52 protein-coding genes and 1 riboswitch (2 of these 53 only partly in view) are annotated in these 57,671 nt (G+C 31.3%); of the genes, 31 read left to right on the forward strand and 21 right to left on the reverse strand.

Going from position 1 to position 57,671, the window contains the following annotated elements; genetic code table 11:
* From A7L45_RS02235 to A7L45_RS02300, 12 genes are all read left to right on the forward strand, one after another.
* A protein-coding gene (locus tag A7L45_RS02235; protein WP_084647321.1) for a glycoside hydrolase family 32 protein crosses the window boundary here: on the forward strand, nt 1-686 show its final stretch. Its footprint begins 727 nt before the window's first position; 686 of the gene's 1,413 nt are visible here — the last part of the coding sequence; the start codon falls outside the window, past its left edge; it ends in the stop codon at nt 684-686.
* A 370-nt stretch (nt 687-1,056) separates the two neighbouring features.
* On the forward strand, nt 1,057-2,964 hold the full coding sequence (locus A7L45_RS22430; protein ID WP_076605247.1) for an acyl-CoA dehydrogenase family protein: 1,908 nt from the start codon (nt 1,057-1,059) through the stop codon (nt 2,962-2,964).
* A gap of 56 nt (nt 2,965-3,020) precedes the next feature.
* A complete protein-coding gene (locus A7L45_RS02255; protein ID WP_071611261.1) occupies nt 3,021-4,220 on the forward strand; it encodes an FprA family A-type flavoprotein in 1,200 nt (399 codons plus the stop codon).
* A 161-nt stretch (nt 4,221-4,381) separates the two neighbouring features.
* Nucleotides 4,382-4,795, forward strand: coding sequence for an RrF2 family transcriptional regulator (locus A7L45_RS02260; protein ID WP_071611262.1), 414 nt, complete (start codon nt 4,382-4,384; stop codon nt 4,793-4,795).
* 95 nt (nt 4,796-4,890) lie between these two features.
* Nucleotides 4,891-5,892: a LacI family DNA-binding transcriptional regulator gene (locus tag A7L45_RS02265; RefSeq protein WP_071611263.1), complete on the forward strand. Its 1,002-nt coding sequence runs from the start codon at nt 4,891-4,893 to the stop codon at nt 5,890-5,892.
* A 105-nt stretch (nt 5,893-5,997) separates the two neighbouring features.
* Nucleotides 5,998-6,786 (forward strand): gluconate 5-dehydrogenase, encoded by a 789-nt coding sequence (locus A7L45_RS02270; protein ID WP_071611264.1) that lies wholly within the window; start codon nt 5,998-6,000, stop codon nt 6,784-6,786.
* Nucleotides 6,787-6,823: 37 nt separating this feature from the next.
* Nucleotides 6,824-7,465 (forward strand): RpiB/LacA/LacB family sugar-phosphate isomerase, encoded by a 642-nt coding sequence (locus tag A7L45_RS02275; protein WP_071611265.1) that lies wholly within the window; start codon nt 6,824-6,826, stop codon nt 7,463-7,465.
* 158 nt (nt 7,466-7,623) lie between these two features.
* Nucleotides 7,624-8,721 (forward strand): hypothetical protein, encoded by a 1,098-nt coding sequence (locus A7L45_RS02280; protein ID WP_071611266.1) that lies wholly within the window; start codon nt 7,624-7,626, stop codon nt 8,719-8,721.
* A 225-nt stretch (nt 8,722-8,946) separates the two neighbouring features.
* Nucleotides 8,947-9,144 (forward strand): hypothetical protein, encoded by a 198-nt coding sequence (locus tag A7L45_RS02285; RefSeq protein WP_071611267.1) that lies wholly within the window; start codon nt 8,947-8,949, stop codon nt 9,142-9,144.
* A gap of 352 nt (nt 9,145-9,496) precedes the next feature.
* Nucleotides 9,497-10,552 carry an efflux RND transporter periplasmic adaptor subunit gene (locus tag A7L45_RS02290; RefSeq protein WP_071611268.1) on the forward strand — a complete coding sequence of 352 codons (1,056 nt, stop codon included), beginning with the start codon at nt 9,497-9,499 and terminating at the stop codon, nt 10,550-10,552.
* Entirely contained in the window at nt 10,552-11,244 is a 693-nt protein-coding gene (locus tag A7L45_RS02295; protein WP_071611269.1) for an ABC transporter ATP-binding protein, read from the forward strand. Before A7L45_RS02290 ends, A7L45_RS02295 begins: the two co-directional genes overlap by 1 nt.
* A gap of 47 nt (nt 11,245-11,291) precedes the next feature.
* Nucleotides 11,292-12,521 carry an ABC transporter permease gene (locus A7L45_RS02300; protein WP_071611270.1) on the forward strand — a complete coding sequence of 410 codons (1,230 nt, stop codon included), beginning with the start codon at nt 11,292-11,294 and terminating at the stop codon, nt 12,519-12,521.
* 85 nt (nt 12,522-12,606) lie between these two features.
* Here A7L45_RS02300 and A7L45_RS02305 read toward each other — a convergent pair whose 3' ends face one another.
* From A7L45_RS02305 to A7L45_RS02365, 13 genes are all read right to left on the reverse strand, one after another.
* Entirely contained in the window at nt 12,607-13,023 is a 417-nt protein-coding gene (locus tag A7L45_RS02305; protein ID WP_071611271.1) for a MaoC family dehydratase, read from the reverse strand.
* A 28-nt stretch (nt 13,024-13,051) separates the two neighbouring features.
* The gene (locus tag A7L45_RS02310; RefSeq protein WP_071611272.1) at nt 13,052-14,449 is read right to left on the reverse strand and encodes a GntP family permease; all 1,398 of its coding nucleotides are present in this window, start codon (nt 14,447-14,449) and stop codon (nt 13,052-13,054) included.
* Between the two features lie 37 nt (nt 14,450-14,486).
* Nucleotides 14,487-16,046 (reverse strand): acyl CoA:acetate/3-ketoacid CoA transferase, encoded by a 1,560-nt coding sequence (locus tag A7L45_RS02315; RefSeq protein WP_071611273.1) that lies wholly within the window; start codon nt 16,044-16,046, stop codon nt 14,487-14,489.
* Nucleotides 16,047-16,228: 182 nt separating this feature from the next.
* Complete coding sequence (locus A7L45_RS02320) at nt 16,229-17,626, reverse strand: GntP family permease (protein ID WP_071611274.1); 1,398 nt, start codon at nt 17,624-17,626, stop codon at nt 16,229-16,231.
* A 105-nt stretch (nt 17,627-17,731) separates the two neighbouring features.
* Nucleotides 17,732-19,285, reverse strand: a complete 1,554-nt coding sequence (locus tag A7L45_RS02325) for an acyl CoA:acetate/3-ketoacid CoA transferase (protein ID WP_071611275.1) — start codon at nt 19,283-19,285, stop codon at nt 17,732-17,734.
* A gap of 280 nt (nt 19,286-19,565) precedes the next feature.
* The gene (locus A7L45_RS02330; RefSeq protein WP_071611276.1) at nt 19,566-19,982 is read right to left on the reverse strand and encodes a MaoC family dehydratase; all 417 of its coding nucleotides are present in this window, start codon (nt 19,980-19,982) and stop codon (nt 19,566-19,568) included.
* Between the two features lie 33 nt (nt 19,983-20,015).
* Nucleotides 20,016-21,566, reverse strand: coding sequence for an acyl CoA:acetate/3-ketoacid CoA transferase (locus A7L45_RS02335; RefSeq protein ID WP_071611277.1), 1,551 nt, complete (start codon nt 21,564-21,566; stop codon nt 20,016-20,018).
* A 256-nt stretch (nt 21,567-21,822) separates the two neighbouring features.
* Nucleotides 21,823-23,187, reverse strand: a complete 1,365-nt coding sequence (locus A7L45_RS02340; protein WP_071611278.1) for a sigma-54 interaction domain-containing protein — start codon at nt 23,185-23,187, stop codon at nt 21,823-21,825.
* Nucleotides 23,188-23,388: 201 nt separating this feature from the next.
* Entirely contained in the window at nt 23,389-24,396 is a 1,008-nt protein-coding gene (locus tag A7L45_RS02345) for an electron transfer flavoprotein subunit alpha/FixB family protein (protein ID WP_071611152.1), read from the reverse strand.
* Between the two features lie 20 nt (nt 24,397-24,416).
* Nucleotides 24,417-25,199, reverse strand: a complete 783-nt coding sequence (locus A7L45_RS02350) for an electron transfer flavoprotein subunit beta/FixA family protein (RefSeq protein ID WP_071611151.1) — start codon at nt 25,197-25,199, stop codon at nt 24,417-24,419.
* Nucleotides 25,200-25,210: 11 nt separating this feature from the next.
* Nucleotides 25,211-26,350: an acyl-CoA dehydrogenase gene (locus A7L45_RS02355; protein ID WP_071611279.1), complete on the reverse strand. Its 1,140-nt coding sequence runs from the start codon at nt 26,348-26,350 to the stop codon at nt 25,211-25,213.
* Between the two features lie 487 nt (nt 26,351-26,837).
* Complete coding sequence (locus A7L45_RS02360; RefSeq protein WP_071611280.1) at nt 26,838-27,275, reverse strand: DUF2383 domain-containing protein; 438 nt, start codon at nt 27,273-27,275, stop codon at nt 26,838-26,840.
* 60 nt (nt 27,276-27,335) lie between these two features.
* Nucleotides 27,336-27,788, reverse strand: a complete 453-nt coding sequence (locus A7L45_RS02365) for a hypothetical protein (protein ID WP_071611281.1) — start codon at nt 27,786-27,788, stop codon at nt 27,336-27,338.
* Nucleotides 27,789-28,088: 300 nt separating this feature from the next.
* Between A7L45_RS02365 and A7L45_RS02370 the strand changes: the two genes are divergently transcribed.
* The 6 genes from A7L45_RS02370 to mltG all read left to right on the forward strand — a co-directional run bounded on the left by A7L45_RS02370 (nt 28,089) and on the right by mltG (nt 35,005).
* A complete protein-coding gene (locus tag A7L45_RS02370; protein WP_071611282.1) occupies nt 28,089-29,030 on the forward strand; it encodes a DMT family transporter in 942 nt (313 codons plus the stop codon).
* 186 nt (nt 29,031-29,216) lie between these two features.
* Nucleotides 29,217-30,686 carry a sucrose phosphorylase gene (gene gtfA, locus A7L45_RS02375; RefSeq protein WP_071611283.1) on the forward strand — a complete coding sequence of 490 codons (1,470 nt, stop codon included), beginning with the start codon at nt 29,217-29,219 and terminating at the stop codon, nt 30,684-30,686.
* 53 nt (nt 30,687-30,739) lie between these two features.
* Nucleotides 30,740-31,711: a LacI family DNA-binding transcriptional regulator gene (locus A7L45_RS02380; protein ID WP_071611284.1), complete on the forward strand. Its 972-nt coding sequence runs from the start codon at nt 30,740-30,742 to the stop codon at nt 31,709-31,711.
* A gap of 500 nt (nt 31,712-32,211) precedes the next feature.
* Complete coding sequence (locus A7L45_RS02385; protein WP_071611285.1) at nt 32,212-33,168, forward strand: carbohydrate kinase family protein; 957 nt, start codon at nt 32,212-32,214, stop codon at nt 33,166-33,168.
* 196 nt (nt 33,169-33,364) lie between these two features.
* The gene (locus A7L45_RS02390) at nt 33,365-33,826 is read left to right on the forward strand and encodes a GtrA family protein (RefSeq protein ID WP_071611286.1); all 462 of its coding nucleotides are present in this window, start codon (nt 33,365-33,367) and stop codon (nt 33,824-33,826) included.
* A gap of 411 nt (nt 33,827-34,237) precedes the next feature.
* Entirely contained in the window at nt 34,238-35,005 is a 768-nt protein-coding gene (gene mltG / locus A7L45_RS02395) for an endolytic transglycosylase MltG (RefSeq protein ID WP_224616800.1), read from the forward strand.
* Nucleotides 35,006-35,059: 54 nt separating this feature from the next.
* On the opposite strand, the gene nrdG is transcribed toward mltG, so the two are convergent.
* The 3 genes from nrdG to A7L45_RS02410 all read right to left on the reverse strand — a co-directional run bounded on the left by nrdG (nt 35,060) and on the right by A7L45_RS02410 (nt 38,546).
* Nucleotides 35,060-35,578: an anaerobic ribonucleoside-triphosphate reductase activating protein gene (gene nrdG, locus A7L45_RS02400; protein WP_071611288.1), complete on the reverse strand. Its 519-nt coding sequence runs from the start codon at nt 35,576-35,578 to the stop codon at nt 35,060-35,062.
* On the reverse strand, nt 35,579-37,729 hold the full coding sequence (gene nrdD / locus A7L45_RS02405; protein ID WP_071611289.1) for an anaerobic ribonucleoside-triphosphate reductase: 2,151 nt from the start codon (nt 37,727-37,729) through the stop codon (nt 35,579-35,581).
* A 136-nt stretch (nt 37,730-37,865) separates the two neighbouring features.
* A riboswitch (cobalamin riboswitch) is annotated at nt 37,866-38,056 on the reverse strand.
* Nucleotides 38,057-38,126: 70 nt separating this feature from the next.
* Nucleotides 38,127-38,546 (reverse strand): DUF3842 family protein, encoded by a 420-nt coding sequence (locus A7L45_RS02410; RefSeq protein WP_071611290.1) that lies wholly within the window; start codon nt 38,544-38,546, stop codon nt 38,127-38,129.
* Between the two features lie 426 nt (nt 38,547-38,972).
* Here A7L45_RS02410 and A7L45_RS02415 point away from each other — a divergent pair, with 426 nt between their 5' ends.
* The 6 genes from A7L45_RS02415 (at nt 38,973) to pssA (ending at nt 44,547) form a co-directional block, all read left to right on the forward strand.
* Nucleotides 38,973-39,161, forward strand: coding sequence for a ferredoxin (locus A7L45_RS02415; RefSeq protein WP_071611291.1), 189 nt, complete (start codon nt 38,973-38,975; stop codon nt 39,159-39,161).
* A 146-nt stretch (nt 39,162-39,307) separates the two neighbouring features.
* Complete coding sequence (locus tag A7L45_RS02420; RefSeq protein ID WP_071611292.1) at nt 39,308-41,020, forward strand: sigma 54-interacting transcriptional regulator; 1,713 nt, start codon at nt 39,308-39,310, stop codon at nt 41,018-41,020.
* A gap of 381 nt (nt 41,021-41,401) precedes the next feature.
* The gene (locus A7L45_RS02425; RefSeq protein ID WP_071611293.1) at nt 41,402-42,583 is read left to right on the forward strand and encodes an acetyl-CoA C-acetyltransferase; all 1,182 of its coding nucleotides are present in this window, start codon (nt 41,402-41,404) and stop codon (nt 42,581-42,583) included.
* 314 nt (nt 42,584-42,897) lie between these two features.
* Nucleotides 42,898-43,593 carry a TVP38/TMEM64 family protein gene (locus A7L45_RS02430; protein WP_071611294.1) on the forward strand — a complete coding sequence of 232 codons (696 nt, stop codon included), beginning with the start codon at nt 42,898-42,900 and terminating at the stop codon, nt 43,591-43,593.
* Nucleotides 43,594-43,651: 58 nt separating this feature from the next.
* Nucleotides 43,652-43,888: a phosphopantetheine-binding protein gene (locus A7L45_RS02435; protein ID WP_071611295.1), complete on the forward strand. Its 237-nt coding sequence runs from the start codon at nt 43,652-43,654 to the stop codon at nt 43,886-43,888.
* Between the two features lie 140 nt (nt 43,889-44,028).
* Nucleotides 44,029-44,547, forward strand: coding sequence for a CDP-diacylglycerol--serine O-phosphatidyltransferase (gene pssA, locus A7L45_RS02440; RefSeq protein WP_071614828.1), 519 nt, complete (start codon nt 44,029-44,031; stop codon nt 44,545-44,547).
* 63 nt (nt 44,548-44,610) lie between these two features.
* Here the strand turns inward: pssA and A7L45_RS02445 are convergent, their stop codons facing one another.
* Nucleotides 44,611-45,381: a polysaccharide deacetylase family protein gene (locus A7L45_RS02445; RefSeq protein WP_071611296.1), complete on the reverse strand. Its 771-nt coding sequence runs from the start codon at nt 45,379-45,381 to the stop codon at nt 44,611-44,613.
* A 211-nt stretch (nt 45,382-45,592) separates the two neighbouring features.
* On the opposite strand from A7L45_RS02445, the gene hydF reads away from it, so the two are divergent.
* Both hydF and A7L45_RS02455 read left to right on the forward strand, forming a co-directional pair.
* Complete coding sequence (gene hydF, locus A7L45_RS02450) at nt 45,593-46,798, forward strand: [FeFe] hydrogenase H-cluster maturation GTPase HydF (protein ID WP_071611297.1); 1,206 nt, start codon at nt 45,593-45,595, stop codon at nt 46,796-46,798.
* A gap of 290 nt (nt 46,799-47,088) precedes the next feature.
* The gene (locus A7L45_RS02455) at nt 47,089-47,301 is read left to right on the forward strand and encodes a heavy-metal-associated domain-containing protein (RefSeq protein ID WP_071611298.1); all 213 of its coding nucleotides are present in this window, start codon (nt 47,089-47,091) and stop codon (nt 47,299-47,301) included.
* Between the two features lie 68 nt (nt 47,302-47,369).
* On the opposite strand, the gene A7L45_RS02460 is transcribed toward A7L45_RS02455, so the two are convergent.
* Nucleotides 47,370-47,861, reverse strand: a complete 492-nt coding sequence (locus tag A7L45_RS02460; RefSeq protein WP_071611299.1) for a metallophosphoesterase family protein — start codon at nt 47,859-47,861, stop codon at nt 47,370-47,372.
* Between the two features lie 247 nt (nt 47,862-48,108).
* On the opposite strand from A7L45_RS02460, the gene A7L45_RS02465 reads away from it, so the two are divergent.
* A complete protein-coding gene (locus A7L45_RS02465) occupies nt 48,109-48,819 on the forward strand; it encodes a DUF8091 domain-containing protein (protein WP_071611300.1) in 711 nt (236 codons plus the stop codon).
* Between the two features lie 36 nt (nt 48,820-48,855).
* Nucleotides 48,856-49,833, forward strand: coding sequence for a 2-hydroxyacid dehydrogenase (locus A7L45_RS02470; RefSeq protein ID WP_071611301.1), 978 nt, complete (start codon nt 48,856-48,858; stop codon nt 49,831-49,833).
* Nucleotides 49,834-49,910: 77 nt separating this feature from the next.
* Here the strand turns inward: A7L45_RS02470 and A7L45_RS02475 are convergent, their stop codons facing one another.
* Nucleotides 49,911-50,801, reverse strand: a complete 891-nt coding sequence (locus A7L45_RS02475; protein ID WP_071611302.1) for a LysR substrate-binding domain-containing protein — start codon at nt 50,799-50,801, stop codon at nt 49,911-49,913.
* Between the two features lie 122 nt (nt 50,802-50,923).
* Here A7L45_RS02475 and A7L45_RS02480 point away from each other — a divergent pair, with 122 nt between their 5' ends.
* Together A7L45_RS02480 and A7L45_RS02485 are read left to right on the forward strand one after the other, a co-directional pair.
* Nucleotides 50,924-52,474 carry a nitrite/sulfite reductase gene (locus tag A7L45_RS02480; RefSeq protein WP_071611303.1) on the forward strand — a complete coding sequence of 517 codons (1,551 nt, stop codon included), beginning with the start codon at nt 50,924-50,926 and terminating at the stop codon, nt 52,472-52,474.
* A gap of 308 nt (nt 52,475-52,782) precedes the next feature.
* A complete protein-coding gene (locus tag A7L45_RS02485) occupies nt 52,783-54,621 on the forward strand; it encodes an APC family permease (RefSeq protein WP_071611304.1) in 1,839 nt (612 codons plus the stop codon).
* Between the two features lie 40 nt (nt 54,622-54,661).
* Here A7L45_RS02485 and A7L45_RS02490 read toward each other — a convergent pair whose 3' ends face one another.
* Together A7L45_RS02490 and A7L45_RS02495 are read right to left on the reverse strand one after the other, a co-directional pair.
* On the reverse strand, nt 54,662-55,651 hold the full coding sequence (locus A7L45_RS02490; RefSeq protein ID WP_071611305.1) for a lysylphosphatidylglycerol synthase transmembrane domain-containing protein: 990 nt from the start codon (nt 55,649-55,651) through the stop codon (nt 54,662-54,664).
* Between the two features lie 300 nt (nt 55,652-55,951).
* Nucleotides 55,952-56,755, reverse strand: coding sequence for a YitT family protein (locus A7L45_RS02495; RefSeq protein WP_372445259.1), 804 nt, complete (start codon nt 56,753-56,755; stop codon nt 55,952-55,954).
* A gap of 356 nt (nt 56,756-57,111) precedes the next feature.
* Here A7L45_RS02495 and A7L45_RS02500 point away from each other — a divergent pair, with 356 nt between their 5' ends.
* Nucleotides 57,112-57,671, forward strand: the 5' portion of a protein-coding gene (locus tag A7L45_RS02500) for an HD domain-containing phosphohydrolase (RefSeq protein WP_071611307.1). 877 nt of this gene lie beyond the right edge of the window; 560 of the gene's 1,437 nt are visible here — the first part of the coding sequence; its start codon is at nt 57,112-57,114; the stop codon falls past the right edge of the window.

Genomic DNA, 57,671 nt, shown 5'->3' on the forward strand with positions numbered 1-57,671 from the left:
TAGATTATAAAACGGCAAAATTAGCCTATGGTGATTTTATTGAGTTGGATAGAGGTTTTGAATTTTATGCTCCTCAAGTTTCGCGAGATGAAAAAGGACGGTTACTCTTGGTTGGTTGGATGGGTATTCCAGAGGAAGAAGATAGCCCTACGGTAAAGAATAATTGGCTTCACTGTCTAACAATTGTTAGAGAACTTCATCTTGAAAATAATAAAATCTATCAAATTCCAGTAGAAGAAATAAAATTACTTAGAACTAATGAAACTAGGTATGATAATGTATTAATAAATAATGAACAGATTAAATTGGATAATATTTATGGAGACTGTTTTGAACTAATTTGTGATTTTTCATGGGAAAATGTCTTGGAGTTTGGGATTAAACTTAGATGTGATGACAAGGAAAATGAGAAAACATTGTTATATTATAATACAGAAGAGGAAAAAATAATATTGGACAGATGTAAAAGTGGATTAAGTAAAACGGGTGTGAGAAAGTGCAAAATAGAGAAGTGTAAAAAATTAAGCATTCGTTTATTCATGGATAAGTCATCTGTTGAAATATTCATAAATAAAGGTGAAGAAACTTTTTCATCTAGAATTTACCCTAAGAAGGAGAGCAAAAATATATTTTTTTATGCAGAAGGAGGAATAGTAAACGTTAATATAAAACACTGGAATATCTAACAGTTATTATGTATATTGCAAACGGAAAACAAAATAACGACAGCGATGAGATGGAACCTATATGATAGATACTTAAAAAAAATCTATTAATATAGGTTCTTTTTTGTATAATAAACGAAAGGGGTACCACATATGCTTTAATTATTTTAAATATTCATTTCTAAAGGTATAAAATTTGAGATCAGAGAATATAGTATTATAACAAGCTTCGCGTTTTTATGGGGAAGCGTGACGAAAAAAAGGTTGGAATTAGGGTTGTAATGTGTATTTGATAGGTATACAATAAAACTATACAATTAAGGTACACTTTAAAGAAGACGTTTACGAATTTACATTTATTAAACAGATTAATTAAAGGGAGGTATTATATATGCTTTTTAAGACTAAGCAGCAACATGAAAATTTGAGGATTAAAATTAGAGAATTTGCCCAGGAGGAAGTTAAACCTATTGCATTTATGTTAGATCAGGAAAATAAATTTCCGGATGAGGCTATTAATAAGCTAGCGGATATGGGAATGATGGGAATACCATATCCCAAAGAGTACGGTGGAGCAGGTCTTGACATAATAAGCTACGCAATTGCCGTTGAGGAATTATCAAGAGTTGATGGTGGGACAGGCGTAATTTTATCAGCTCATACATCACTAGGTTCTTACCCAATTTCAGCTTATGGAACAGAGGAGCAAAAACAAAAGTACTTGGTTCCACTAGCAAAGGGAGAAAAACTTGGCGCATTCGGTCTCACAGAGGAAAATGCCGGTAGTGATGCTGGTGGTACGGAGACCACTGCAGTACTTGATGGCGATAATTACATTTTAAATGGTGAAAAAATATTCATCACAAATGCAGGTAAGGCTGATATTTACGTTGTTTTTGCAGTCACTACGCCGGATATAGGTATTCGAGGCATAAGTGCATTTATTGTGGAGAAGGACACAGAAGGTTTTAGTTTCGGTAAGCATTACGATAAAATGGGTATTAGATCATCTGTAACTGCTGAACTGATTTTCAGCGACGTGAAAGTTCCGAGGGGAAATCTATTAGGCAAAGAGGGTGAGGGTTTCAAGATAGCTATGGCAACTTTGGATGGTGGGCGTATTGGCATTGCGGCTCAGGCTCTAGGAATTGCACAAGGCGCTTATGAGAATGCTCTTGAGTACTCAAAAGAAAGGGTTCAATTTGGCAAACCTATCTGTCAGCAACAGATTATCGCTTTTAAATTGGCAGATATGGCAACAAAGCTTCGCGCGGCTAGATTACTTATTTACAGTGCAGCAGAGCTTAAAGAAAATCATGAAAACTACAGTATGGAAGCTGCTATGGCGAAACAATACACTTCCGACGTTTGTCTTGAGATTGTTAATGATGCACTTCAAATATTTGGTGGAAGCGGTTATTTAAAAGGTATGGAAGTTGAAAGGTCTTACAGGGATGCTAAGATTTGTACAATATATGAAGGAACTAATGAGATTCATCGTGTCGTTATCGCTGCCCACATCATAGGTAAGATGCCCAAAAATGAGAACACAGGTAAAGCGACTAAGCGAGGACCTGCTACAGGTTATCGTAAAAAAATAATTTTTAGCGACGGAACTGCGAGTGAAAAAGTAAATGCACTTGTGGAAGCTCTTAAGGCAGATAAATATGATTTTACAGTTGGAATTCCAATGGACACTCCTATTACTAAGGCTGAAAGAGTAGTCAGTGTAGGTCTAGGTATTGGTGAAAAGAAAAATATGAAGCTTATAGAAGACTTGGCAGTTCAAGCAGGTGCAGCAATAGGATCTTCCCGTCCAGTAGCTGAAACACTTAAATATTTACCATTAAATCGTTATGTGGGTATGTCTGGTCAAAAATTCAAAGGAAATCTTTATATTGCTTGCGGTATTTCAGGTGCAGGTCAGCATTTAAAAGGTATAAAGGATGCTAGTACAATTGTTGCTATAAATATTGATTCTAAAGCTAAAATTTTCAAAAATTCAGATTATGGTATTGTCGGAGATATAATGGAAATATTACCGCTTCTAACTGCTGCTTTAGATAATGGAGAAGCAAAGAAAGATGCTCCACCAATGGTGAAGATGAAGTCAGCAGCTCCGAGGGAAGTTATTCCAACTTGGAAACATTATGTATGTAATGGATGCGGTTATGAATATGATCCTGGCGTAGGTGATGATGAAGGTGAAGTAACTCCGGGCACTCTTTTTGAAAATATACCAAACGAATGGACTTGCCCTTCTTGCGGTGAAGAAAAAGATATGTTTATAGAGGTTTAATTTTTATAATAATTAAATATAATAATATGTTTTTAGTGTAAAGGAGGATTATATATATGTATTGTGTTAGAAATATAACTGAGGATCTTTATTGGGTTGGTGGAAGCGACCGTCGTCTTGCCCTTTTTGAAAACATTCATCCTATTCCAAGAGGTGTTTCCTATAATTCTTATCTACTAATAGATAAGAAGACAGTACTTTTTGATACAGTTGACTGGTCAATTTGCCGTCAATTTATTGAAAATATTCAATCAGTTTTAAAAGGCAAACCTTTAGATTATTTGGTAATTAACCATATGGAGCCCGATCATGCAGCGTGCATTGAGGAGATTATTCTTCGTTATCCGAATGTAAAGATTGTATGCAACCATAAAGCTTTCTTGTTCATGCATCAGTTCGGTTTCCATATCGATGAAAATGTAATAGAAGTTAATGAAGGCGATACAATGTCTTTTGGTAAACATATAGTTACATTTGTGGCTGCTCCAATGGTACATTGGCCAGAAGCTATGGTGACATTTGATACTACAAATGGTGTATTATTTTCAGCTGATGCTTTCGGTTCTTTCGGCTCCTTAGATGGTCAGTTGTTTAATGACGAAGTTAACTTTGACCGCGATTGGATTGATGATGCCAGAAGGTATTATACAAACATTGTAGGCAAGTATGGCCCTCATGTTCAGGACCTTTTAAGGAAGGCTGGCACTATCGACATCAAGATTATCTGTCCACTACATGGACCGGTATGGCGTAATGATTTGGGATATTTTTTAGGTAAGTACGACAAGTGGAGCAGGTATGAACCTGAGGAAAAAGGTGTAATGATTGTTTATGGAACAATGTACGGCAATACTGAGGCTGCTGCGAGTGACCTAGCAACAAGGCTTGTGGAAAAGGGAATGACAAATGTTGTTATGTACGATGTTTCTAAAACTCATGTCTCATATTTGATTTCTGAGACATTCAAATATAGTAATGTGGTTCTTGCCTCTGTAACATACAATCTTAAGATATATCCACCAATGCTTGCTTATATAATGGATATGAAAGCATTAAATGTTCAAAAACGCAATTTTACTCTTATAGAAAATGGTTCGTGGGCTCCTCAATCGGGTAAGCTGATGCGTGAACTTTTGGGTGATATGAAAGAAATAACTATTTTAGATAATGAAATCTCATTAAACTCTAGTATGAAAGAAGACGATGTGGATTCAATGGATGCAATTGCTGAAAGTATCATTGAGTCAATGAAGTAATTTCAGAAAAATATGAATTTGGGACCTGCTCATGGATAAAATTTGTGAGTAGGTCCATTTTTATGGTAAAATTAAGTAAATATTACTTTTTTGTTGACAAAATACAGTAAGTATCTTAAAGTATAAAGTATACCGAATGAGTATACTTAGGGAGATATATTATGAAAATAACACAAGAAGCAGATTATGGTCTTAGGGTAGTAATTTATTTATGTAAATTAGGTTATGGCGAAAAGGTAGAATCAAAAGTAATTTCAGAAAAAGAGAGGATACCACTAAGATTTCTCTTAAAGCTTTTAAGAAAGCTAATACAAGCAGATATCATAAAATCTTATAGGGGAGTAAAAGGAGGATATGCTATAAATAAATTGCCAGAGGAAATAAACTTAAGAGATGTTATTGAAGCAATAGATGGTCCAATATGTGTTAATAGGTGTGTAATTGAACCAAGTTTTTGTAATTTGAATATAAGTGGTGTATGCATTGTGCATAGAGCCATGACAAAAGTACAAAAAAATTTAAATGCAGAACTAGAAAGCATAAATTTTAAACAGCTAGTAGATGGGGAAATCTAAATAAATAAAACAATTTAGTAAACTAGTTTACTAAATTGTTTTTTTATGTTAATATAAGGTATAGGAATACAAATCATTTAAATATGGGGTTAAATATGACGCATTCAGGTAAGATTACGATTAGAGAAATTGCAAATTTAGCATGTACTTCTAAAACGACAGTCTCTTTTTATTTAAATGGTAAAACTGAGAAAATGTCTGAGAAAACAAGACAAAAAATAGCAGAGGTAATTAAAGAAACAAATTATAAACCTAGTATTGCTGCTAGAAGTCTAAATTCAAAAAGTTCTAAGCTGCTCGGAATAATGATTGGGGATATTACCAATACATTTTCAAACCAAATTGTTAAAGGAATTGAAGATATAGCAAGTAAAAAAGGTTATCAACTTATTGTAGCAAATAGTAATTATGATTATTCTAGGGAAGAAAACCTTATGGATAGAATGTTAGTTATGGGTGTTGATGGGTTCATTGTACAACCTACAATTCAATTTAAGGAAATTCCTAAAAAAGCAAAAAAACCAATGGTTTTCTTTGATAGCAATGTAAACGATTATAAGACGAAATGGGTAAAAACAAATAATTATGATGCTACTTATGAAGCTACTGTTGTTTGTATAAGTAAAGGATATAAAAAATTTATTTTAATCACGGCTGATCCAAGTTTACTAAGTACTCGCAAGGAAAGAACTTCTGGTTATATTGATGCTTTATTAGATCATGATTTAGCTTATGAAAAGTTAATTGTTGAAGATAATGATGAAAATAATCCTAAAAAGATACTGGATTTTCTTGTTAAGCATATTAATGAAAAAGAAAAACAATTAATTTTTGTTCCTAACTGTTGGGCTTTACCTATGGTGTTTATTGCACTAAAAGATTATTATTTTTTAATGCCTAAGTTAGGTCTTATGGGATTTGATAACACTGAGTGGACTAATTTTGCAACGCCGAGCATAACAACTATTTTGCAACCTGCTTTTAAAGAAGGACAACAAGCGGCAAGCATTTTAATTGACCAAATTGAAAGTAAAAATGATGAAAATGGTCAACAAGTATTAGAGTGCATTGTAAATTGGAATGAATCTACATTGTAAGGTATTGATGGTACGTTAAAATAATTGAAAATTTTAAAGAAACGTATAAATAATATATATTTCTTTAATATATATAAATATTATAAATTCGAGGAGGAATATTTCATGGATATAATTAAGAAATTTTCATTAGAAGGTAAAGTTGCATTAGTTACAGGTGCATCATATGGTATTGGATTTGCTATTGCAAAGTCTTATAGTGAGGCTGGAGCAACAATAGTATTTAATGACATAAATCAAGAACTTGTGAACAAGGGAATAAAAGCTTATTCAGAAGAAGGCATAAAAGCTTTTGGATATGTATGCGATGTTACAGATGAAGAGATGGTAAATGAATTAGTTAAAAAGATTGAAAAAGAAGTTGGAGTAATTGATATCCTTGTAAATAATGCAGGAATAATTAAGCGTGTAGCAATGATTGATATGAAAGCGGCAGATTTTAGAAAGGTTATAGATGTAGATCTAAACGCACCATTTATAGTATCTAAAGCTGTAATACCTGCAATGATTAAAAAGGGACATGGTAAAATAATAAATATATGTTCAATGATGAGTGAACTAGGACGTGAAACCGTTTCAGCTTATGCAGCTGCAAAAGGTGGACTTAAGATGTTAACTAAAAACATTGCAGCTGAATATGGTGAATACAACATTCAATGTAATGGAATTGGACCAGGATATATAGCAACACCTCAAACTGCACCACTAAGAACCCAGGGACATCCATTTAATAATTTTATTATAGGAAAAACTCCTGCTGCACGTTGGGGAACAACAGAAGATTTAGTAGGACCTGCAGTCTTTTTAGCATCTGATGCATCAGATTTTGTAAATGGCCATGTGTTATATGTAGATGGTGGAATACTCGCTACTCTTGGAAAACAACCAGAATAAGATAGTGCTCGCACTATCCATAATAGGAGGAATATAAATGAAAATTGCTTTAATTAACGAAAATAGCCAAGCAGGAAAAAATAAAATCATATATGAAACATTAAAAAAAGTAGTACAGCCAAAAGGCCATGAGGTATTTAATTATGGAATGTACAGCGCAGATGATGAGGCGCAATTAACATATGTTCAAAATGGTATTTTAGCAGCTATTCTTTTAAACTCAGGAGCAGCTGATTATATAATTACTGGATGTGGTACTGGAGAAGGAGCAATGCTAGCATGCAATTCATTCCCAGGAGTGATATGTGGTCATGTACAAGATCCAACAGATGCATATCTGTTTGCACAAGTTAATGATGGAAATGCTATAGCAATGCCTTTTGCTAAGGGATTTGGATGGGGAGCAGAATTAAATTTGGAAGACATATTCACAAGATTATTCCAAGGCGAAAGTGGTAAGGGATATCCAAAAGAAAGAGTTGTTCCAGAACAAAGAAATAAAAAGATATTAGATGAAGTTAAAAAAGTAACATATAAAGATATGGCGACAATTTTAAAAGATATAGATCAAGATCTATTAAAAGGTGCTATAGGCGGAGAAAAATTCAAAGAATATTTCTTTGCTAATTGTAAATGTGAAGAAATGAAAGAAATAATTAAAAATATATTAGGAAAATAAGATGATTTAAAGGTAAAATCCACAACTAATTAATAAGTTGTGGATTTTCTTATTGTGTATGGTTTAGGAGTATAATTTAATGGAGAAAGTATCAAGTGCAGCTTGACAATGTCAAAACAGTTATAAAAATTATTGGAGTAGGGTAAGGAGCGTGAGATATGAGTGAAAAAGCAATTTTAGGCAAAAGTATTAGCTACTATCAGCGACTAGGCATTAATAAAGAAGTCGAAGCCTGGGAAGATGGAATGAGAAGCACTGGTGGTAGAGGTACATACGAATGGTGGTATTTTGATGCTGAGTACTTAGATGGTACTAAAGTAGTTGTTATATTTTATACAAAGAATGGATTCGATGTAAGAGGTCTTGCAAATCCAACAGCATCACTTGAGATAACTTTTCCAAATGGGAAAAAGATATTAAAGCGTATTTCTGAGGGTAAGGGGCAAAAGATTCGTGCTTCAAGGGAGGTATGTGATTTATTAATTTGCCAAAGCAGTATTAAATATTCAAAAGGGAATTACTTAATACATTTTATAGATGGCGATGTTGAATATACTTGTACAATGAAGCCTAAATTACCAATGTGGCGCCCGGGAACAGGACATTGGTATTATGGAGAAAAACAGGAATATTATTTTGCATGGATTGTTGCACAACCATCTGCAGACATTAGTGCAACTTTAAAGATCAAAGGAGAAAAGTTTGAGTTAAATGGTTATGGATATCACGACCACAACTGGGGTAATATCCATATGAGAAAAATCATGAATCATTGGTATTGGTGTCGTGCAAATATTGGTCCTTATACAATCATAGCGTGTGATATTATTACGGAAAAGAAATATGACTATACTAGATTGCCGGTTATGATGATAGCTAAAGATGGGATTATATTAGATGATAACGAAGAAAAAACAGTAATTAAAAGATTGAATACTAAATATCATCCAATAACTAAAAAATTCATTGATAATAATTTGATGTTTATACATCAAGTGCATAATGAAATTAAATACCAAGTAGAATTTAAAAGAGAAGATGATATTTTAGCTTTTAATATGCTTGATAGATTAGGAATAGCTCCAATAAGAAACTTTATAGCTAAAGCTTTGGGGGTCAATCCAACTTATATAAGATGCATTGGTGAAGTCAAGTTAACGGTTGAAAAAAATGGAAATATAGAGGTTTTTCAGAAAGAAGGATTATGGGAGCAGATGTTTTTTGGCAGTAATAAAGATGCTATTATAGAAAATTAAAACCCTGGACTAATTATATTAATAAATTAGTCCAGGGTTTATTATGTTTTGAATTAGTTAGTAAATTAGGTCATTAAATAATTTCCATTAGATAATATTGTAATGATTCTTAAAGTTTATACATTGTTTATATTTAGTTTATAAAAAGTAGAGAAATTAAACTTAAAATAGAATTATTAGGATTACGAACCTCACTATCAAAAATATTTAACTTTGGAGGATAAGATGATTAAAATATTATTTATAATGGATGCTATAGTGCTAATAATAGCATTAGTTTTTTGGATTATTGGGTTAAAGTATCAGAGAAATGATGCAGACAATTCAAAAGGTGCTGAATACATATTAGGGGCTACTGGTGTTACCGGAATCTGTATTATTTTTAGTGCTATACTTTTTATACCAACGTTCTTTCCAATTTAAATCGGAAAGTTATTGAATCATATACTAAAGATAGAATTCAATTAAAATACATATATATATATTAGAATATTATTTATAAAATAGATACTTAAAACATTATAAATAAAGGCTATATCGGTTATTACAACTGATATAGCCTTTAATAATTAAGGAACATATTATGATTATTTTTGATAAATTGTAATATTAAGGACTGAATAGGAGGATAATAATCATTTATTGAACTAATTTAATAAAAATTTAATATATAGCTAAGGAAATTTTGATACTTATTGATACTTATCGATACTTATCGTGTAGAATATAAGCTATTGAATTTATATTTTGAATTATAAATATGTAGGAGGCTATCATGAAAAAGAAAATTATTATTGGCGTAGTAATAGTAGCAATTGTAGGTATTATTGGAGGGATTCAGTTCACTTCAAGAAATAAGAAACAGGTTATAACTGTAAAGACTTCAAAGGTTTCGATAGGTGATGTGAAAATGTACTTATCTACCACAGCTACTATAAAATCTAAAAACGAAAAGGATTATGCTGTATCTGCGGCAACTAAGATTTCAAATGTTAAAGTTAGCGTTGGTGATAAAGTTAAAAAAGGGGATATTATATTAATTTATGATACAGCTGATCTTAATAATCAACAAGAATCTGCTCAAATTAATTATAATAATGCTATATCTCAAAAAAAGGATGCAGTGAATAAAAATGATAATGCAAATGTATTATCTGACGAAAAGATAAACCAGCTAGATAATGCTGTTTTAGCAGCTCAGAACACTCTTGACTCAGTAAAAATTAAATTATCACAAAACTCAAATATTACATCTGACATTGATGGAGTAGTAACGGAAGTTAATGTTATAAGTGGTCAAACCGGAGGACAGGGAACGGCTATAATTGTTCAGGATATATCAAATTTAAAGGGAATTGTTAAAGTTGGAAAATATGATGCTGCTAAAGTTGCTATTGGGCAATCAGCAACAATTTTAAGTAGTGGTAAGAGTTATAAAGCCAAGGTCTCAAAAATCTATCCAACGGCAACGCTTAATACAACAGCTACAGGTGGAGATACTACTTTAACTGTAGAAATTGATGTACTAGAAGCAGCGCCACAGTTAAAGGTAAACTTTGACTCAGATGTGGATATATTGCTTAATCAAGTGCTGGCTACTCTGAAGGTTCCTGCACAATCAATATTAACTAATAAAGATGGGTCTACTTATTTGTTTGTTATCAGTGATGGAAAAGCAGTCCAAAGAAATGTAAAATTAGGACTCCAATCAGATACTGATATGGAAATAGTAAGTGGTGTAAAAGTGGGTGAGAGTGTAATATTAAATCCAGGTAGCTCCATCACAAATGGTGTAATGGTTAAAGATTCTATTAATCTAGGAGGAAAATAATGATAGAAGTAAAGGATGTATTAAAGAGATACATAACTGGAGATATTGATTTTACTGCACTTAAATCGGTAAGCCTTAAAATTGAGAAAGGTGAATTCACTGCAATAATGGGACCTTCAGGTTCCGGAAAATCAACTTTTATGAATATTTTAGGATGCTTGGATAGAATGGATAGTGGTACATATTTTTTAAACGGCCTGGATGTCTCCAATCTTGAAGATAATCAACTTGCATTAATAAGAAATAAAGAGATAGGATTTGTATTTCAAGCATTTAATCTACTCCCAAGGATATCAGTACTTGAAAATGTTATGCTTCCAATGCTTTATGCAGGAATACCAGCAAAAGAAAGAAAGGATAGGGCACTTATCGCACTTGAAAAGGTTGGACTTAGTGACAGAATTAAACATAGGCCTAATGAGATATCTGGTGGACAAAAACAAAGAGTTGCAATTGCAAGGGCAATGGTTAATAACCCTGCAGTTATTATGGCAGATGAACCAACAGGTAATCTAGATACAAAATCATCAATTGAAATCATGAAAATATTTCAAAATTTAAATGCGGATGGTGCTACTATTTTAATGGTTACCCATGAAGATGATATAGCAAAATGTGCAAAAAGAATTGTAAGATTCCTAGATGGAAAAATAGTTGATGACTACCCTGTTTCAGGAAGAACAATATTATAGATAATATATTACGCGTAAATATTTTCACGATAAAATGGAGGGCAGTTATGAATATTTTAGAGAGTCTCAAAATGGCTATAGCAAGTATCCTATCAAATAAAATGAGATCTTTTCTCACAATGCTAGGAATTATAATAGGTATAAGCTCAGTAATTACTATTGTCGCGCTTGGTAATGGAGGGAAAAATTATATTGGAGATGAATTTGCTAAAATGGGGTCAAATACAGTTACTCTAAATGTGGATCCATCGAAAGTAGAGCAAATAAGTGATTATTTTACACTCGATGATGTAAAACAAATAAAAAGCAGAGTAGATACTGCTAAGTATATTTCTCCAACTGTTTCAAAAAAAGGAACAGCTAGAACTGAAACAAAGACTAGTACAGCAAATGTTACTGGAGTTAATACGGATTATTCATTAATAAGTAATGTAGAAATTGTATATGGAAGATTTTTAAATGAGAGAGAAGTTGAAGAAGGCAAGGCTGTTGCAGTAATTGATCAAACTTCAGCAAAGGCACTGTTTGGGACTGATGATGCTGTAGGTAAATCATTTAAATTAGGACCAGTAGCTTCTAGTAAAAGTGCAACTGTTGTTGGTGTTTCAAAAGCAAGTAGCATGTTCGGAGGTAGTAGTGGACCACGTAGCAGAGGTGGTGACAGTACACCAACACTTGTAACAGTGCCAATTACATTTCTTGAAACACTATTTCCATTAGATTTTAATATATCAACGCTTACTATGACATCTACTTCACAGGCGAATTCTGTGCAAACTGGAAATGAAGCCTTGAAAATTCTTCAGGCTAAACATGATAACAAAACTTTAGACCTTTATAAGGCTACTAATTCGGCTAGTATGCTTGAGTCAATTAATCAAGTTTTAGGGATTTTCACAGCATTCCTTAGTGCGGTAGCTGCGATATCTCTTTTGGTTGGAGGTATTGGAGTTATGAATATAATGCTTGTTTCTGTAACTGAGAGAACAAAAGAGATTGGTATTAGAAAAGCAATTGGTGCTACCACTAATGCTATATTATTTCAATTTTTGACTGAATCCGTAATATTATCGCTTATAGGAGGGCTTATAGGTATGACACTTGGTATAGTTGCAGCTAAGATAATAGGATCTTTTGCAGGAATTACTCCTAGTGTTTCCATCCTTGTTATATTAGAAACAATATTGTTTTCGTCAGCAGTTGGAATATTTTTTGGAATTTATCCTGCAAGAAAAGCTGCAAAATTAAATCCTATAGATGCACTTCGATATGAATAGATTTTAATAATAGGGAATATAGGTGGATTTAGTAAAGTAAATCCATGTACATTCCCTATTACTTATTCTAAATGACATATATTAATTATTTAGGTGGCATAACGGTTGCTATACCTTTAAGAACAACAACGCCATCTTGATTAGTACATGTTGTACTTAATTTCATAATATTTTTTATGTCGAATTTTTCTATTACTTCAACTTCAGCTTTTATAGTATCTCCAAATCTAACTGGCGCTGTAAATCTAAGTTCTTGACCTAGATAAATAGTGCCTGGTCCAGGCAATTTCATGCCGAGTACCGCAGAAACAAAACCTGCGGTTAGCATGCCATGTGCAATTCTACCTTTGAAAATTGTTGTTTCAGCTTCTCGTTGATTTATATGAGCAGGATTTAAATCTCCGGTTATTCCGGCATAAAGATATACATCAGATTCACTTATAGTTTTTTCAAAGGAATCTTTATCTCCAATATTTAGTTCTTTCATTGTTAAACCTTTCATTAAAAACGCCTCCTTTTATTTTGATATATTATACAAAATGAATAATTGATTGTAATCCAATTAGAAGGAAGCATGTTCCTGTCTTAAGAAGAGTTATAGCAAATATATCTTTATAAGCTTGTTTGTGTGTTAAACCTGCAATCCCAAGGAGTGTAATAACGGCTCCATTATGAGGAAGTGTATCCATTCCACCAGATGCCATTGCAGCAACTCTATGAAGCAATTGAGGGCTTATACCAGTACTTGATGCCCAAGCTAAGTAGTGTTTGCCAAAAGTATCAAGGGCTATACTCATACCACCGGAAGCGGAACCTGTTACTCCAGATAGAACATTCACTGTAACTGCTTCTGATAGTAGTGGACTACCATGAGGATTTATATTTGTTAAAGCATGGGCAATGGATTGAAAACCTGGTAATGTTTTTATAACATTACCGAAACCTACTTCAGATGCCGTATTTATAACGGCTAGGAGAGAACCGATAGCACCAGCATTGATAGCATTAGCTAAATTACCTTGCATACGTTTAGGATTGATAAGCATAGCAAGAAGAATTCCTACGATAAGTGAAATCATGAGTGCCCAGTTATTCATAGTTCCGACAACACCAGCTGATAACATATTGTAAGGTTTCTTAGTTACCCAAGATAAGATATTCCAATGTGGAAAAACTAATTTTTGTAGAATGAGGGTCACAACTAGTACTGAAACCAACGGTAATGCTGATAAAAATGCATTTGGCAAACTAGCATCGTCAACTATAATAGGTTCATTAGTATGATTTTTACCATATCCTTCTCCAGCTGCTTGTGCTTTACGCTTACGCCACTCTAGATAAAACATACCAGATGACATAATAATGATTGCTCCAAGTATTCCCATTATAGGTGCAGCATAAAGATCTGTATTAAAAAATTTCATTGGGATGGAGTTCTGAATCTGTGGTGTTCCAGGGAGTGAATCCATAGTAAATGTAAAGGCGCCAAGTGCAATAGTTCCTGGCACAAGACGTTTTGGGATGTCTGCTTCTTTAAAAATAGATGCTGCAAATGGATATACCGCGAATGCTACTACAAATAAACTTACACCACCATAGGTAAGGATAGCTGCTGATAAAACTACAGAGAGGATCGCTCTTTCTTTTCCTAATTTCTCTACTATAGTTTTTGCAATTGATTTTGCTGCGCCAGACTGTTCCATTGTTTTTCCGAATATTGCCCCCAACAGAAAGAACGGAAAATAAATTGTTATATATTTACCAAGATTGGGTAAGAATATTTCTGTATACGTGGGCAAAATAGCCATTCCAGAAAATAAAGCGGCTAATAGTGCAAAAATAGGGGCAAAAACAATGACTGAGAAACCCTTATAGGCCATAAACATTAATAGACATAAACTTAATAATATCCCGAAAACTCCTAACATTAAAAAAACCTCCTAATTATATTTTGTTTTAAATCATTTACTTAGTTTTAGCTAATTTAATACCAACAATACCTTCATTAAATAATTTTTTATCCATCAACCTTAAATCTTTAGATATAATAGGAGCAAAATCCATTTTATCTAAAATGTCCTTTTGCATATCGATACCAGGAGCAATCTCTTCTAAAGTTACCCCTTCTTTAGTTAATTTAAAAACTGCTCTTTCAGTAATGTATAAAACTGGCTGGGATACATCTAAAGCATACTCAGCACTAAAGGTTATTTGTTCAACGGTTTTAATGAATTTATTAGTTTTACCTTCTTGAATTATATTTAATTTTCCGTTTTGTATTTCAATTTTTAAACCACCTGCTGTAAAAGTTCCACAAAAAACAACTTTTTTTGAATTTTGAGTTATGTTTATAAAACCACCACAACCTGCAATTTTAGGGCCAAATTTACTTACATTAATATTTCCTTTCTCGTCGCATTGAGCAAGACCTAGGAATGCTATATCAAGACCTCCGCCATCATAGAAATCAAATTGGTTACTTTGATCAAGTATGCTTTCAGGATTTATTGAAGCCCCAAAACTTAATCCACCAGCAGGGATTCCGCCTATTGGGCCTGATTCCAAAGTAACTTTAAGATCATTTGCTATTCCTTCTTCATTCGCAACCATTGATATGCCTTCAGGTACTCCTATTCCTAGGTTAGTAATAGCATTAGGGATAAGTTCCATTGCAGCCCTTCTTGATATTATTTTACGTTCATCGAGTTTTAAACCAGAAATATCACTAAGCGCCATTTTTATTTCTCCATTATAAGATGGATTATATTGCTCTGCATAGGTTTGCATATGATTTTCTGGTTTTGAAATAACAATAGCATCCACAAGTATTCCTGGAATTTTAACTTTTCGTGGATCAAGGGTACCGTTTGCTACAATTTTCTCAACCTGAAGTATTACAATTCCGGAAGAATTTTTGGCTGCTTGGGCCATAGATAAGCCATCAAGGGTTACAGCTTCTTTTTCCATAGTCGCATTTCCATTTTCATCAGCATAAGAAGCACGAATGAGTGTTACATTTATTGGGAATGATTTATAAAACAGATATTCTTTATTATCAATTTCGATAACTTTTACTATATCTTCTTTAGTCACAGAATTTAATTTACCACCATCAATTCTAGGGTCTACAAAAGTTTTTAGTCCAACATGGGTTATAGTTCCTGGTTTACCCGCTGAGATATCTCGGTAAAGGTGAGATATTACTCCTTGAGGAAGATTATAAGCCTGAATTTTATTCTCTATAGCTAGTTTTACAAGTTTAGGTGCAAGTCCCCAGTGTCCACCAATTACCTTTGAAACTAAACCTTCGTGGCCAAGATGATTCAGACCTTTGTCTTTTGAATCTCCCTGACCAGCAGCATAAACTAAAGTTAAATTATTTGGAATACCTTTTTCAAGAAAACACTCACTAATTTTTATAGTTAATTCTTCAGGGTGTCCGCAACCGATAAAACCTCCCACTGCGACGGTATCTCCGTTTTTAATTAAAGAAATTGCGTCAGTGCTAGACATAACTTTTTTCATTTTAAGACCTCCTTTTATAGTATTATTAGTCAAACTTCTTTTAATTATAAGGAGAAAATATTATTACCATGAAAAGAAATTAAAAACAATTTTAAAAAAATTAGGGGATAATAACGAAAAAATGAACGGTATTCTTAAGATTTAAGAATACCGTTCATTAAAAACATACTTGTATTTAATTATTAAATAAAATGTAAAATTGATTGTAATCCAATTAGAAAGAAACATGTTCCTGTCTTAAGTAGAGTTATAGCAAATATATCTTTATATGCTTGTTTATGTGTTAAACCTGAAATTCCTAGGAGTGTAATAACTGCTCCATTATGAGGTAAGGTATCCATTCCTCCAGATGCCATAGCAGCAACTCGATGGAGTAATTCAGGGCTTATACCAGTATTTGATGCCCATTGTAAGTAGTGTTTACCAAAAGTATCAAGGGCTATACTCATACCACCGGAAGCGGAGCCAGTTACACCAGATAGAACATTTACTGTAACTGCTTCAGATAGTAATGGACTACCATGAGGATTTATATTTGTTAAAGCATGAGCAATGGATTGAAAACCTGGTAGTGTTTTTATAACATTACCAAAACCTACTTCAGATGCTGTATTTATAACTGCTAAAAGAGAACCAATAGCACCAGCATTGATAGCCTTAGCTAAATTACCTTGCATACGTTTAGGATTAATAAGCATTGCAAGAAGAATTCCTACGATAAGTGAAATCATGAGTGCCCAGTTATTCATTGTTCCTACGACACCAGCTGATAACATATTGTAAGGTTTTTTAGTTACCCAAGAGATAATATCCCAATGTGGGAAAACTAATTTTTGTAAAATAAGAGTTACAACTAGCACAGAAACTAATGGTAATGCAGATAAAAATGCATTTGGTAAACTATCATCTTCAACCATAACAGGTTCATTAGTATGGTTATCACCATATCCTTCCCCAGCGGCCTCAGCCTTACGTTTACGCCATTCTAAATAGGTAATACCACATGCCATAATAATAATTGCTCCGAGTATTCCCATAACAGGTGCTGCGTAAAGATCTGTATTAAAGAACTTCATTGGAATGGAGTTCTGAATCTGCGGTGTTCCTGGAAGCGAATCCATAGTAAATGTAAACGCACCAAGTGCAATTGTACCTGGAACAAGTCGTTTTGGAATATCTGCTTCTTTAAAAATAGATGCTGCAAATGGATACACTGCAAATGCTACAACGAAAAGGCTTACACCGCCATAAGTAAGGATAGCTGCTGATAAAACTACTGAGAGTATTGCTCTCTTTTTTCCTAATTTTTCTACTATAGTTTTTGCAATGGATTTTGCTGCACCTGATTGTTCCATTGTTTTTCCAAATATTGCTCCCAATAGAAAGAACGGAAAATAAATTGTTACATACTTACCGAGATTAGGCAGGAATATTTCTGTGTATGTGGGCAAAATAGCCATTCCAGAAAATAAAGCTGCTAGTAGTGCAAAAATAGGGGCAAAGACAATGACAGAGAAACCCTTATATGCCATAAACATTAATAAACATAAACTTAATATGATACCGAAAACTCCTAACATTTATAAAACCTCCATTAATTAAAATTTTATTCTCTTTTTTTACCGTTCATTTTTTATATTTTAACAAAAATTATATCAATAGTATTATTCCAAAGACTGTATTTATTAATTAGCTAATTTAAGACCTATAAGACCTTCATCAAATATTCTCAAATCCATTAGTTTTAGGTTTTTAGATATAATTGGAGTAAAATTCATTTTATCTAAAATATCCTTTTGAAGATCAATACCAGGAGCGATTTCCTCTAAAGTAACGCCTTCTTTAGTTAATCTAAAAACTGCTCTTTCGGTAATGTATAAAACTGGTTGGGAGACATCTACAGCATATTCTCCACTGAAAGTGATTTGTTCAACAGTTTTAACAAATTTGTTAGATCTACCTTCTTGAATTATATTTAGCTTTCCATCAAGGATTTCAATTTTTAAGCCACCTGCTGTAAAAGTCCCACAGAAAACAACTTTTTTAGAATTTTGAGTTATATTAATAAAACCACCACAACCTGCAATTTTAGGACCAAATTTACTTACATTAATGTTCCCGGTTTCGTCGCACTGAGCAAGACCTAGGAATGCTATATCAAGACCTCCACCATCATAGAAATCAAATTGGTTACTTTGATCTAGTATGCTTTCGGGATTTATTGAAGCTCCAAAACTTAATCCACCTGCTGGGATTCCACCTATTGGGCCTGACTCCAAAGTAACTTTAAGATCACTCCCAATTCCTTCTTCGTTTGCTACCATTGATATTCCTTCAGGTACACCTATTCCAAGATTAGTAATAGCATTAGGAATAAGTTCCATTGCAGCTCTTCTTGATATTATTTTTCGTTCGTCTAGTTTAAGTCCAGGAATATTAGTAAGTGCCATTTTTATTTCACCGTTATAAGATGGATTATATTGCTCCGCATAGGTTTGCATATGATTTTCAGGTTTTGAAATCACAATAGCATCCACAAGTATTCCTGGGATTTTAACTTTTCTTGGGTCAAGGGTGCCGTTTGCTACAATTTTCTCAACTTGAAGTATTACAATCCCACCAGAATTTTTAGCCGCTTGAGCCATAGATAAACCATCAAGTGTCACAGCTTCTTTTTCCATAGTAGCATTTCCAAACTCATCAGCATAAGAAGCCCTAAGAAGTGTAACATTTATAGGGAATGCTTTATAAAACAAATATTCCTTATTATCAATTTCAATAACCTTAACTATATCTTCTTTCGTAATATCGTTTAACTTACCCCCATCAATTCTAGGGTCTACAAACGTTTTTAAGCCAACGTGAGTTATAGTTCCAGGTTTACCTGCTGCAATATCTCGGTACAGGTGAGATATTACCCCTTGAGGAAGATTATAGGCCTCAATTTTATTTTCAATAGCAAGTTTTACAAGTTTGGGAGCAAGTCCCCAGTGACCGCCTATTACCTTTGAAACTAAACCCTCCACGCCAAGACGATTTAAACCCTTATCTTTTGAGTCTCCTTGTCCTGCGGCATAAACCAAAGTTAAGTTATTAGGAAGTCCTTTTTCAAGAAAAGACTCATTAATTTTTATTGTTAGTTCTTCAGGGTGACCGCAACCGATAAATCCTCCAACCGCAATAGTGTCTCCATTTTTGATTAAAGCAATCGCGTCATAACTAGACATAATTTTATTCATTTTTTAACCCCCTTCATTAAAGTGCTGTAAAGCTTTTCATAATTATAAATAGCAAGTATCATGCCAATAAAGAAACAATGAAAAACAAATTTTATGGGCTTTTTAACGATTTTTAGGCGCTTTTAGTAAGAATCTGTCTATTGAACTTAGTGGTGTGTTCAGTAAAATGAACATGATTTATGTAAACATTATCATGGTGTTCTAAAAATGGAACAGTATTTTTAAAATATAAAAATACCGTTCTATAAAATAAACACTTATTTTATAAAAGGGGCGAGTTTTATTTAGGGGGCATAACTGTTGCAACACCTTTAAGAACAACAACTCCATCTTGATTAGTACAAATTGTACTTAATTTCATAATATTTTTTTCTTCCTTTTTTTCTATAACTTCAACTTCAGCTTTTATAGTATCCCCAAATTTAACTGGTGCTGTAAACCTGAGTTCTTGACCTAGATAAATAGTGCCTGGTCCAGGTAATTTCATGCCAAGTACAGCGGATACGAAACCTGCTGTTAACATGCCGTGGGCAATTCTACCTTTGAACATTGTTGTTTCAGCTTCTCTTTGATTTATGTGAGCCGGATTTAAGTCACCAGTTATTCCAGCATAAAGATATACATCAGATTCGCTTATAGTTTTTTCAAAAGAATCTTTATCACCAATATTTAGTTCCTTCATTGTTAAACCTTTCATTATTTATTCCTCCTCGTTTTTTAATTTTAATTATTACGAAACTTTTAATCCCATAATTTTTTCCTCAAAAATTCTTTCATCCATAAATTTTAAATTTGATGAAATTACTGGCATGAAATCCATATGTGCCAAAATATCCTTTTCAAGATCAATCCCTGGAGCAATTTCAGTAAGTACTACACCTTTGCGGCTAAGTTCGAAAACAGCTCTTTCAGTAATATACAATACTGGTTGAGAGACATCTACAGCATACTCGCCACTAAAAGTTATTTGCTCAACAGTTTTAATAAATTTGTTGAATTTACCTTCTTTGATAATATTTAACTTTCCATCTTGTACTTCAATTTTTAAACCACCGGCAGTAAAGGCACCACAGAAAACAACTTTTTTAGAGTTTTGAGTTATATTGATAAAACCACCACAGCCTGCAATTTTAGGGCCAAATTTACTTACATTAATATTTCCTGATTCGTCGCATTGAGCAAGGCCGAGGAAAGCTACATCAAGACCACCGCCATCGTAAAAATCAAATTGACTAGTTTGATCAAGTATCATTTCGGGATTTATTGCAGCTCCAAAACTTAATCCACCTGCAGGGATTCCACCTATTGGTCCTGATTCCAAAGTAAGTTTCATATCGCTACCGATACCTTCTTCATTTGCGACCATGGAAATACCTTCAGGTACTCCTATTCCAAGGTTAGTTACAGCGTTGGGTATAAGTTCCATAGCTGCCCTTCTGGATATTATTTTTCGTTCATCTAGTTTTAAGCCTGGAATATCATCTACTGCCATTCTTATTTCACCATTGTATGATGGATTGTATTGTTCCCCATATGTTTGCATATGATTTTCAGGTTTTGAAATAACAATAGCATCCACAAGTATTCCTGGAATTTTAACTTTTCTTGGATCTAAGGTACCATTTGATACAACTTTTTCAACTTGAAGGATTACAATTCCACCAGAATTTTTAGCTGCTTGTGCCATAGAAAGAACATCTAATGTTACTGCTTCTTTTTCCATAGTGGCATTACCACTTTCATCAGCATAAGTAGCGCGAATAAGTGCCACATTTACAGGGAAAGCCTTATAAAACAAGTATTCCTTATTATCAATTTCAATAACTTTAACTATATCTTCTTTTGTGATATCGTTTAACTTACCGCCGTCGATTCTCGGATCTACAAAAGTTTTTAAACCAACATGTGTAATAGTTCCTGGTTTTCCCGACGCGATATCTCTATAAAGATTAGAAATTACACCTTGTGGAAGATTATAAGCTTGAATTTTATTTTCAATAGCAAGATTTGAAAGTTTGGGAGAAAGGCCCCAGTGACCACCTATTACTTTTGAAACTAATCCTTCCACGCCAAGACGATTTAAACCTTTGTCTTTTGAGTCTCCTTGTCCAGCTGAGTATACCAAAGTTAAATTATTAGGACTTCCGCTTTGGGCAAAAGATTTATTAATTTCTATGGTTAATTCTTCGGGGTGACCTGAACCGACAAATCCTCCAATTGCAACGGTGTCACCATCTTTTATTAAAGTGATTGCGTCATAACTAGACATAGTTTTTTTCATTTTTTATCTCCTTTTATCATATTATTAACACCTGTTATAAATATAACAAGCAAGAAACATGCCAACAAAAAGTGACTAATATATACAAAAATATCACGTTAACGTTGGGGTTTGATGATTTTATTAAAGATTGTGTAGCTTAGATAAAACTCTATGTACGGCATTGAGAACTTAATATATGTATATATAGGTTTTTAGTTCGAAAAAATGAACGGTATTCTTAAGCTTTAAGAATACCGTCCATTTTATAGAACAATTATAAAGGTATATTATATTTTTGAATTTTTTCATATAAACTTGTTCTTCCAATCTCAAGTTTTTTAGCAGCCTTAGTTTTGTTTCCATTGGTTGATTTAAGTGCATCCATAATAGCTTGCTTTTCTGCTTCTTCTATAGTTGATTCAAGACTTTTAATAGGTTTAATCTGTTTTCTACCTGTAATTTCATCAGGTAGATCTATAGGACATATGATATTACTATTTTCTATTACGTTAATTGCCCTTTCTAATATATTTTCAAGTTCCCTTATATTGCCTTCCCATGAATAATTTTTTAGAAAGTATTCTGAATCCTTAGACATACCTACAATTTTCTTATTCAAATCTTCAGCAATTTTTGTGATGAGGTGATTTGCAATAAGTAAAATGTCATCGCGCCTTTCACGAAGAGACGGAATAGTAATAGTAACTACATTTAATCTATAATAAAGATCTTGCCTAAACTTACCTTCATGCATAGATTTTTCTAAGTTTCTATTTGTTGCAGCAATTATACGAATATCAATTTTTTTACTTCCTAATGAACCAATTTTTTCAACTTCTTTTTCTTGAATTGCCCTTAGTAGTTTAACTTGCATATGAAGAGGCATATCTCCTATTTCATCCAAAAATATTGTTCCACCATCCGCTAATTCAAATTTTCCGATTTTACCTTCTTTTTTAGCACCTGTAAAGGCACCACCTTCGTAACCGAAAAGTTCAGATTCTAATAAATCAGTCGGAATAGCTCCGCAGTTTACCTTTACAAAAGGTGCATACAATCGATCACTAGCTAAATGTATTGCATGGGCAAATAGTTCCTTACCTGTGCCACTTTCACCAAGTATAAGCACATTAGAATGCGTTTGAGCAGCCTTGCGGGCAATAGATTTAGCTGCCAATATCTTTTCGCTTGAACCTATTATGTCATCAAAGGAATAACTTGCAGTATTTAACTGTTTTAACTGAGTTTTATAGGTTTCAAGTTCCCTTTTCATAGTTTTAATTTTACTATAAAGGGTATTTAGTTCCTTTACATTTCTAAATAATACTTTACCAATAGCACCGATTATTTCTCCATTTTTAATTATAGGCATTCTAGTGGCTATCATGTAGCTTCCTTTTATAGATTGTAGCTGAGCAGTTTCTGTAACCCCTGTTTGTACAATAATATGCATCCTTGTATTTTGAATAACATCAGTAACAGGTTTCCCTATAGCATTTTCTTCTGAAATTCCCATAAATTCACAATATGATTTGCTAATCATAGTTATAATTGCGTTTTTATCTATAATGATAATACCATCATAAGCATTGTCTATAACAGTTTTTAATATTTCTACAGCATCTTTTTGAAAATCCATTATAAAATCAGCTCCTTTATATATATTGTCTATAAAGCATCATATTAATACTAATATTTTAGTTTATTTAGAGACATTTGGAAAGTGAATTAAATTTATTACATATATTCAATAAAATACTTAAAAAATTAGTTAATAAAATTTTTGTAAAAAAAAAGAGCGATTTTGATGTAGAAATACATCAAAATCGCTCCAGTGAACCTATTTATTTTTTAATGTATTAATTTGAGCTATCATTTCTGGGATTACTTTAAGGAAATCTCCAGCTATTGCTACATCAGCAGCTTTCATGATAGGTGCAGTTGCATCTTTATTTATAGCTATTATGAAATCAGAATCTTGCATACCAGCTAAATGCTGAATTGCTCCTGAAATACCGCAAGCTATATATACAGTTGGTCTTACAGTTTTTCCTGTTTGACCTACTTGTACTGCTTTATCTATCCAACCATTTTCAACTGCTGCTCTTGATGCTCCGACTACACCATCTAAAGTAGCTGCAAGTCTTTCAAGTAAAGCAAAATTCTCTTTACTTCCAACTCCACGACCACCAGATACTATAATATTAGCTTCTCCGATATCAGCTAAAACTGAAGCAACTTTTACAACTTCAATAGTCTTAGTTCTGATATCTGATTCTTTTAAATTTACAGTAACTTTTTCAACTGGGCAAGTTCTAGAAGCATCTCTAGCTAATTTTTCGAAAACTCCTGGTCTAATAGTAGCCATTTGTGGTCTATGATCTGCACAAACTATAGTAGCCATTAGGTTTCCACCAAATGCTGGTCTTGTCATCATTAAATTATTGTTTTCTGTATCTATATCTAATGAAGTACAATCAGCAGTTAAACCTGTTGAAAGTCTTGCTGATATTCTTGGTCCTAAATCTCTTCCTAAATAAGTTGCTCCAACAAATATTACTCCTGGTTTTCTCTCATTTGCTAAATCGCATATAACTTTTGCATATGCATCAGTTGTAAAATGACCTAGTAGTGGAGAACTCGCAACTATTACCTTATCAGCTCCAAATGCTACAAGTTCTTTAACCATATCATCTGTTTTATCGCCAAGTAGTACAGCTGTTAATTCTTCTCCTAATTTATCTGCAATTTCTCGTCCCTTACCTAAAAGTTCGAAAGAAATTTTTTGAAGTTCTCCGTCTCTTTGTTCAGCGAAGACCCATACGCCTTTGTAATCTGCTATATTCATTGATTGCTCCCTCCTACATTTTAGATAAAGTGATTTTCTTTTAATTTAGAAACTGCATATAACGCAGCTTCTGCTGCTGGTAATTGTATTAATTCGCCTTTTCCCTTAGGTTCTTTAGTCATTGACTTTTTAACCTTTGTTGGTGAACCTTTAAGTCCGAGAACAGCTATGTCTGCTCCGATATCTGCTGCATTCCAAACTTTTACTTCTTTAGTTTGGAACATTTCAAAAATGTTTTTTATGTTCATATATCTTGGTTCATTTAATTCTTTTATAGCTGTTAAAAGAACAGGAGTTTTAACTTCTATATCTTCATATCCATCTTCCCAAGCTCTTCTAACTTTTAATCCGCCCTTAATTACGTTAACTTTTTCAACGTATGTTATTTGTGCAAGATTTAAATGTTCTGCAATTTCTGGTCCAACTTGCGCTGTATCTCCATCAATTGCTTGTCTTCCAGCAAATACTACATCGTAGTCTAATTTCTTTAAAGTTGCAGCAAGTGCATGTGATGTAGCTAAAGTATCTGCTCCTGCAAATGCACGATCTGATACAAGTATTGCTTCATCAGCACCCATAGCTAAAGCTTCTCTTAATGCTTTTTCTGCCTGAGGTGGTCCCATGCTAATTACAGTCACGTGCGCACCATGTTCATCTTTTAATCTTAATGATTCTTCTAATGCATTTTTATCATCTGGATTTATTATTGATGGAACTCCTTCTCTTATAAGGGTTCCTGTTTTAGGATCTATTTTAACTTCGTTTGTATCCGGAACTTGTTTTAAACATACAACTATATTCATTTAATTTCCTCCTACTTTAATAGATTTCCAGCTATAACCATTCTTTGAACTTCTGAAGTTCCTTCATATATTTCAGTAATCTTCGCATCTCTCATCATTCTTTCTAATGGATATTCTTTAGTATATCCATATCCTCCGAAGATTTGAACAGCTTTTGTTGTAACTTCCATAGCAGTTTCTGATGCAAATAATTTTGCTCTTGCAGCTTCTACTGTATATGATAAACCAGCATCTTTATTAAATGCAGCTTTATAAACTAAAAGTTTAGCAGCTTCAATTTTAACATCAAGTTCTGCAACCATCCATTGAAGTCCTTGGAATGCTGCAAGTGGTTTTCCAAATTGTTTTCTTTCTTTCATGTATTTAGTAGCTTCATCTAATGCTCCTTCAGCGATTCCTAGAGCTTGAGCAGCTACTCCAATTCTTCCACCATCAAGAGTTTTCATTGCAATACCGAAACCTCTTCCTTCTTTTCCAAGCATGTTTTCTTTTGGAACTATACAGTTCTCAAATACAAGCTCAGTTGTTGATGATGCTCTTATTCCTAATTTATCTTCATGTTTACCTATTGAGAATCCAGGGAAATCTTTTTCAACTATAAAAGCTGTAATTCCTCTTGTTCCCTTAGTTTTATCAGTCATAGCAAAAACTACAAATGTATCTGCTACGCCACCATTTGTGATAAATATTTTTGAACCATTTAATATATAGTTATCACCGCCTAAAGTTGCTGTAGTCTGTTGCCCAGACGCATCTGTACCAGCATTAGGCTCAGTTAATCCAAAAGCTCCTAATTTTTCGCCAGTTGCAAGTGGTACTAAATATTTCATTTTTTGATCTTCTGTTCCAAAAGCATCTATTGGACCTGCACATAATGATGTATGAGCTGATAATATAACTCCTGTTGTTGCACATGCTTTTGATAATTCTTCAACAGCAATAATATATGATAAATTGTTTCCGCCTGCGCCACCATATTTAGTTGCTATTGGAATACCCATCATATGGTATCTAGCCATTTTTTCTACAGTTTCGCTAGGAAATCTTTCTGTAACATCTATTTCCGCAGCTATTGGTTTAACTTCGTTTAATGCGAATTCACTTACCATCTGTTTTACAAATTCTTGTTCCTTGGTCAATGTAAAATTCATGAAATTGCCTCCTCGCTATTTTGTAAGATGGATAACAAGTATTAATTGATATCTATCTTATTCTTTGTTCATAATAATTATAAGTTTTGTTATAAAACCGTTTTCTTCATATCTAATTATAAACACAATACTTTTAAGTATTCAACCTTAGTATCTATAAATAATACAAGCAAGAATAATGCCATGTCTGTTTTAAAGACATAATCGCAACTTAAACACAAAAAATAATTCAAAGTTAGTGAAAATATAATTATTTATTAAAAAATATCCTTTATTATTACACTAATTACATATTTTGATGTAAATTTGGATGTATGTGTACTAGAATTAGGACAACTAATTTAAAATATCATAAATAATGTTTTTATGAATGAACAGTTTCATATAATCTATAATAGAAGTGTTCTAAATCTAGTACATTTATAATTGGAATTACTTATTTTTAATTAAGAATGTTTTTAATAGTCCATAATATTTTTTTAGAATATTACTTAGAAGTATTAATAATGTTATTCAATGAATCAATATTATTTTGATGGTCTTTTATTATATTATTTAAGATAGTAGAGTTACTAAATGCTGAATTATTTGTTATTAATTCATTAATAGTTTTTATTGCCATGAACTCACCTTGTAGGGCTTCCTTAAGATAACTAATATTATCGGTAGTGCCCAGATGTTTTATATTTGATATAGTTTCTGCGACTACTCCTTGAATTCCAATACTGCCAGAGGGTCTACCTCCAAGATCTTGTATTTTAGTAGAAATTTGCAGAGTATGTTGCTTATGGGTTCGTTGTATATTTTGTAATTTAGTTTTAATGTTTATGTCATTCGCATGGTTTATTAGCGACTCAAAACTGTCAATAGCAATATATTCACTCTCGAGAAGGAAATTTAAATTTTTAATATTTTCACTATTCATTATTATCAACTCCTCTATTATTTAGGTTACCCAAATAGAGGATACTTATTAATTTGATTTTTAAAGTGAACTTTTTAACATTTTTTCATGAGATAGGTACAGTTGTTTCATTAAAATTTTATCCGCTTGAGTTTGAGTTATAGTACCATTATCAACAAGTGTAGTTATTGGATTTATATAACTAAGTTTAGCACTATTTTTATATAATTTATTTTCTGAATTGATTATAGTTTTTCCATAATCAATATTGTTGACCTTTGTAGTTTTAGATTTATTTATTACAGATTTAATTTTGTTTGCTTGAGCCTGAGTTATAGTACTAGTAATTAAAGATTCTTCTAAATTTTGTTTTGTTTTAGTAGTTATTTGTTTACACTCGCTTGTTAAAACTGTATTTCCACTAATGTTTATTGGAGTTGCAGTTATTGCAAAGGTTGTACTAACAGATGATAAATATATACCTCCTGTTAATATTCCTGTTAGTATTTTGGTCTTTAAAGATATATTCTTCATTTTAATCTCTCCTCACTAATTTATTATTGTTTATTTCTATGGTTAATTATATCAATTTTAAATGTCAGAGGAGTGTCAATATGATGTATATTTTGTTCCATTTATGTATTTTTTATAAATGTTTTGTATAGGTCAGGAAGGTAATAACTAAAATTATATTAAAACGGCAAAATAGTAAAATAAACTATATTGTGTTAAAATAGAGGCGTTGTATATGTACTATAAACTTATAATTCTGTCTAGATAGTATTTTTAATTATATCAGTAATTAACAAATTTATATATTAGAGGTGTCTATAAATGAAAAAAGGATTTTGGTTTATTATTCTGTCTGCTTTTCTTTTCAGCACTATGGAAATAGTTTTAAAAATGGTGTCTAATCAATTTAACCCTATACAGATAAGTTTCTTAAGATTTTTTATAGGGTCTATCATGTTACTTCCACTAGCTTTGAAAAATTTAAGGGGTAAAAAGCTCCGTTTAAATAGGAATGATTATTCATTTTTTATATTAACAGGTTTTATTTGTGTTGTAGTAAGTATGACATTTTATCAACTTGCCATTTTTTATTGTAAGGCATCTATAGTTGCAGTTCTCTTTAGTTGCAATCCTATATTTGTAGTTACTTTCGCTTTCTTTTTAATAGGAGAAAAATTATATAAGCATACTATAATTACAATGGGATTAAGCATAATTGGAATGATATGTATATTGAACCCTTTTAATATGACAATCAGTTTGCAAGGTATAATATTTATTGTTATTTCTACTGTGACATTTGCTTTGTATAGTGTAATATCCAATAAGAAATCTGAAAAATTTGGAGGGGTAGTCTTAACTTGTTTTAGCTTTTTAATGGGCAGCCTTGAAATGTTAGTACTTATACTTATTACAAAATTAAGTTTTATATCAAAAATTTTATCAGATAATGGGTTAAATGAATTCGCAAATATTCCAATATTGCATGGGATAACAATAAGCAATATTCCAATGCTTGCTTATATTAGTATTTTTGTAACTGGGCTTGGTTACACGTTTTATATATTAGCAATGGAAGAGACTTCTGCATCTACTGCATCAATTGTATTTTTTATTAAGCCTGCTTTAGCGCCGATTTTAGCTTTAATAATTCTAAAAGAGGCAATTGCCGCAAATACGATGATAGGAATTGCTTTTATTGTTATTGGATCAATTATAAATTTTAGAGAGAATAACAAATTGGCTAGAAACACTATTAGTTAAACGAATAAATAACAAATGCTACTCAAAGCCAAGCAATACAAGCAGAGAAACTAAGTGAGATGGTTCAAAAATTTAAGCTGTAAGACAAATAAAACACGATATGTCAACCTATTGACATACATTAAACTCACATATATAATAAAATCAAATATATTCTAAATAGATTTTATAAGGAGAGATTTTAGTATGGCGGTAAAAAATCAAGTACAGCTTATCACTTATCCAGATTCTATGGGAGGGAATTTAAAAATTCTTAACAATGTACTTTTAAAACATTTTTCTGATATCTTTAAAGGTGGAGTTCATATTCTGCCACCATTTCCGTCTTCGGGAGACAGAGGGTTTGCTCCACTTACATATTTGATGATAGAGCCAGAGTTTGGTACATGGGAGGATATAAAAGCTATAGGTGAAAATTTTGATATACTGGTCGATTTAATGGTTAATCATATTTCAGGTGAGTCTGTATATTTTCAAGATTTCCTTAAGCAAGGTAGAAATTCAGAGTATGCCGATTTATTTATCACTTTGGACAAGGTCTGGGAAGACGGAAAACCGGTTAAAAAAGACATTGAAAAGATGTCACTTCGCAGGAAAGTGCCATATTCGACCTTTAAAATAAAAGAAACCGGTGAGGAAGAAAGGGTATGGACTAGTTTTGGCAAAACTAGTCCTTCTCAGCAGATTGATTTGGATGTAAAGTCGGATAAGGTAAAACAGCTTTTTAAAGAGCTATTTTTGCATTTTAATAATCATAACGTTAAAATAGTAAGATTAGATGCAGTTGGATATGTTATCAAAAAGCTTGGAACAAGTTGTTTTTTTGTAGAACCGGAAATATATGATTTTCTTAATTGGATTAAAAAATTGGCGGATTCTATGAAAATTGAATTGCTTCCAGAAGTTCATTCACATTACTCTACTCAATACAAACTTGCAGAGCATGGGTTCTGGATTTACGATTTTATTCTACCTTATACTATTCTTGATACATTAATAAATAAATCTAGTGAGAAACTTTGTCAATACCTTAAGGAGCGTCCTGCGAGACAATTTACAATGCTTGACTGCCATGATGGTATTCCTGTAAAACCTGATATGGATGGTCTCATAGATACTAAGGAAGCTAGAAAACTTATAGATTTAACCCTTAAGCGAGGTTCAAATTTAAGCCTTATTTTATCAGAAGAAGATAAGTCAGAAGACGGATTTGATGTGCATCAAATAAGAGGGTCTTACTACTCTTTATTGGAGTGTGATGATGATGCATATTTGGCAGCTAGGGCAATTCAATTTTTTGCCCCTGGGATACCGCAGGTATATTATGTGGGACTACTAGCAGGAGAAAATGATGTTGAAAATGTAAAGAAGACCGGTGAAGGTCGTGAAATTAACCGTCACAACTTCAGTCTTTTGGAAATTGAGCAGTCAGTTAAAAAAGAAGTTGTTCAAAGACTTTTAAAACTTATCAGATTTAGAAATGAATATCCTGCATTTAATGGACAATTTAAGGTCTTAGACTCTTCCAAAGATGTTATTTGCCTTTATTGGAAGAAAGATGATAGTGAATGCACATTATTTATCGATTTAAAAACTAATAAGTCTGTGATAGAATATATTGATGAGTCTGGCAAGTTAGCTCAATATTTAATATAAGTAGTTATAATGTAAATGACTCAAATTGATTTTACAAGGGTGAGGATGTCTTTATGGCAACGATAAAAGATGTGGCTAAAATAGCTGAAGTCACGGTCACAACTGTTTCAAGGGTTCTAAATAATAGAGGCTATATAAGCCAGATTACCAGAGATAAGGTTCATGAGGCTATGAAACAACTTGATTATCAGCCGAATGAAATAGCACGTTCTTTATTTAGAAGAAAGTCTAATTTAATTGGGCTTATTATCCCAAATGTAGCTCATCCATTTTTTGCGGAGCTTACTAGTTATATAGAGTATTATGCTTATAAGGCTGGTTATAAGATTTTGTTGTGTAATTCTTATCAAGATAGTGTTAAGGAGAAAGATTATGTAGAAATGCTTAAAAGATATCAAGTAGATGGAATAATTATGGGAAGCCATACTGTAGATACCTCGGATTATCTTAGTCCCACTTTGCCAATTGTAGCACTTGATAGAACTTTTACTAATAATATACCTTTTGTCACTTCGGATAATTATCATGGAGGTGTTTTAGCTACAAACCTTTTGATAGACAGAGGATGTAAAAAGATTGCGCATATAAGTGGACCTCTTGAAATTAACACTCCAGCAAATAAGCGTTATCAGGCTTTCATGGATGTTGTACTTGCGAGAAAAGTTAATTTTGTTATAAAACAGACAAAGCTTGATATTTTTGATGGATATGAGAAGTTGGCTTATAAGCTGTTTGAAGATTATCCAGATATAGATGGGGTGTTTGCCAGTAGTGATATGATTGCAGCTTCAATAATACATGTTGCTAACTTAGTTGGGAAAGATATCACAAAGGACTTAAAAATTGTTGGATATGATGATATTAATATAGCATCGCTTATTGTTCCATCTTTAACCACAATAAAACAACCAATAGAAGCGATGGGAGAGCTAGCAGTAAAAATTCTAATAGATTTACTTGAAAAAAAAGAAGTAGATATAGAAAACATATTGCCTGTAACTTTAGTTGAAAGAAAAACTACTTAAGAGTTTATTTAAATAAATTTAAAATAGAGACTATGGAGATTGTAATCCATAGCCTCTATTTTTTTATATTACCTAGCATATTTTATAAGAATTTATTTAGAAAAAAAATGAAAATGTTTAATAATCAAAAGAATGCAAGCTTAAACTCGCTGTAATAAATATTGTAAAGTATTATAAAATAATCATGTCATGCGGTTGACATAAAGAATAGGTGTGTTGTATAATGAAATTATAAGAAATGGTTTTTATCAGTAATTCCTGTAATTATAGTGTATATGTTTATGCAGAAAAATATTCTTGAAGGCGTAATGCAGGGTTCAATAAAATAACAAAAAATTGGATAAATGAGCCTAATTACGAGCTTACAGCACATAGAAATAAGGCAATGCTTTCAGAATTACTTCATAAATCAAAGTTATAAATTTATAATATTGTATTAATCGATTGACATAATATTAGAGGAATTATGCTATTACTATCAGGTGTTTAGGGGGATTAATATGATAAGTTTTAATAAGAAAATAGAATTTTATGATAAGGAAATTGATGTATTAGCAGTAGGTGAGTTACTTATAGACATGATATCAAAGGAATATAGTAATAACTTCCAAAGTAATGATTACCAAAGGTATTTTGGAGGATCTCCAGCAAACATTGCAATGAATATAACGAAACTAGGAATAAAGTCTCAAATTGTAAGTGCTGTAGGTAATGATGGTTTGGGAGACTTTTTAATGCAACACTTAAAGAACAATAATATTAATACCAGTATGGTAAAGCAAGTTGATTATCCAACTAGCATTGTTTTGATAACAAAAAGCATAGGAACTCCGGTACCTATATTCTATAGAAATGCTGATTTCAAAGTACATTATAGCGAAGAACTGGAGGGAACAATAAAAAAGACAAAGATTGTACATTTCTCTTGTTGGCCATTATCAATGCAACCATTTAGAAATACTATGGAGCAAATTATTAAAATAGCCCGAAAGAATAAAATTATTATTGCGTTTGACCCAAATTATCATCGTATGATATGGGAAAGAGGTCATGATGGCATAGAATATGTAAAATCAATTATTAAGTATGTAGACATAATAAAACCATCTGAGGATGATGCACAAAGATTGTTTGGTAAAGATACAATTGACAATCAAATTGATAAATTTTTAGAGCTAGGAGCAAAACTTGTAATAATGACTCTTGGTAAAGGTGGGGCTGTTGTTTCAAATGGTAATGAAAAGATAAAAATACCTACATTAGCTAGCGACGTAGTTGATACAACAGGTGCGGGAGATGCATTTTGGTCGGGTTTTTATGCAGCAATTATAAAGGGTTATACAGTTAAGCAATCTCTTTATTTAGCATCAGCAGTTAGTGCTTATAAACTTAGGTTTTTGGGTGCAGTAGTTGAGTTACCTTCAATAGAAAAAATAAAAAATATTTATGAATTATAGGTATAATATTAAATTATGACATGCGAAGAAAAGGTTACTGTTTTTTTATAGTAACCTTTTTTCGTGTATAGTCATTTATTTAACGATAATAAGGGAATTATGTTACGACTAACATATTTTTAACATAATTATTTGCTAATCTTGATACATTTCTTTGTTAGTATATAAATATAGGATTAAAGAAGGAGTGAAGCACATGATTACTTTTGAAAATATTTACAATAATTTAAAAAACAATGAAAAACTTACACATATTTTAAGGTTTGGATTTGTAGGTGGATTAAATACTGTAATTGACTTTGGAATATTTTCTGTCCTTAATAGTATTTTGGGTGTTAACTATGTTATAAGTCAAATAGTGTCATATTTAGGTGGTACGTTAAATAGTTACTTCTTAAATAAATTTTGGACTTTTAATGATACGAAAACAAGTAAAAAAACGACAAAAGAGATTGTTCAGTTCGCTGTTGTTAATTCAGCTTCCCTAGGTATAAGTTTATTAGGTATGAGTATTTTACTTAGCAACAATTCCATGAATCCTTTAATTGCAAAAATTATTTCCATGGTTTTAGCTCAGGTTGTTAATTTTTTAGGATACAGATTTTGGGTTTTTGGTACAACTGTCAAAGCTTCATCTGGAACCAATGGAATAGCTTGAACCTCATTTGAATTTATAAAGCAAAGATATATAAAGAAGTAGCCCCAGGAATAGAAAGTTAATAGCAAAGTGAATAGGAGAACAAATTTAATGAAATCACTTGTAAAATTAAGCCATTCTAAATATTGATTTAGAATGGCTTAATTTTGTTTGGATTTCTGTGGGATAAAGATTGGGGTATTAAAACTTAAACTTATATTAAGGAAAAAAAATAACATAAAAGTATTTTATAAGTTAAATACTTATATTGTGTCAAAATGGTATAATATTTAAAGAACTAAAAATTATGGAGGGTAAATTGAATAAATAAGAGACTATAATATACATTTAAAAAGAAAAAGGAGTTGAAATTAGGTTTTATCAACTTAATTAGTTAAGGTGAGTATGAACCTTAAAATTATGAAATTTAGAATGAAATTTTTAGTATTAATCGTTTTTATTATAGCAGCATTTGGAATATTGAACGTAGGCAATATTTTATACAAAAAAACTAATGTTGTAAAAGTTACGGTGCCAGAAGGATATACGTATAAAGAAGTAGGTAAGACACTTCAAAAGTCAGGATTAGTTACGCAAGAGGCTTTTATAAAGGAAGTTGAAAATTGGTCAGATAATAATTATTGGTTTTTAAAAGATGTGCCAAATGATAAACATAAGTTAGACGGTTTTTTATTCCCTGCTACATATTCTTTTCAAAAGGGTGCAACGAGCAAAGAAATTATAAAAAAAATGCTTAATACTTTTGAGTTTAATATGAAATCTAATAAAGACTACATAACTGAAAACAAACTTAATATAAGAAATGTTGTAATAGAAGCTTCTTTAGTTGAGAAAGAAGCAGGGAAAGATGTAGATAGAACAAAGATAGCAAGTGTTATTAAAAATAGGTTAAAGAAAAAGATGCCACTTCAAATAGATGCGACAATAATATATATAGTTGGAGATAAAAAAAAGCTGTATAATAAGGACTTAGCAGTAAAATCACCTTATAATACCTACTTAAATAAAGGATTGCCTCCATCGCCAATATGTAATCCGGGAATTAAGTCGATAAATGCTGCAGTACATCCTGAGAAGACAAATTATATTTTTTATGTATTAAATAATAAAACTGATGAACATGTATTTTCTATAACATACGCGGAGCACATTAAAAATGTGGCTAAATATATAAAATAAATAAAAAATCCACAAGTTGAATGTAAACTTCATCTTGTGGATTTTTATATTATCTTAATTATCTAAAACACTGTATTTTATAATTCTATTTTGATCTAGGCTTTCCCTAACTGCTATCATTCTTTGATTTTTGGAACCACTTAAATATTGAGTAATATCTTTAAGACCTTCTATGAATTCACCATCTCTTAACATATCTATATATTGTAGAAACTCTAACCTTATAGGATTTTTAATAAGTTCTTCAAAAGTATAGCCACTCCAACAAAATATAGTTTTGTGAGGGAAATTTATTTTTATTGTTTTTACTAAATCAAGTAAAGCTCCACCGCAAAGATTATCCATAGGTTCTCCTCCGAGTATTGATAATCCTTTTACATATGGGTGTTTAAGGCTTTCTAGAATAGAAGTTTTAACATATTTGGTAAAAGGCACTCCATAATCAAATTGTCTTGCCTCTGGGCTCCAGCATCCTTTGCAAGGAGGGGTTTTAGCACATCCGCTAACGAACAATGAGGTTCTAAATCCTATGCCATTTACAGTATCATCAAAGAAAATACTAGCATAATTCATTTAATTACATCCTTTATTATTCTTTCTGTTTTTAATCTCCTTCATTTTTCCATTAACTACAGGTCTTTCGAAGATGCTCCCAAGGTATCCACAAAGCTTTCTTATTATGCTTAATAACATTTTATCGTCATTTTTACATACAGGACATTCAAACTCTGTATCGCTATTCTCTTTTGTAAACATTTCTCCTGTATATCCACATTTTAAACATTTATCACTTATTGATGATATTCCGAGAAAGTGTGTTTTGTCATATGAGTATCTTATGATATCCTCAAGTGCCACTAAATTTTTAGTCATATCTCCTAGTTCTACAAATGATATTGCACCGCCTGAAGATAAAGAAGATGATTCTGATTCTAAATCTAATTTATCAAAGGGTGATATTAATTCGTTGGACGGATAATGGAATGAATTTTCATAATAGCCATTGTCATTTACGCCAGCTATAACTCCAAAATCTTTTACATCCTCTACGCAAAATTTTGTTGCAAGGGTCTCAGCAGGAGAGCCATATAAACTAAATCCTATTTTTGTTTTATCTTTTTGTTCATCACAATAATCTCTGAGATATTTCATGATTTTAGTTGCTCTTTTAGAGGTTTTTTCAGTTCTATCATTTAGTCCTTTGCCGTAAAGTGCGGTTAAACAATTATGTAATCCAACATACCCAATAGATGCTGAAGCATATCCATTATTAAGTAGTGGTTCTATTGTATCTTCTGCATTTAATTTAGCAATTGCTCCACTCATATATAATATAGGTGCTTGTTTTGCTTTAACATTTTTTAGTATATCATATCTTATCATTAATAAATCCTTGCAATCATTTAAGGCTTCATGTAGAGATTTGAAAAATGAATCTTCATTTCTATCTGCCTCAATTGCAAGTCTTACAAGATTTATTGATATTACTCCAAAGTTAAATCTTCCAGCGGTTTTATAATTACCTGTTTCGTCTAAATAACTTCCGAGGAAAGATCTACATCCCATACATTCCTTATAATCACCTGTAACTTCAATTGCTTTATCAGTATTAATATAATCAGGGTATTGTCTATGTGCACTACATACAACCGCTAATTTAAATAAGTCGTAGTATTTATCGCCGGGATTAAGGTTATTTCCCTTTGTGTTTTGATATACTAGCTTAGGAAATACAGGGGTTACACCACCGGTTAATCCTTTAATTCTTTGATTTAATATAGCCTCAGTTATCATTTTTTGAATTTTTTGATCCTCTTCACTAGCATTCAAATCTACATTATTTATACCAAGTGTTAAAAATGGAGTCTCGGCACGACTTGTCATTAATGTTTGAACTTCATATTCAAGTGATTGCATGCTATCTTCTATTTCTTTACCTAATCTATCCCAGGCATATTCTTCTATTTTAAGAGGATCGCCAATCCATTTTTCTCCAACAATCCTGTGTTTGTTTAAACTTTTAACTGCATAAGGAGTAAGTCCTGTTATTAAAGTTGGGAAAGTAGTTCCCCCGTATGTATTACTTGATATATGACTCGCAACTTGAGATAATACATTTATTGCGGTCTCAATTGAATTTGGTGTTCCTATAAGTGTTGTACCTAGGTCAAATCCATTCTCGAACATACTAATCCAGTCAACGAGGCAACAATTGAAAAGTGGTAAACCAAAATAAGTTTCATCATGTATATATATACTTTTTTTATGTTTTTTCAAATATTTTTTAGGTATTTTATGTCTTTGACTATAGTTGCTTCCTACAACATTTGAAATTAAGGCCCTTATAGTTTGAATTTTGCTTCCATCAAGATTTCCATTCGAATTAGTCTGCTCTGAAACTGCATTAATTATATTATCTATTTCTTTATCTAATTCTCCTTTTTTATCTCTTTCAAAAGTTCTTTCTTCTCTGTAACTTATGTAGGCTAGGGCTACTTTATTATCTAATAATTTTATTTGATCAACTATTATATCTTGTATTTCTTCTATTGGAATTATAGTTTCTCCTCTTTGATTAAGAGTTTCAAGTACCCTTGTTAAGACAAGATTATTAAAACTCTTATCTTCCTTCCCGTATACTTCTATAAAAGCTTTTCCAGCTGCTGTTAATATTCTTTCGGGAATAAATTCTTTTCTTCTCGAATCTCTTTTTATTACTTGCATATAATACCTCCGTGTATTTCATTTTCTATAAATATTTTCTAAAACGTTAAAAGTCCCTTAACTATTAAGTTAAGAGACTTAAAATCATCGCAACTAAAAAAAGATATTGCTAGCACCTCTCCATCTCTCGTAGAGCTATTGTGTGTAATTATGGAAAGGTATTCTGGCTTAAGCATCATTGTCCCCATTGCGCCTTCCCGGTTTCCCAGTGGCATTTTATATAAGGACTCTTCTTTTACAGCGGCGGGACCGCGCAGGATTTACACCTGTCTTCCCTTTTAAACTAAGGTAATATATACTTTAGTTACTCATAATTATAATATTGTAGCTCGCTTGGAGCTGATTTAATTATAGTTTATATCATGTTATCAATTAAATCAATCCTTATATATTACTATCATAGTTTTATTTTACTTTTTATATCGATAATAATGTCGTCAATAATATCTTTTATTTGAAGATTTCTTGTTCCTGGTATGTAAATACCATGTTTTTGCAGTGGAATTATATATTTAGTACAATCCATATTATATATTGATGAGGCAATCATAGGAGTGATTTCTCCTTTTATGCCACCACTACAAATCATGCCAATTGGCCCAATTATACTATCAACTTTATTTGTAGAACAAAATGAGCAAATTTCATCCTCTCCGCTTATACCTAAATTTGCACCGGATTTCATCATATTAGAGGTAGCAAATGTATTTGTACCAAGTGCGATAATATAAATATTAAGATCAATTTCTTTATGAATTTTTTTTATAATTGTTTTTCCAAGACCTGCTCCTTGAGCGTCTATTACAGCAATTTTCATTGTAATACCTCCAAAAAAATATAGGATAGTGATAATTATGCTTTAAGGTTTCTATATAGCTTTTTTAGAATTATAGTTTCCCGCCTAAATTGTATAAATGTGTTTTAAATATTATATCATGAAATTTCAATATCAGTCTCAAACACTTATATTAAATCATATTACCTTATTATCAATAAGAAACAATATTTTTAGTTAGATCACAATATTCGACACGAATTATTGGAAGTAGCTTTAAATAGCTTGAAGTTAATTATAATAAATAATAAAATAAGATCCGTTAAGACTGAAGAATGAGGTTAGCTAGAAGGTGATTTTGTTTGGTAACTATTGTTACTTATTTTTAAAGGTAAGTATATTACTATATCATTGTGGAAATATATATAGTAGTTATTTAAATAAAATTTGACCTAAGGAGTGATTTTAATGGAAGCAATGGTTGATAAGGATACGTGTATAGGATGTGGGTTATGTCCTGAAATATGTCCAGAAATTTTTACGATGGATGACGATGGAAAAGCAAAGGCATCTAAAGGTGAGATCTCAGCAAAATTATTAAATAGTGCTAAAGAGGCAGAGGAACAGTGCCCAGTTAATGCAATTACAGTAGAGTAGAAAAATTAATAATTAGTAAATAATCGATAAAAAAATAAAATATACTTAAAAATAGCGAGAAAAAATTCTCGCTATTTTTAAGTATATCTTGATAAAAAAAACTATCAACTTTATAATTAAGTTATAAGGCTTTAGGAAGGTGACAAATGGATGTAATTAGTGATTATTATAATGAAGTTATGAACAACATTAATGAAGGTATTGTTGTTATAGATAAAAGAGGCATTATTCAAATAATTAATAATGCTGCTGAAAGAATGTTTGAAATTGATGCAGATAATAGCATAGGAGAATATATTTTAGATGTACTCTCCTCTAGTAAATTAATAAGTATAATTGAAAATGGAGAGGCCCAGGTAAACAAAAAAGATGGCAAATTTATTGTCACTCGTAAATTAATAACTCAAAGCGGTGAAGTTATTGGTGCGTTTGAAGTTTTTCATGAGGATAATCAAAATGATCTACTAATGAATGTGCAAGATGATGGTAGGGTGCAGGAAGAGATGTTAAACACAATTTTTAATACTGTTAATGAGTGCATAGTTGTAGTGGATCAGAATGGAATAATAACTATGATGAGCGATGAATATAAAAGGTTTATTAATTGCCAAAATCCAGAGGGGAAACATGTAACTGAAGTTATAGAAAATACAAAATTACATATAGTAGCAAGGACTGGCGAAAAAAAAGTTGGCGAAATTCAAGAAGTAAATGGGCATAGGATGATTTCTATGAGAGTCCCTATAATAAAAGATGGTGTAGTTGTTGGTGCAATTGGGAAAGTAATGTTTAAGGATTTGAGCAATTTTAAAATACTAAGTAACAAATTATGTCTTATGGATAAAGAAGCTGAAGGCTGTAAAAATGAATTAAGTACAGATCAAAAGGCAATATATACTTTTAATAATATTATAGGAGGCAGTGATAAAAGCCAAGAAGTAATGGTCCTTGCCAAAAGAGTTGCTAAGGTAGATTCAAACGTTTTAATTACTGGAGAGAGTGGGACTGGTAAGGAACTTTTTGCACATTCTATTCATAATGATAGCAAAAGATGTTTAAAACCTTTTGTAAAAATTAATTGTGGGGCTATTCCAGCAGAGCTTTTTGAGTCAGAAATGTTTGGCTATGAAGAAGGGGCGTTTACCGGAGCAAAAAAATCAGGTAGAAAAGGCAAGTTTGAATATGCAAATGGTGGTACCATACTACTAGATGAAATAGGTGATATGCCTATGAATATGCAAGTTAAACTTTTAAGGGTTATTCAAGAGAAGGAACTCGTGAAGGTTGGTGGAAACGATGCTATTAAGGTTGATGTAAGAATTATAGCATCTACCAATAAATCTTTAGAACAGTTAATTAATGATGGAAAGTTTCGAGAGGATTTGTATTATAGGTTAGATGTTATGCATTTAAGATTACCGCCGTTAAGGGAAAGAAGAGAAGACATTGAGGAATTGGCAAATAAGCTTTTGATAAAAATATGTAAAAAATATAATGTTAAATCTGAAGGTATATCTAGGGAAGCTATTGATTTTTTGAAAGCTTATAGTTGGCCTGGGAACATAAGGCAACTTGAAAATGTAATAGAAAGAGCTATTAATTTGCTTGATGAGGATATTTGTATAATGCCAAAGCATTTGCCGGAAAAAATAATTAAGAGTAAAAGTAAGAAGTACTCGCTGGAAAACAATTATTTGAAAGATGTTGTTGAAAGGATTGAAAAGGACATAATCATGGAATGTTTAAAAGATACCAGTGGAAATAAAAAAGAAGCAGCAAAAATATTGGGGCTTAGTAGAGCTGGATTATATAAAAAATTAAACCGATATAATTTAATAAAATCGACTAATCCACAATAGTAAACATGCAAACTTTGTTTACACGTACTATTTTTTTATGAAAAATAGTACATGCATTGTAAACTAGAATTATTGGATAAACTAAATACATAGTTATATCAATGCATTGAAAATACTTTAAGTGATTTTTTTAACAAATAGGTTATAATATTAACAAGCTTAAACAAGATAAATTTATATAAGTATTAGTGTAAACTTAGTTTACACTAAGGGCTACATTTAATTTTGCTATAAAGAAATAAGTTGCTATAGTGAGGTTTGTGGGGGATCGACAACTTGGCATGAAAATTGCTAGTATTATATATATGGGAAGATATAAATATAAAATTCCTATTATATGTTAATAATAAATTAAATAAATAAATTAATGGAGGGTTACATATGAAAGAAATAGTAATTGTAGGAGCAGCAAGAACAGCAATAGGATCTTTTGGTGGAGGATTATCAAAAGTATCAGCTGTAGAAATGGGAACTGTTGCAGCTAAGGAAGCTATAAAAAGATCAGGAGTTAAACCAGAATTAATAGAAGAAGCTATAATCGGTAACGTAATACAGGCAGGACTTGGACAAAATGTTGCTAGGCAGATAGCTATAAAAGCAGGATTAGATATTTCATCTTCAGCACTTACAATAAATAAAGTTTGTGGTTCAGGACTTAGAGCTGTAAGTTTAGCTGCACAGATTATAATGTGTGGAGATGCAGAAGTAGTTTTAGCAGGTGGAACTGAAAGCATGAGCAACGCTCCATATGCACTTCCAAACAATAGATGGGGAGCAAGAATGGGAGACGGTAAAGTAGTTGATACTATGATTAAAGATTCTCTTTGGGATGCATTTAATGACTATCATATGGGAATGACAGCAGAAAATATTGCAGAACAATGGAACATCACTAGAGAAGACCAAGATCAATTTGCTTTAAAAAGTCAACATAAAGCTGAAGCAGCTATAAAGGGTGGCAAATTTAAAGATGAGATCGTTCCAGTGGTAATTCCTCAAAGAAAAGGGGATCCAATAACATTTGATACTGATGAATTTCCAAAATTTGGTTCATCTATAGAAAAATTAAGAAAATTAAAACCAGCATTTAAGAAAGATGGTACTGTAACAGCAGCTAATGCATCAGGAATAAATGATGGTGCTGTTATGTTTATAGTAATGTCAAAAGATAAAGCTGATCAATTAGGACTTAAACCTCTAGTTACAATAAAATCATATGCATCAGCAGGAGTAGATCCAAAGATAATGGGTTATGGTCCAGTTCCAGCAAGCAAAAAAGCGTTAGCAAAAGCAGGACTTACTGTAGCTGATTTAGATTTAGTTGAAGCTAACGAAGCATTTGCTTCTCAATCATTAGCTGTAGCTAAAGATTTAGGCTTAAATCCAGAAATAGTAAATGTTAATGGTGGAGCTTTAGCACTAGGTCATCCAGTAGGAGCTTCAGGTGGAAGAATACTTATTTCATTAATATATGAAATGATAAAAAGAGATTCTAAAACAGGACTTGCTACATTATGTATAGGTGGCGGTCAAGGAACTGCAATTATTGTTGAAAGAAAATAGAAGGTAGAATAATGTGAGGTGCCTCTGAAATGATTGAAAAATCATTTCAGAGGCACCTTTTTTCTTTGGCAGTTGTATATTTTATGAAATGAGATTAGAAAAAAGTTTATACATTGTTTATAATTAGGTTATAAAAAGTAGATATATAGAATTTATAATAGAAATATGTTAGAATATTGTTTATAAGGTAGTTTTAACTAAAGTTTATGGGTATGAGTATATATTCGACTAATAATGTAAATTGAATTTTTAATGGTTAATAATGTTATAGGATAATATGCTGCTGTCAAATATATTAAAAATGGGAGGATGACATGAAGCATTTGAAAAACAAGTTGAATATGAAGTTAGTAGTATTGCTACTAGCTATCATATCAATTATAGTTGTATTTAGATACCTACCGTGGATTATAGAAATAACCGTATCTCCTGAGAAATTTCGAAGATATATTGTTTCAATGGGTAATTGGGGAATAATTTCATACTTATCTTTCCAAGTACTACAAACGGTAGTTGCGCCAATTCCAGGTGAAGTAATTCAGGTAGCAGGTGGATATATTTATGGTAGCGTATTAGGGACCTTTTATTCAACATTAGGGATGATGCTTGGGGGCATAATTATTTTCTATTTCACTAGGTTTATAGCATTTTCTTTTGTAGAAAAAATAGTGAAACGTACAAGTACTAAATGGTTGACGAAAATAATAAGTAGTAAGAAATTTCCCATTGTTATGTTTGTTATGTTTATAGTTCCAGGAATGCCGAAAGACATTTTAATATATGTGGCAGCATTAACACCTATAAAATCATTGAAGTTCTTTATGATTTTACTAGTAGGTAGATTACCTGGTACTGCAGCAGTTGTGTGTATTGGTTCAAATATTCATCATGGAAATTACATGTTTTCCATTGCATTAGTTGCGGCATCAGTATTGCTTGTTATTCTAGGAATATTATATAAGGATAAAATTATAAAAAAAGTTTCTGAGGAGCAGTGTAATTTATCATAGGCTTTTATTAAATTATATATGATAAGTTATAAAAATTTAATTAAATGGAGGAATTTATATGAATGAATTAATTTATGGTATACTCGAAGAAATTACTGGTGAGGATTTACGAGAAGAAAGCAATGTGAATTTATTTGACACAGGAAGATTGGATTCATTAGGGATAATTGAACTTATTGTAGCGATAGAAGATAACTTTAGTGTTAAACTTGATCCTGCGCTTATGGAAAGAAAAGATATAGAAACTCCGAACAAAATTATTGAATACCTTCAATCTCGCTCTGATTTAAAATAGAATGAAAAAGAGCATAGCTTATATTAAGATTAACAAAATTTAAGGTTAATTTAATATTAATGTTATATAATACTAAGGAATAACTGCCAACATTATGTTATAATTATATAATGATAGGAGTGATATAGATGGTAAAAAAGATGGTAAAAATTAAGAATGCGGTACCTAACATTTTCACCTTAAGCAATATGTCTTGTGGCATTTTGTCTATACTTATGAGTTTTGACAGCAATTATAAATTAGCAGCGATATTTATTCTTTTAGCAGGAATATTTGATAGATATGATGGGAAAATAGCTAGGTTTTTAAATGTAGATGGAGAACTCGGCAAAGAACTAGATTCATTATGTGATTTAGTATCTTTTGGTGTTGCACCTTCTATATTAATATTTAGCATTTATAATTTTGCAGGACTTGGACCAATTGGGTATTTGATGGTTTTAGTATTTCCAGTAGCAGGAGCATATAGACTTGCAAAATATAATATTACAGATTTTGATGGAGTATTTTCAGGAATTCCTATCACTGTTACAGGTACATTTTTAGCGTTGTATGCATTCTTTATGTTTAATAGAGCGTCAAATTTAGGTCCTACAATGTTTTTAATGGTTCTGTTATCATATTTAATGGTAAGTAAATTTAAATTTAAAAAGCAATAATAATGTAAGCAAAATATTTTTAGTGCAATTATATTAAAAACCTCACCGCAAAGTGAGGTTTTTTTAATTCTTAAATTTATAATAATATTCTGGTGTATCTTTAGTTATAGTTTTAAATTCATAACCCAAATTAAGGTAATAATTTATAATGCTTGGCAGTGATTTTACAGTATTTTTATTATTAGAATTGCAATGCATAAGTATTATAGCTATGTTTTCATTACCTCTAATGATTTTTGTATTTTTAATAAGTTTCGCAACACTTAAATGAGGGTTGATGCCATCACTTGCATCCACATTCCAATCATATATTTTAAAGTCTTTTTTATGAAGTTTTTCTAAAGTAAGTGAATTTAAGCGCTTTGAACTACCACCAGGGAACCTAATAATCTTAGAAGTGAAACCTGTAATTTCTTGAATTTTATTAGAAGTTCTTTCCATCTCGTCAATGAATTTATCTGAACTTAGGTATATTTTTTTGAAATCATGGCTATAAGTATGAAGACCTATGCTATGACCTTCAGTATATATTCTCTTAAGGATAGATTCTTTTCCTTCAATTTCTTTTCCTACTATAAAAAAGGTAGCTTTAACTTTTTCACTTTTTAATACATCTAATAGTGCATCTGTGACAACGTACGTAGGTCCATCGTCGAAAGTTAAATATACAAATTTAGAAGTAGGAATGTTTCCACCATCTTTAAATGAAGTACTAGATGGGTTAAATGTTTGGATGCTTTTTTGAGCACTATTTGCATTTGAACTATAGACTAATAAGAAACAAATAATAGTTGTTGTAAAAATTATAGGAATACTTTTTTTCATGAAATTCATAGTATCACTCACCTTTAGTTTTTGTTGATATTAGTATACCCAAAGAAAAATCTATTAAAACAGTATATTAGTAAAATCAAAATATGAGACATTATTTACTATTAATTGATGCTTGAATTTTATATAATTACGATATATAATAAGCCTAGAATTTTCTGATTGTGTAGAGAAATAAAACCAATTTCAAAAGAAGAAAGAGGAGGCATATAGTATGCAGCAAACACCAAATTCTAATAGACTTCATATAGCTATATTTGGAAAAAGAAATGTGGGAAAATCAAGTTTAATTAATGCACTTACAAATCAGGACATTGCATTAGTTTCTAGTTTAGCAGGAACTACAACGGACCCAGTATATAAGGCGATGGAATTACTTCCAATAGGACCAGTTGTGATTATAGACACTGCAGGACTTGATGATGATGGAGAAATAGGTGAACTTAGAATCAAAAAAACTAAGGAAGTTATGGATAAAACAGATTTAGCTATTTTGGTTATAGATGGTAATGAGAAGGATTTAATAATTGAAAAAGCATGGTATGAAGATTTAAAAAATAGAAAAATACCTATAGTAGGAGTTATAAATAAAATCGATGAAAATGGAGAAGGGCTAGGGAAGATCCAACTTGCCAGCATCCAAAAGATGATAGGCATAGATTTTGTTAAAGTTAGTGCTAAAGACAGAATTAATATTGATGAATTAAAAAAAGCAATTATGGATGCTGCACCAGCTGATTTTGAGAAAAATACAATTGTAGGTGACATAGTAAAACCAAAGTCAATAGTATTAGTTGTAGCTCCACAAGATATTCAAGCACCAAAAGGAAGACTAATATTGCCACAGGTTCAAATTATAAGGGACCTACTTGATAATGATGTTATGGCTCTTGTTGTAAAGGATAGTGAACTAGGCGATATTTTAGCTGCACTAAAGGTTAAACCGGATTTGGTGATTACAGACTCACAGGTATTTAAAAAAGTTAATTCTATTATTCCAAAAGATGTACCACTTACTTCATTCTCTATACTTATGGCGAGGTACAAGGGAGATTTAGATACCTTAGTTAAAGGGGCAAGAGCTATTGATACATTGAAACCAGGAGATAAGGTACTCATAGCAGAAGCATGTACTCATCATCCACTTGAGGGTGATATAGGTAGAGAGAAACTACCCAAATGGCTTAATGAGAAGGTCGGTGGGAATCTAGATATAACAGTTTGTGCGGGTAGTGGTTTTCCAGAAGACCTAAGCGCGTATAAGTTAATAGTTCATTGTGGAGCTTGTATGTTTAATAGACAACAATTAATGTCAAGGATTGGAAAAGCTAATATAGTTGAACTACCTATTACCAATTTTGGTATAGCTATAGCTCACATTAATGGTATATTAGATAGGGTGCTAAGTGCTTTTGAATAGAACTTTATTTTGAATAGTAATAATAAAATAAATAAAGTATTTAAAAACTTGAATAGTGATACTTAATATGCTACAATTTGTTTGCAATTACAAAATAAGTAAAATGAAACATAAAAGCATATATTATTAGTTAAATATGGATTTTATTAAATACATATAGACAAATGGTATTTAAGAGACTAATATAAAACTAAGTTAACTTAATGAGAATATAATTATAAATTTAAATATATAAATTTAAATTTAAATATATAAGAATGCAATCTAAACAATTGAAAGGAGAATTTTAAATGAAGAAAAAAATATATATTGATGGAATGAGTTGTTCACATTGTGTAAGTCATGTAAAGGAAGCATTATTAGATATTGGTGCTACTAAAGTAAAAGTTGATTTAGAAGAAAAATTTGCAATGGCAGAATTTGAAGATGAAACAACAGATAATGATATCTCAGAAGCTATTGAAGAAGCTGGATATGAAGTTACTGAAGTTGAAGAATATTAACATAAAAAGTCCTACCATTATAAGTATGGTAGGATTTTTCTAAATTGAAAGTTGTAGAACTTATAATATCAACTGAAAAATTTTAAGTGGACGTCTATTTTTTTATTTTCAATTTCTAAAACAACATAAGAATACCATGGCTCACGTCTTTTGCAGGAGGGGGAACCGGGATTAATCATAAGCACTTTACTTTTAGTGAGTATTAGTGGTTGATGAGTGTGTCCAAAGATTATTATATCTACCTTATCACTAACAAATTTATCATATGCTGTGTTTAGTGTATTTTTGCTGGTGCCATGACCATGATACAGACCAATTCTATATCCTTCTATGGATAATATTTCTTTTTCATTTAATATACTTCTTATATAATGTTTATCATTGTTTCCCCATACTCCAACGAAATTCTTATGCTCTTTTAATTTTGATACAACGCTGGGTGAAATATAATCACCTGCATGAATTATCATATCAGCTTCTTTAAATAAATTGTCTATTAATTTGAAAAGTTTATCATTATGTTTTTTTGCATGTGTATCAGATAATATCACAATTTTCATATTTCATCACCTTTTAGTATTATATTATTTTATATTATGCTTTGATACACAATTAATCATCTCTTTATAGATTACTAGCATATTAACTTATTATATGTGCTAATGAGTTTTACTAGTAACATACTTTATTTTACAGTTTAAATTATATTTATATAACAATTCTGTTATAATTAATATATAATTATAATAGCTAGATTATTTAATCTAAGAAAAATTTTAAAGGTTTATTATAGAGGTAGGAGAAAAAATGGGACAAGTAGAAGACACAGTTTTAATTTATGAACAAAATGGAATAAATATAAAAAATGAGAAGTCTTTGCATTCGTCTATTAAACAATGGTATGTTACGCCTGGAGATAGATTCGAGGTGAAAGTAGATAAATATGTAATTGATTTGGTGAGAGAAGATTCATTAATTGAAATACAAACAAAAAATTTTAGTGCAATTCGCAATAAACTTAGGGAATTAGTTAAGTATAATAAGGTAATGCTTGTGCATCCTATAGCTGCTGAAAAATATATAGTAACTACAGAGAAAACTGATATAGTAATTAGTAGAAGAAAATCACCTAAAAAGGGTAAGTTAGTTGATTTATTTGATGAATTAATTAGGATACCTGATTTAATGGGATCAGATAATTTTATATTGGAAATTCTAATGATTAAAGAAGAAGAGATAAGATGCAAGGATGGTAAAGGAAGTTGGAGGAGAAAGGGTATAAGCATAGTGGATCATAAACTTTTAGAGGTAATTGAGAAAATCACTTTTAAAGAGGATAAGGATTTTTTAATATTTTTACCACATGAATTACCAGGAAATTTTACAAACAAGAACTTGGCAAAAATATTAAAAATTCCTGAAAATAAGGCAAGAAAAATAACATATTGTTTTAGAAAAATGAAGATTATAAAAGAAATAGGGAAACTTAAAAATGAACTTATATTTGAGAAGCTGTGAAATGAATTGATCTAGTATTTAGAGGAGGTAGAATCTGTGGATAAAAAAAAGGTTTACGTAACAAGAAGAATTCCAGATGAGGCTATTGAACTTTTAAGAAAGCATTTTGACGTAGAAATAAATCCTTGTGATAGAGGTTTATTAAGAGAAGAACTTATTGATAAGGTAAAAGGTAAGGATGCTGTTTTATGTCTTTTAACTGATAATATAGATAAAGAAATACTTGAGTCAGCAGGGAGCAAATGTAAAATTTTTGCTAATTACGGTGTGGGTTACAGCAATATTGATATTGATACGGCTACCAAACAGGGAATAATTATTACAAACACTCCTTGCGTATTAGATGATGCTACTGCAGATCTTGCATGGACACTACTCATGGTTGTTTCTAGAAGGATCGTGGCAGCGGATAAATTTACAAGAAATGGTGCTTATGAGTCTTGTGACCCTATGATGTTTCTTGGGCGTGAAATTACCGGCAAGACATTAGGTGTTGTAGGAGCAGGGCGAATTGGGTTTAACTTTGCAAAGAAAGCTAAGGCTTTTGATATGAAAATACTCTATACTGATATAGTTAGAAATTATAAAATGGAAAAAGAACTTGGTGCTATTTATGTAGATAAAGAAATGCTACTTAAAGAAGCTGATTTTGTATCATTACACGTGCCACTTTTATCTTCTACCATTCATTATATAGGAGAGAAAGAATTTTCTATTATGAAAAACACTTCAGTTATTGTTAATACATGTAGTGGACCGGTAATTGACGAAAAGGCATTAGTTAAAGCCCTCAAAGATGGTGAAATATGGGGAGCAGGACTTGATGTATTTGAACATGAACCCAATATTGAACCAGAACTTCTAGATATGTACAATGTTTCAATTGTTCCTCGTATTTCTTCAGCCACAATGGAAACAAGAACAAAGATGGGAATAGTTGCATCCGAAAATATTATCAAAGCCTTAAATGGTGAAAGTCCGGATGATTGTGTTAATACGGATGTATTAAAATAATTTATTATTAAAGCACTTACATTCAGAGCAGTGGATGGAAGTGCTTTTTTATTTGAGATAATATGAAGATATGGCAGTTATGTAATATTACGTTTACTAAATTTTTCTAGTTTTTCAACAAATAATGTCGCAATCTTTGATAAGTTTCTCTCATGAACTAAGTAAGAAAAAAACCTATTATATTTTGTTTTAGTAGCTATGATTTTAAGTTCATTGTTAGTAGCGGCATCAGCAACTACTAAAGATGAGATAAAAGTTACGCCTAAATTATTTTTAACAGCTTCTTTAATTGCATAATTACTTCCAAGAATAATAAAATTCTTTGGAGATATACCTTCTGTATTTAAAAATATATTTAGATACTCACCAGTTCCAGAACCTTCTTCCCTATGCATCCAAGTTTGATTTGACAAGTTAGGTTTAAGGCCAATATTCTTATCATAGGTAAAAGAATTTGGAGTTACAATAACCATTGTATCTTTATAAAAGTTGCTAGAAGTATAGTTATGTGCAGGGACGCTACCTTCAGTTAAAGCAATATCAATATCATAGTTTTTAAACTTTTCATAAATATTATGGGTATTTTCAATGGCAACTTCTAGTTTTACATTCGGAAACTCTTTAATAAATTCTCCTAGTATTGAGGGGAGTAAAAATTCACCTATTGTCATGCTTGCGCCAATCTTTAAGGTTCCTGAGGTGGAATCATGATAATTGTTAAGTTCATCTTTTGTGTCGTCAATTAGCGATATTATTTGTTTAGCTTTTTTGTATAATATTTCTCCAGTTTGTGTAATTAATATATTTCTTTGTTTGTTTGATCTTTCTATTAGTTTTGTTTTAAACTTTTTTTCTAGAATTTTAATGTGTAAACTAACACTTGGCTGAGATATGTTGATGGTACTTGCGGCTTTTGTGAAGCTTTTTTCGTCTACAACAGCTATAAAAGTTTTCAATTCCTCTATCAAAATTATCACCCTACCTATTAGTAATACTAATAAGTATTATAGAAAACATGTATTATACTTATTGGTTAAAAACAAGTATACTATAGTCAGATGGATGTTGCAATACGAAAGGAATGATACAAATGAACAATTTAAATGAGATTCTTCTTTCTGAAATTGAAGGTTTTAGAGCACTTGGTAATAAATTTTTAAGTGGTGAAATGAGTAAGATGGATTTTAAAGGGGCTTCCGGTGGTATGGGAGTATATGCCCAGAGTAGTGGCAAGGATTTTATGGTAAGATTTAGAATGCCAGCTGGGATAGCTTCTATAAAGGATCTTAAACAAATTTATGACTTTGCAAATAGATATAAAGTTGAAAATATACATATAACTACTCGTCAAGCAATGCAATTACATGGAATTACTATAGATGAAGTTTGCAATATTATGAAGGAAGGTATAAACAAAGAGTTATATGTAAGGGGTTCAGGTGGTAATTATCCTAGAAATGTTTCTGCATCACCACTATCTGGGGTAGAAAAAAATGAGGTTTTTGATATATCACCTTATGCAACTGCGGTGGGTAAACATTTTTTAGATAAGATATATACATATAAACTACCAAGAAAATTTAAAGTTGCATTTTCAAGTAACGACAAGGATGAGTCACACGTAACTGCTACTGATTTAGGATTTTTAGCGGTTATTGAAAATGGAGCCCAATATTTCAAAGTATATTTAGGTGGTGGAATAGGAAATAATTCAAGACTATCTGTTTCCAGTGGTCAATTAATAAATCCTGAGGATATTCTGTACCATGTTGAAGCATTAACAGAGCTTTTTATTAATGAAGGTGATTATGTAAATAAAGGAAAAGCTCGTATAAGATATATTAAGGAAAGAATGGGCGATGAGAAATTTATAAATTGTTATAATAGTTATTTGGAGAAGGTTAAGGCTAAAGGCAATTTGAAAATCGAGGTAGAAACCAAGGTTTATGATAAGACTGGTATTGAAACTTCTATAAAAAGTCCAAGACTAATTTCACAAAAACAAGATGGGTTATACAGTGTGTATGTTCATCCAATGGGAGGACAATTAAGAACAAATCATTTAAAACTAATAATAGATAAAATAGATGGTATGAATAAGATAGAAATAAGATTAACTATGTCAGAAGGATTATACATCAGAAATTTGAACGGAAAGGAAGCACAAATATTACTTGACTTAACAGAGGAAATGGGTGGAAATACTTCACTTGAATATTCTACTTGTTGCATTGGAGTTCCTACTTGTCAAATGGGAATACTAGAAAGCCAGACTACTTTAAAAGAGATTTTAAGCTATTTTAAAGAAAAGAACTTCACAAAAGATATATTGCCACCTGTTCATATATCCGGATGCACTAATTCTTGCTCCGTACATGAAATAGGAACAATTGGATTTCGTGGTAAAAAGAAAAAGATTCAAGATGAACTTACAAATGTATTTGAATTACATATTGGTGGAGATCTTGGGATAGGTAAAACAAAGCTCAGCAAAATTTATGGAGATATTAAACAAGCGGATGTGCCAGAATTTTTATTTGAACTTGCAAGTGCCGTAGATAATTCAAACAAAGACTTCACTACTTGGATGGAACAAAACGTGGATGAGTTTAATGAATTAGTAACTAAATATATAGTATAAAAAAATTAGATAATTTAGAAAGATAATTAAGAATAGGATATATGGTTTTAACCATGTACTCTATTCTTTTTTTTGATTTACTTAGAGATAAACAACATGAAAACGACTAATAAGTAACTTTAAATATATATAAATTAAGCATGTATGACTATTTGAATTATAATGTTAATTATACGCCGCTAGAAGTATAAATTTGGCTATATTTCGTCATAAATAGATTAATTATAGTTTGAAATCTTAGAATTAGTAATATATAATATATAATAGATAAATATTGTATAAATAAATTTGATTATAGAGGTGCATTTATGTTTTCAAAGATAAGAGAACTATTAATAGGTAAGACATTAAAAACAGAAGAATTAGAAGGAGAAAAATTAAACGTTTTATGGGGACTACCTATATTATCCAGTGATGCAGTTTCCTCTGTTGCATATGCAGGTGAGGAAATTTTAATTGTGTTAATTGGAGTTATGGGATTTATGGCATATAGATATATGTTTTATGCTGCATTATGTATTGTTTTGCTATTGCTCATACTCGTTTTTTCATACATGCAAACCATTGATAGTTACCCATCTGGTGGAGGATCATACATAGTTGCAAAGGATAATCTGGGAATAACCCCAGGGCTTACTGCGGGAGCAGCTCTTACTGTAGGTTATGTACTTACAGTTGCTGTTAGTATAAGTGCTGGAACAGCTGCCATAACGTCGGCTATGCCATTTTTGTATAAGTACAAAGTAGCTATAGCTCTTATAATGTTATTAATTATAACAATAGGGAATCTAAGAGGAACGAAGGAATCATCTAAACTTTTTGGAGTTCCAACATATATATTCATAGGCTCTTGTGTAGTTCTTATTGTTACTGGTCTTGTTAGACATTATGTTTTTGGTTATTCGCCACAGCCTTTATTTTCAGTGCCAAGGCAAGTAGGTGATATTACATTATTTCTGTTTCTTCGTGCATTTGCTTCAGGTTGTAGTGGGTTAACGGGAGTTGAAGCTGTAAGCAATGGTATACCTAATTTTAAAGAACCATCACAAAAAAATGCAAAAATTGTTTTGCTTTTACTGGGTGGGTTAGTATTTTTTATTTTTGTAGGATTATCTTTCTTAGCAACAATTTATCATGCAGTACCTGTTAATCATATGACAGTTCTTGCTCAAATTACCCAGCAAGTTTTCGGAAAAAATATTTTCTTTTATGTTATTCAATTTACCACTGCAATTATTTTAATAATGGCTGCTAATACATCTTATGCAGGTCTTCCATTATTACTTTCTTTAATGGGGAACGATGGATATGTTCCAAGGCAATTTTCTCAAAGAGGAAAAAGGTTAAGTTTTTCAAATGGAATAATAGTATTAGCTGTAGCTTCTGCTATATTAATTATTGTGTTTAAAGGCGATACACATGCACTTTTACCGTTATATGCTGTTGGTGTATTTATATCTTTTACACTTTCTCAGGTTGGAATGTTCTTGAAGTGGAAAAGGGAAAAATCACTTGGTTGGAAATTTAAGGCGGCCGTAAACGGATTTGGTGCTGTTATAACTTTCATTACAGTAATACTTATAGGCATTATAAAGTTTACTCAGGGTGCGTGGATTGTTTGTATTATATTACCAATGCTTGTTTATTTTATGTTAAAGATTAAGGAGCATTATACTCATGTAGTAGAGCAAATAAGATTAACAAATGACCTAAGACCCAAAGCTTCTGCAGTAACAAATAATGATCAGCATGTAATAATACTTTTAGGTACATTAAATAAATCATTCCTAAAGGCATTAAACTGTGCTAAATGTTTATCACAAAACGTTGTTGCATTTCATGTATCAACTGATCCGGAAATTACTCAAAAATTAAAAAGAAAGTGGAAAGAGTATAATCCAGGAATTCCATTAATAATAGAGCACTCATCATATAGGGATGTAATGGAACCATTAATGAATTTTATACAATCAGAAGAGCGTTCTTCAAAACATGGAGAAACGGTAACAGTAGTGCTAACACAGTTTGTTATTACTAAATGGTGGCATAATTTACTTCATAACCAAACAGGGTATTTTATAAAGAGTCAATTATATAAAAATAGAAATGTGGCAGTGCTTACAGTGCCGTATATAATAAAAGAGTAGAAATTAAAAATCATTAGCCTAGGCTAATGATTTTTCTTATTTATTTCTTTTTAAGTGCATAAAATCCAAAAATTATACAGGAATAAAAAGTAATTAACCTCCATAACAATATACCGGCCATTATATTACTAGCTGCAAAAAACAAACTAAAACAAATATAGAAAGCACCTTCCGCGCCCCCCATGGCTCCTGGTGACGGTATAACAGCTGTTATCATCATTATAAAAGCAGTTCCCGCTATCATACTACCGATGCTAGCACCCTTCATTCCAAAGCTAAGATAGATAAAATAAGGAATAATAAAATATATTGTTAGTTGTAATGTTGTATATATAACAGCTTCAAAAATTAATCCTTTACTATGTTTTGCTATTTGCATATTATCATGGAATTGATCTAAATTCTGGTTAATATCTGTTTCTAGTTTTGATACATTTTTTACAAATTTAAATTTTCGTAATATTCTAGATAAAATCATTATAAATTTATGTGTTAATTTACGATACTTGGAAAAAATAATTAAACATGCAATTACACTAGCATGAACTAAAAAACCTACGCCTATTAAATAAAATAAATTGCTGGTTTTTCGTCTAAAAAAATCTAATTTCCCAAATATAAGAACTAGAGAGTATATAGTTAATATAGCTTGATACATAATAAATTTAATCATAAGCGCTGAACCAGCTTTGCCAGCGGCCAGTCCTTGTTTAGTAAGTGCGTATAACTGCATTGGCTGACCGCCAGATGCAAAGGGAGTTATTGAATTAAAATATTGCCCAATAAGAGTGACTTTAAAGGCCTCTTTAAATTTATAATCTTTTTTCATTAGAAATACAGTTACTTGTAAGATTCTAGCTTCGCAAACCCAATATAAAAACATGGAGAAAATAGCCGCAATTAGCCATTGAATATGTAAGTTTTTCATTTGATGAATCAAATCCATCCAACCATGTGTGAATATAATTAATAATATAAAAATGCCCACAGAGGCTATACCCAATATCAAATTAAATTTATATTTTTTCATTAATTTACCTACCCTTTATTAATAATACTTTTATAAAAAAATCAAATACAAATATATTTCTTTAGTATCAACAGTTTTCGTTAGTTTCACTCCTTATATTTCTCATTTATTAAATTTGTAGAAATAATATTTGCCTTTAATTACAATTATGTCTTAAATATTATATCATGAAATTTAAACTACATTCTTAAATTTATCTTACATTATTTTTTAATAGTAATAAATAATATGTTTTATAAATTAAAAAAGGAGAGTGATTTATAAAACCACTCTCCTAAAATCATTGTTTCTACTTATAATTTAATGAATAGCTTTTTTTCTATAACTCTTTCCAGTTGTTTCAACACTACCTATAGTTATGAACGCATCTTCATCAAAGCCATTTACAATACATTTTAGTTTAGAAATCTCCAAACGAGATACAACAACATAAATTACATTTTTATACTCGCCTTCTTTTCCGCCCTTACCGTAAAGGTAAGTCATTGCTCGACCAAGTCTAGCCATTATTGCCTCAGAGATTTCTTCATGTTTATCTGAAATAATTACTACAGCTTTTGATTCATCAGTACCTTCAATGATAATGTCAATAACTTTGATTACTATAAAATAGGTTATGAGAGAATACATAGCTCTATCCCAACCAAAAATCAAGCCTGCTGAAAGTAATATAAAGAAATTGAAGAACATAATTATCTCTCCAACTGAAAATTTAATTCTTTTGTCAAGTATTATTGCTACAATTTCTGTACCATCGGTTGATCCACCGCTTCTCATTATGAGTCCTATGCCTAGTCCAACTAGTATTCCACCAAAAACTGCTGCCAATAGTATATCATGTGTTATTCCGGGAATTGGCTTAAGGATAGATACACCTATAGAATAGCATATTACAGAAAAGATAGTTGCTATGGTAAATGTTTTTCCGATTTGCTTATATCCGATTATAAAAAATGGTATATTTAGTATAAAAGTAAGTAGCCCAAGTGGTACGCTGATAAAATGATTTGCCATAATTGATATTCCAACAACGCCTCCATCAATTATGTTGTTAGGTATTAAAAATATTTCTAAGCCGATTGAATATAGTGTTGCGCCAAGCATTATAATAATTACTTTACTAAAGCTCGCGTAAAATTTTTTGAAGCGTTTAGTCATCGAATAACCTCTCTTTTTAAATACGTACCTTAATTATAACCTATTTTTACATTTCATTCAAGTTAATTTGAATCATAAACTATATTTTCTGACAATTATGATAAAAAGAATATTAAATAATATAGTGTTAAAATTGCTAGTTATTATTTCTAAAATGAATTATATATTAGATTAAAATGAATGCTATTTCATTAAAATATGTAGAATTTAGTTAGTGTAGTGAATATAGTGTATAAAAAGGTTAATACAAAAAAGGTAAGATTGCTAATTGCTTTGAGAAAGATAAAATGGAGGAAAATAAAATGAGCCAATTATCTGAAATTGAAGAGTTAAGGAAAGAAGAGGTACAACATGAAAGAACTATAGAAGAAGCAATATTTTATAGTGGACCAGATATGCACTATATTTACGATCAACAAGGAAGATTAGTGAGGTGGAATGAGAAGTTTCAGGATATAACAGGTTACTCGTCCAAGGAATTAGCTAAAATGAGTCTTTTAGATTGGTATAAGGGTGATGAAAAAAGCTATAGAGCAATCATGGATTGTATTACTAGGGCTATAGACGATGGATTCGGTGTTACTGATGCAGAAATGCGAAAGAATGATGGTACAATAGTATCCGTGTATTTTAAAGCATTTACTTTATGTTTAAATGGGAAAAAATATATTGAATGTAGAATCATTGATATAACGCAGAGTAAAAGAAAGGAGAAAGAAATTTGTTATCTAAGTTACCATGATCAGTTAACGGGGTTATATAACCGTAGGTTTTACGAAGAAGAATTAACAAGACTTGATACGGAAAGGAACCTTCCTATGACAATTGTTATGGGGGACGTAAATGGGTTAAAATTTATTAA

It is taken from the genome of Clostridium estertheticum subsp. estertheticum (genome assembly GCF_001877035.1).
Classification (GTDB): Bacteria; Bacillota; Clostridia; order Clostridiales; family Clostridiaceae; genus Clostridium_AD; species Clostridium_AD estertheticum.

What these genes read in the sequence shown, in the direction of transcription:
- A7L45_RS22430 (WP_076605247.1), top strand. Translation starts at nt 1,057, where the DNA reads ATGCTTTTTAAGACTAAGCAGCAACATGAAAATTTGAGGATTAAAATT.
- A7L45_RS02255 (WP_071611261.1), top strand. Translation starts at nt 3,021, where the DNA reads ATGTATTGTGTTAGAAATATAACTGAGGATCTTTATTGGGTTGGTGGA.
- A7L45_RS02260 (WP_071611262.1), top strand. Translation starts at nt 4,382, where the DNA reads ATGAAAATAACACAAGAAGCAGATTATGGTCTTAGGGTAGTAATTTAT.
- A7L45_RS02265 (WP_071611263.1), top strand. Translation starts at nt 4,891, where the DNA reads ATGACGCATTCAGGTAAGATTACGATTAGAGAAATTGCAAATTTAGCA.
- A7L45_RS02270 (WP_071611264.1), top strand. Translation starts at nt 5,998, where the DNA reads ATGGATATAATTAAGAAATTTTCATTAGAAGGTAAAGTTGCATTAGTT.
- A7L45_RS02275 (WP_071611265.1), top strand. Translation starts at nt 6,824, where the DNA reads ATGAAAATTGCTTTAATTAACGAAAATAGCCAAGCAGGAAAAAATAAA.
- A7L45_RS02280 (WP_071611266.1), top strand. Translation starts at nt 7,624, where the DNA reads ATGAGTGAAAAAGCAATTTTAGGCAAAAGTATTAGCTACTATCAGCGA.
- A7L45_RS02285 (WP_071611267.1), top strand. Translation starts at nt 8,947, where the DNA reads ATGATTAAAATATTATTTATAATGGATGCTATAGTGCTAATAATAGCA.
- A7L45_RS02290 (WP_071611268.1), top strand. Translation starts at nt 9,497, where the DNA reads ATGAAAAAGAAAATTATTATTGGCGTAGTAATAGTAGCAATTGTAGGT.
- A7L45_RS02295 (WP_071611269.1), top strand. Translation starts at nt 10,552, where the DNA reads ATGATAGAAGTAAAGGATGTATTAAAGAGATACATAACTGGAGATATT.
- A7L45_RS02300 (WP_071611270.1), top strand. Translation starts at nt 11,292, where the DNA reads ATGAATATTTTAGAGAGTCTCAAAATGGCTATAGCAAGTATCCTATCA.
- A7L45_RS02305 (WP_071611271.1), bottom strand. Translation starts at nt 13,023, where the DNA reads ATGAAAGGTTTAACAATGAAAGAACTAAATATTGGAGATAAAGATTCC.
- A7L45_RS02310 (WP_071611272.1), bottom strand. Translation starts at nt 14,449, where the DNA reads ATGTTAGGAGTTTTCGGGATATTATTAAGTTTATGTCTATTAATGTTT.
- A7L45_RS02315 (WP_071611273.1), bottom strand. Translation starts at nt 16,046, where the DNA reads ATGAAAAAAGTTATGTCTAGCACTGACGCAATTTCTTTAATTAAAAAC.
- A7L45_RS02320 (WP_071611274.1), bottom strand. Translation starts at nt 17,626, where the DNA reads ATGTTAGGAGTTTTCGGTATCATATTAAGTTTATGTTTATTAATGTTT.
- A7L45_RS02325 (WP_071611275.1), bottom strand. Translation starts at nt 19,285, where the DNA reads ATGAATAAAATTATGTCTAGTTATGACGCGATTGCTTTAATCAAAAAT.
- A7L45_RS02330 (WP_071611276.1), bottom strand. Translation starts at nt 19,982, where the DNA reads ATGAAAGGTTTAACAATGAAGGAACTAAATATTGGTGATAAAGATTCT.
- A7L45_RS02335 (WP_071611277.1), bottom strand. Translation starts at nt 21,566, where the DNA reads ATGAAAAAAACTATGTCTAGTTATGACGCAATCACTTTAATAAAAGAT.
- A7L45_RS02340 (WP_071611278.1), bottom strand. Translation starts at nt 23,187, where the DNA reads ATGGATTTTCAAAAAGATGCTGTAGAAATATTAAAAACTGTTATAGAC.
- A7L45_RS02345 (WP_071611152.1), bottom strand. Translation starts at nt 24,396, where the DNA reads ATGAATATAGCAGATTACAAAGGCGTATGGGTCTTCGCTGAACAAAGA.
- A7L45_RS02350 (WP_071611151.1), bottom strand. Translation starts at nt 25,199, where the DNA reads ATGAATATAGTTGTATGTTTAAAACAAGTTCCGGATACAAACGAAGTT.
- A7L45_RS02355 (WP_071611279.1), bottom strand. Translation starts at nt 26,350, where the DNA reads ATGAATTTTACATTGACCAAGGAACAAGAATTTGTAAAACAGATGGTA.
- A7L45_RS02360 (WP_071611280.1), bottom strand. Translation starts at nt 27,275, where the DNA reads ATGAATAGTGAAAATATTAAAAATTTAAATTTCCTTCTCGAGAGTGAA.
- A7L45_RS02365 (WP_071611281.1), bottom strand. Translation starts at nt 27,788, where the DNA reads ATGAAGAATATATCTTTAAAGACCAAAATACTAACAGGAATATTAACA.
- A7L45_RS02370 (WP_071611282.1), top strand. Translation starts at nt 28,089, where the DNA reads ATGAAAAAAGGATTTTGGTTTATTATTCTGTCTGCTTTTCTTTTCAGC.
- gtfA (WP_071611283.1), top strand. Translation starts at nt 29,217, where the DNA reads ATGGCGGTAAAAAATCAAGTACAGCTTATCACTTATCCAGATTCTATG.
- A7L45_RS02380 (WP_071611284.1), top strand. Translation starts at nt 30,740, where the DNA reads ATGGCAACGATAAAAGATGTGGCTAAAATAGCTGAAGTCACGGTCACA.
- A7L45_RS02385 (WP_071611285.1), top strand. Translation starts at nt 32,212, where the DNA reads ATGATAAGTTTTAATAAGAAAATAGAATTTTATGATAAGGAAATTGAT.
- A7L45_RS02390 (WP_071611286.1), top strand. Translation starts at nt 33,365, where the DNA reads ATGATTACTTTTGAAAATATTTACAATAATTTAAAAAACAATGAAAAA.
- mltG (WP_224616800.1), top strand. Translation starts at nt 34,238, where the DNA reads ATGAAATTTTTAGTATTAATCGTTTTTATTATAGCAGCATTTGGAATA.
- nrdG (WP_071611288.1), bottom strand. Translation starts at nt 35,578, where the DNA reads ATGAATTATGCTAGTATTTTCTTTGATGATACTGTAAATGGCATAGGA.
- nrdD (WP_071611289.1), bottom strand. Translation starts at nt 37,729, where the DNA reads ATGCAAGTAATAAAAAGAGATTCGAGAAGAAAAGAATTTATTCCCGAA.
- A7L45_RS02410 (WP_071611290.1), bottom strand. Translation starts at nt 38,546, where the DNA reads ATGAAAATTGCTGTAATAGACGCTCAAGGAGCAGGTCTTGGAAAAACA.
- A7L45_RS02415 (WP_071611291.1), top strand. Translation starts at nt 38,973, where the DNA reads ATGGAAGCAATGGTTGATAAGGATACGTGTATAGGATGTGGGTTATGT.
- A7L45_RS02420 (WP_071611292.1), top strand. Translation starts at nt 39,308, where the DNA reads ATGGATGTAATTAGTGATTATTATAATGAAGTTATGAACAACATTAAT.
- A7L45_RS02425 (WP_071611293.1), top strand. Translation starts at nt 41,402, where the DNA reads ATGAAAGAAATAGTAATTGTAGGAGCAGCAAGAACAGCAATAGGATCT.
- A7L45_RS02430 (WP_071611294.1), top strand. Translation starts at nt 42,898, where the DNA reads ATGAAGCATTTGAAAAACAAGTTGAATATGAAGTTAGTAGTATTGCTA.
- A7L45_RS02435 (WP_071611295.1), top strand. Translation starts at nt 43,652, where the DNA reads ATGAATGAATTAATTTATGGTATACTCGAAGAAATTACTGGTGAGGAT.
- pssA (WP_071614828.1), top strand. Translation starts at nt 44,029, where the DNA reads ATGGTAAAAATTAAGAATGCGGTACCTAACATTTTCACCTTAAGCAAT.
- A7L45_RS02445 (WP_071611296.1), bottom strand. Translation starts at nt 45,381, where the DNA reads ATGAATTTCATGAAAAAAAGTATTCCTATAATTTTTACAACAACTATT.
- hydF (WP_071611297.1), top strand. Translation starts at nt 45,593, where the DNA reads ATGCAGCAAACACCAAATTCTAATAGACTTCATATAGCTATATTTGGA.
- A7L45_RS02455 (WP_071611298.1), top strand. Translation starts at nt 47,089, where the DNA reads ATGAAGAAAAAAATATATATTGATGGAATGAGTTGTTCACATTGTGTA.
- A7L45_RS02460 (WP_071611299.1), bottom strand. Translation starts at nt 47,861, where the DNA reads ATGAAAATTGTGATATTATCTGATACACATGCAAAAAAACATAATGAT.
- A7L45_RS02465 (WP_071611300.1), top strand. Translation starts at nt 48,109, where the DNA reads ATGGGACAAGTAGAAGACACAGTTTTAATTTATGAACAAAATGGAATA.
- A7L45_RS02480 (WP_071611303.1), top strand. Translation starts at nt 50,924, where the DNA reads ATGAACAATTTAAATGAGATTCTTCTTTCTGAAATTGAAGGTTTTAGA.
- A7L45_RS02485 (WP_071611304.1), top strand. Translation starts at nt 52,783, where the DNA reads ATGTTTTCAAAGATAAGAGAACTATTAATAGGTAAGACATTAAAAACA.
- A7L45_RS02490 (WP_071611305.1), bottom strand. Translation starts at nt 55,651, where the DNA reads ATGAAAAAATATAAATTTAATTTGATATTGGGTATAGCCTCTGTGGGC.
- A7L45_RS02495 (WP_372445259.1), bottom strand. Translation starts at nt 56,755, where the DNA reads ATGCTTGGCGCAACACTATATTCAATCGGCTTAGAAATATTTTTAATA.